Consider the following 57386-nt stretch of genomic DNA (forward strand, 5'->3'; position numbering starts at 1 on the left):
GTGGCATTGGTGACCGCTTCGCTCTTGCCGTGGCCCAGGTGTTCGGACATCTCCGTCTCTAGCGCCCGTTCAACCAGCATCTTCGTGAGCTGCTTGAGCAGGCCGTTCTCGCCAATCAGGTCCTCTGGTTTCTGGTAGTTCGCCAGCAGGCTGTCGGCCAGCTTGACGAGCTCAGGGTCGGGTTTCACGCGTTTGTTGCGTTTCGCTACGGTCATCGTCGCTCCTGATTACTGGCAGTCTCCTGCCAAATGACCGTTTACACAAAACTAATTACACCCTCTCCCGGTTCGATTCCTGTTACCCCTACGCCCTCTGGACAAACGCCAGTGTTCGCTCCGCTACCGTGTCGCGTTCGTTGTCTAGTGTGATCATGTGGTAGCTGTCGGTCAAGCGCACAAAGGTCACCGAACGGCTTCCCAGGTGCTCGCACACGAATTCCGCGGAGCGGATGCTCGTTACTTCGTCCTCTTCCGAATGCATGACCAAGGTCTCGCAAGTTACGCGTCCCAAGGCTCGCTTCACCGCGAAGCGCATCCAGTCGACCTGCTCGATCGCCGCCAACGGCACGTACGGATAGTGGATGCCGCTCCCCTTCTGCAAATGGCGGCGGATCAGGTTGCGAATGCGCGTGTTCTTGATGCCAAACGGCTCGCCCTCAGGCACGCGAATCAATCGGCGTAGCCCCGGCACGCAGTACATCAGGTAACGCAACGGTCGCAGACGTGAACCGCCCCAGCCGTCAAGGAATAATGGCGGCGACAGCAGAATCAGGCGCCCCGTCGTCATGCGCTCGCGCGCACTCAACATCAATGCAAGTAACGCACCCATCGAAATGCCCGCAACGTCGACTCGCTCATAACGTGTCATCAGGTCGCGATACGTGCGGCTCAGCAGTTGCATGTAGTCGCTCAGCGTCACGCGGCTCAACGCGTCCGGGTTCGAACCGTGGCCCGGCAGCGACGGCAAATGCACGTCGCAACCGATCTGCTCGAACTTGCGGTCGAGCGCGCCGAAATCATGGCGCGTGCCACCCAAGCCGTGAATCATCAACACAGCATGGCGGGAAATGGGGGAAACGCGAGCGGACATCACTAAGCCTGTCGTTGCACAAGCCTGCGATGCTAATCATCACCGCCTCAAATGACTGTCAATTTGAGGCGGTGTTTGTGGAGTTTTGTCGGCCGATATTTCGACGTATTACGCAATCGAAACTCAACGCCAACCCATCCGAACCGTAACCACGACGCAACGCAACTCCATCTGACCCGAACCGGAACCGCTGCCGCAATGCAACGCTACTCCATCTCACCCGAACCGCAGCGCCACCGCGGCCACCGCGAGAGCATTTAATCCCATGCCAGCTTGCTGAACTGATAGCCCTTGCCGCGCACCGTCTTGATGCGCTGCGGAGTGCCCGCGTCGTCATGCAGCTTGCGGCGCAGCTTGGATACGCCGCCGTCGATCGAGCGGTCGAGGCCGTCGAACTCGATACCGCGCAGTTGCCGCATCAACTCGTCGCGGCTCACCACCTCGCCCGCGCAACTCACCAAGGCCCACAGTAAATCGAATTCGGCCGATGTCAGATCGGGCAAGCTGCCGTCCGGCAGTTTGACGGTGCGGTTTGCCCGGCTGATCTCGAACTTGCCGAACGTGTAGCTCTCGGGTTGGCTGGCCTCCGGCGCGCGCGCGGTCACGCGGCGCAACTGCGCCTTGATGCGCGCCAGCAGCACGCGTGGCTCGACAGGCTTATGCACGTAGTCGTCCGCGCCGAATTCGAGGCCCAGCACTTCGTCGAACTGCTCGTCGCGAGCGGTCACCATGATGATCACGCCGTTGAATTGCTCGCGCGCTTCGCGGCAAATCTGGAAACCGTCCTTGCCAGGCAGGTTCACGTCGAGAATCACGAGATCCGGGCGGCGCTTGAGAATGGCCGGCACGGCGTCGTTGCCGTGCAGCACGGTCTCGACTTCGTATTCGTGTTTGCGCAGATAACCGGCGACCAAGGCGGACAGGCGGTCATCGTCTTCGACAAGCAGGATCCGGAATGGCATGGGACGAATCGTTCAAGGCTGAGACTGTTTCAATAGCGGCGGGCAACGGCGCAACCGTACGGCGCAGACCGGCGGGCAACGGCCGGACGAGTCGGCTCGACGCACAGCATAGCGGATGCGCCGCACATCATGCGACACACCCGACAAAACTCGACAAATGCACAAGCAATTCGACACGGACACGCGATCCGCGCCGCTAGCATCCCCTCGGTCGAAATAGCCCAAGGATCCGCCGTGACGACTGTTTCCAACGAAGGGGCTCGCGCCCGCTCAGCGTGGTTCGCAAGAGCCATTGCATCCTTTGCGGTCATTCAGCAAGCCGCTCACGCACTCTATCCCGGCACCGGCGTATTTCATCGCTGGCGCCGCATGCGCCTGTGGCTGCGCTCGCTGATGTCGTGGCGCTCAACGCAAGTATGGCTCGAACGCTGCGCCATTTCGCCTTTGCACGATCTGGTGCAACGTCATCCCACCGCGCTCGAGCGCATGCATCGGCCGTTCCTTCATACCCGCTTCAGCCCGCGAGAACGCCTCACGGCAAGCCTCGATCATCATGCGCTGACACAGCAGCGCGTGCCGCAACTCGCCGCGCGCATCGCCGCAACCGGCTCGGCGCCAATCGCATTTTTCGACGTCGGCGCCGAACGCTGGCATGTGTCGCTCGAGTCGATCGAACAGTTTCAGAAGGAAGGTGACTGGACCTTGTGCATCCGCGATGCGCGGGACCAGCGCATCGTCTCCTGCACTTTCAGTCTCGCCTATCTCGGCGGCAAAGTGCGGCGGCCACGTCTTTGCGTCGGCTCCGTGCAGGGTCCGGACCATACGGTCAACGGCCGCGAGCTGTTTCGCGCGCTTACCAAGCGGTGGTATGGACTCCGGCCGAAAGTGCTGGTGATTTACCTTGCGCAATGTGTCGCCGCGGCGCTCGACGTGGGGGGCACCTTCATCGTCTCGAAGCAGGCGCACATCTATGCGAACTGGCGCTATTGCCTGAGAAAGCGCCGCGTGGCCGCCGACTACGATCAACTGTCAATCGAGTGTGGAGCGCTCGCGCGCTGGAATGGCTGGTTCGTCCTCGCACCGCCGGCGCGCTATCTGGCCGAACGCCAGGATCACAATACCGGCAACGCAACCCGCCGCAAGCGCTACGCATTGCGAAGCGCACTCGCCGCCCAGATTCGCCGCAGCGTCGAAGCAAGCAGGACGCGTTGACACTGCACGCCTCGCGTTGTTGCTTGAATCCATTGCGAGTTTTTTATTGACAAGACATGCGTCAAAACGGCACACTCATTCGCATGTTGACGCACATCTCCATCGCCTTCGCGATTAAAAACCCAACAATGCATGCCACGATCGGCAGGCATTTGGGAGCACGTGCGCGTTAGCAGTCTGAATCTGCAAAACAAGACCCAAAGGCCCCGCCGGTAACGGAAGGGGCCTTTTGTTTTGTGGGCGCCTCCGTCCACCGGCTCGATGACGGAGAGCAAGATGGATCAGGCAAGCCCGCAGTGCATGGATGACGACCCAAGTCTGTCCGCCTATCAACAGGATGAGCATCTACCGAAGGTAGTCGTGCATTTTTCCGTAGTGCCAGGCGCAACGCTGACATGGCGTGTCGATGCCGACAGCACGCTCCGCGTGCAAGGCGCGCGCCTATGGCTCACGCGCATCAACTCGCCGTACGATCATTGGCTCGAACCGGGCAACGAGTTCCGGCTGCGACGCCGCGAACGCGTGTGGCTCAGCACGGATAGCGAACGCGCCGCGCGCGTGTCGTTGAGTTATGCGTTGTCCGTCAGGCCTGGCCTCATCAGGCGTTGGCCAGGACGGCTCGCATGGTTGGGCCTGGAGGCGCCGGCGGCCCGGTAGCGTGCCTCGTCGCGACTCGATGATCGAGCTTTCGTACCGCAGAAAAGCAAACACCCCTGCAGTGAGGGGTGTTTGCCGGTCAGCCATGCCGGCTCCGGGGAGCCAGGCATGCCGTGTCGCGCGGCTACGCCGTACTGTTTGAGCGTGTGCCGTTTACTGGCATGGCACTTACTGCGCCGCCTATTGTGGTGTCACCTGCACGGCCGCGGCTGAAACGAAAACCGCATGAATCGTATCGCCGACCTTGACACCCTTCAGATCGACGTCCGGTCCGACTTCAAGCGTTTGCGTCTGATACGCGCCGCGCAGTGTAACGAGGCGCTTCTTGTGATCGATCTTCTGCACGGTGGCGAGCACTTCGACCTGACGCGCGGATGCATAACCACCCGAGGCCGGGGCATATACCTGCGTATCGACGCGGGCACGAATACCTTTGTCCGCACCGGTGACCTTGTCGGCCTTCACCAGCAACGCATTCTTGTACAGCACGTCCACCCGATCGCCGATCTTCAGTTGATCGAAGCCGGCGACTTGCTGGCTCACCAGCACGACCACCGCATTGCCGCCCGGCCCTTTGAGCGTGAGCGTGCGGCTGCCTGGATCGATACCGACGATCTCCGCCTTCACATGCACCGGTTGCACTGCGCTGACGATGCCCTGCGCGGCACTGGCCATTGGGTCTTGCGCCCACACCGGTTGCGCCGCGGCGAAGCCCGCTACCACCAACGCTGCTCCAATCGTCGCTGCTTTCATCTACGCTCTCCTCGAGAAATTGTCCGATCTGGCGTTACGGCGATCTGAAACCACAGGATGCCGATTAACACCGCGAATACATACATCTTCAGGATGTTGCTTATTAAAGCGGAGGTACGGCGCAATGATTGTACATGCCTTACAGGAAGCTACGACTGTTTATAGGGTGATTTTTAAATCAACGCACAAAATGATGCGAAAGTGCCGTGGCACGGCGTCACAGCGGCATCTTTCCAGTTGACAGCGTCGCTTTAATCTTCTTGTCCATTGATATACAGAGGCAATACTTAATATGCGAAAAGCATTAAACGCATACTGCATGACAGCCCGGTTTTTATTATTCTGTTGATCGACGGTAATCGCCGCAATGAAGTCAAAAACCGCCACTAACACCGATTAAACACACATTCAATAGCCAGTGAACTCATGCACTGTGCAAAATAAAACAGCCCCGTCGTCTGAGCGAGGGGGCTGTTTATCATGCGGCCACGGGAGCACTACACACGCAGCCTCAGCACCAACGACGCTGCCGCGCTTTCCTGCACAAACCGCAAACCATTACACCCGTTCAATCGCGATCGCGATGCCTTGACCAACGCCGATACACATCGTGCACAGTGCAAAACGGCCCTGCGTGCGGTGCAGTTGGTACATCGCGGTCGTGACCAGACGCGCGCCGCTCATGCCGAGCGGGTGGCCGAGCGCAATTGCCCCGCCGTTCGGATTCACGCGCGCGTCGTCATCGGCGACGCCGAGCGTGCGCAGCACAGCAATACCTTGCGAGGCGAATGCTTCGTTCAGTTCGATCACGTCGAACTGGTCGATGGTCATGTTCAGGCGAGCCAGCAACTTCTGCGTGGCGGGCGCCGGGCCGATGCCCATCACGCGTGGCGCGACACCTGCCGTTGCGATTCCCAGCACGCGCGCACGCGGCGTGAGGCCGAAGCGCTTCGCGGTTTCTTCGTTGGCAAGCAGCAAAGCCGCTGCGCCGTCGTTCACGCCCGATGCGTTGCCTGCCGTGACGGTGCCGTCCGGACGCACCACGCCCTTCAGTTTGGCGAGCGCTTCAAGGCTGGTTTCGCGCGGGTGTTCGTCTTGCGACACGGTGACCGGATCGCCCTTCTTCTGCGCGATCGTCACGCCGACGATTTCCTGCGCGAGCGTGCCGTCGCGTTGCGCGCGTGCGGCTTTCTGCTGACTGCGCAGCGCAAACGCGTCCTGATCAGCGCGGCTGATCTTGTAGTCGGTCGCGACGTTTTCGCCAGTCTCCGGCATCGAATCGACGCCGTACATCTGTTTCATCAACGGATTCACGAAACGCCAGCCGATCGTCGTGTCGAAGATGTCAGCCTGGCGCGAAAACGCGCTGCTTGCCTTGCCCATCACGAACGGCGCGCGACTCATGCTTTCGACACCGCCGGCCACCATCAATGCGGCCTCGCCCGACTTGATCGCGCGCGCGGCGATGCCGACGGCGTCCATACCCGAGCCGCACAGGCGGTTCACGGTGGAGCCCGGCACGCCTTGCGGCAAACCGGCCAGCAACAACGACATGCGCGCAACGTTGCGGTTGTCTTCACCGGCCTGATTGGCGCAGCCGTAGATCACGTCGTCGATCGCGTTCAAGTCGACGTTCTTGTTGCGCTCCATCAGCGCTTTGAGCGGCACCGCGCCCAGATCGTCGGCGCGAACCGACGACAGCGAACCCGCATAGCGGCCGATGGGGGTGCGAATCGCGTCGCACAGGAATGCTTCGGTCATAGGATGTCTCCAGTTGGTGTGCAGCGTACGCTGCGCCGCTTCCGGTAACCGCGAGCGGCGCCGGACGCCTGCGCGTGGCGCGAGCCGGATGCTCCGCAGCATCGACCCGGTGAGCGCAATGGGAAAGGGCCACATGGCAGCCGTCACGTCAATTCAGCTTAGCGCAGGATGGTGAACGATAGGCCCGGGAATATGGCCATTTGTTCGATATACGAACTCACGGTCATATATCGAACAACTAGTCCCGATAATAGGCGCGTGCGCGAAACCATGTCAAGCGAAGCGAATGCCGGATCAGGGAAAACGCGCAGGCCGCCGGCCAGATTGCAATGGCTACGCAAAGGATCTGAAAATTGACGCGCTCGTGCCGGTAAACGGGTTTTTAGGCCTGTCGGCACGAGGCTTTGGACCGTTCTGCTGCCCAGAATGCTCCCTGAAAACCGATCCCGACACGCGCGCTCTCAGCGAATCTGAATCCGCTCGTCCGCGATATAGCCGCGAATTACATCGGCGAAGTTGCGGTCACCGGTCAAGCCAAGCCGTTCGGCACGCGAGGGATCCCACTGCCCCGGCCAACTGCCGACAATCTTCTCTATCCGCGCATCCGGCTTCCACACAACCCGCTTCTCTGTCTCTTCGCCCGCCACCTCGCGCAGCGCCGCCATCATCTCGTCGACGCTTACCGAAATCCCCGGCAGATTCAGCACGCGCTGGTTGCCGAGCGCAGCGGCATCGAGTTCGAGTCCGGAAATCAGATTTTCGATCGCCTTGCGTGGCGACAAAAGCCACAAACGCGTCGTGCCCGCTACCGGGCACACCGCCGTTTCACCGTTCAACGGTTCGCGAATGATGCCGCTCGCAAACGACGACGCCGCCGCATTCGGTTTGCCCGGCCGCACGCTAATAGTGGGCAGCCGCAATACCCTGCCGTCGACGAAACCCCGCCGCGTGTAATCGTTGAGCAACAACTCCGCGATCGCCTTTTGCGCCCCGTACGACGATTGCGGATTCAACGCGGTGTCGTTCTGCACAACCTCAGGCAGATCACCGCCGTAGACAGCCACTGAACTCGTGAACACCACACGCGGCTTGTGCCCGCGCTGCCGGCACGTTTCCAGTAGCAGGCGCGAGGCATCCAGATTGATGCGCATGCCGAGATCGAAATCCGCCTCGGCCTGCCCGCTTACGATGGCGGCAAGATGGAAGATTGCCGCGGTCCTGGCGTCGATCACCCTGTCGAGCACGCTGCGCTCGGCGATGTCGCCCACTTCCGACCGCACGCGGCTGTCGCCGAAATCGCTTCCGGGCACCACGTCGAGCAGCACCAGTTCGGTAATCGCTTGCAGCTTGCCGTGCTCATCCTTCACCGACCCGCGCGCCAACAATTCACGCGCGAGACGCTGGCCGAGAAAACCCGCACCGCCGGTAATCAATACTTTCATGATGTGCTTTGTCAGTATTAGCGAGCGGCGTTCAGATACGGCTTGAGCCAATCGAGCCCGGCCGATGTGCCGGCTCGCGGCCGGTATTCGCAACCGATGTAGCCGTCATAGCCCAGCGTGTCGATCAGATCGAACAGATACGGATAATTCAGTTCGCCGATATCGGGCTCATGGCGTTCCGGCACGCCGGCGATCTGAATGTGGCCGATGCCTGCCATATCGCGTTTGAGCTTCACCGCAAGGTCGCCTTCGACGATCTGGCAGTGATAGCAATCGAACTGCACCTTGAGATTTGGCGCGCCTACTTCCGCGCAAATTGCCTGCGCGTCGTCCTGACGGTTCAGAAAGAAGCCGGGTATATCGCGCGTATTGATCGGCTCGATCACAACGGTAATGCCTTCCGCTTGCGCGGCCGTGGCAGCATAGGCGAGATTCTTCAGATACACCTCGCGATGCCTGGCCCGCGACTGATCCGCGCCGATCAACCCGGCCATCACATGCAGTTTGCGATTACCGAGCACGCGCGTGTAGTCGAGCGCGGTTTCAATGCTGCGGCGAAATTCGTCTTCGCGGCCCGGCAGTGAAGCGATGCCGCGTTCGCCCGCGGCCCAGTCGCCGGGTGGCGCATTGAAGAGCGCCTGAGTCAGGCCGTTCGCTTCGAGCCGGGCCTTGATTTCACCTGCGCGGAAATCGTAGGGGAACAGAAACTCCACCGCTTTGAAGCCGTCTTTTGCCGCAGCGGCGAAACGGTCGAGGAACGCGTGCTCGTTGTACATCATGGTCAGGTTGGCGGCGAAGCGAGGCATGGCAACAACTCCTTGAAAAGGGTTTGGTTCAGCACGCGCAAGCTGCAATGAATGAATGCATGCTCCGCAGGCAAGATTTCGATCTCTCAATTGATGGGTCCCGGCACCTTGGGCCAAGCCGCCATCGCGTCGATCACCTGCATGTCAGTACCTGTCTGCCAGCGTGGCGCACCACCTGGCTTTGCTTTGCCGGCGTCTACCAGCGCGCGCCAAACATCGTCCGAAGTTCTTCGAGCGCCGCATCGTCGAGCGGCGCGGGCCGCGGGGTCGTCATCAGCCACAGGCGTGCGGTCTCTTCGAGTTCTTCAAGCGCATACGATGCATGCGCCACTGAACGCTCCCACACCACCGGGCCGAGGCGCTCGAGTAAAACCGCGCGAACGGTGTCCGCGAGTGCGGCGATCTGCTCGGCCACTTGTGGGTCGCCGGGGCGCTTGTAACGAATCAGGGGGACGTGCCCCACTTTCATCACGTAGTACGGGGTGATCGGCGGCAGAACATCGTTGTCGTGCCATACACCCTCAAGCGTCAAGGCAACCAGATGCGTCGAATGCGTATGGACGATGCCGCGCGCCTCGCCGTTGCGCGCATAGATGCCCCGATGCAGCGCGAGCGTTTTCGACGGTTTGCCACCGGACACCGCATTGCCGTCGAAATCGACCTTGGCGATATCGGCCGGATCGAGCCGGCCGAGGCAGGCATCGGTCGGTGTGATCAGCCAGCCGTCGTCGAGCCGCGCGCTGATGTTGCCCGCGCTGCCCACCGTGTAGCCGCGTTGATAGAGACTTGCACCGGTCACGCAAATTTCCTCGCGGACTCGTGCTTCGTTCGTCGTGTGAAGTGCAGGCGTGCCGGTCATTGCGCGGCTCCATTCAGGTGACGCAGTGCTTTTTCGAAAAAGTCGATCGCACCGAAGTTGCCGGACTTCAATGCAAGTGCAAGCGGCTCAGCGTCCGTCGTTGCGGTAGCGGGCACGCCGGGATCGATCTGCGCGCCGATCCGCAACGTGCGCACGTCCAGTGCCTGCACCACGGCGCCCGAGGTTTCACCGCCCGCCACCACGAACTTGCGCACGCCTCGCTCAAGCAAACCGCGTGCGATCGACGCCAGCGTGGATTCGACCAGGTGTCCCGCTTCATTGATGCCTAGCTCGTGTTGCACCGCTTTGACTTCGTCGGGCGTGGCAGTGGCATAGATCAGCACGGGCTCGCCTTTATCCAGGTACGGCTGTGCAAAGGCCAGCGCGTGCTCGACCACCGGATCGCCGCGCGCTGCGGCTAGTGGGTCGATGCGGAACGCGGGCCGTGCTTCGCGCCAGGCTGCCACTTGCGCATTGGTCGCTTTCGACGCGCTGCCGGCCAGCACCACCGACAATCCTGCGGCACGCGGCAACTGCGCGGCATCGCCGCCATCCGCGAGCAAACCGGCGCGATGGAAATTGCCGGGCAGACCCAGCGCAACACCGGAGCCGCCCGTGATCAGCGTGAGGTCGGCACATGCCTCGCCGAGTACATAAAGATCCGCGTCCGACACCGCGTCGGCAATCGCCATGCGCACGCCGTCGCCGCGCAATGCATCGAAGGATTCGCGTACGGCCGACACACCTTTTGCCACTGCGTCGTAACGCACGAGGCCGACTTTCGATCTGGTCTGCCGCTGGAGTACGCGCACGAGGTTCGCGTCGCGCATCGGCGTCAGCGGATGGTTTTCCATGCCCGATTCGTTCAGCAAGGTATCGCCCACGAAGAGATAGCCGCGATAGATCGTGCGGCCGTTCTCAGGAAACGCCGGGCAGGCAATCGTGAAAGCCCTTGCCCCAGCGTCGGCGGACAATGCATCGAGCAACGCATCCGTGACCGGGCCGATGTTACCGGCGTCGGTCGAATCGAACGTCGAACAGTATTTGAAAAAGAACTGGCGGCATCCTTGCGCGCGCAACCAGTCGAGCGCGGCAAGCGATTGCGCGACCGCGTCGGCGGCGGGAATCGTGCGCGATTTCAGCGCAACAACCAAAGCATCGGCTTCAACGACATCGTTCGACGCGGGCACGCCGATGGTCTGCACTGTACGCATGCCGCCGCGCACCAGCATGTTGGCGAGATCGGTGGCGCCGGTAAAATCGTCGGCGATGCAGCCGAGCAACGCAGGTCTTGACGAAGTGGTCATGGCAGGCTCCGTGCTTACTTCGCCGCCGGCAAGTCGATGCCGGGGAAAATCCTGATCACCGCGGAATCGTCTTCGCCACCATGCCCCGCGGTCGACGCCATCATGAACATCTGATGCGCAGCCGCGGACAAGGGCAACGGGAATTTCGAGCGGCGCGCGGTATCGAGCACCAGGCCGAGATCCTTCACGAAGATATCGACCGCCGAGAGCGGCGTGTAATCGCCGCTCAGAATATGCGGCACGCGATTCTCGAACATCCATGAATTGCCCGCGCTATGCGTGATGACCTCGTACAGCGCGTCAGGATCGACGCCTTCGCGCAAACCGAGCGCCATCGCCTCGGCGGCCACGGCGATATGCACGCCGGCCAGCAACTGATTGATGATCTTCACCTTCGAACCCGCACCGTGCGCCAGGCCCAGCCGATAAACCTTGCCCGCCATCGCGGCCAGCACGTCTTCGCATGCGGCGTAGGCGGCGTCCGGGCCGGACGTCATCATCGTCATTTCGCCGGACGCGGCGCGCGCCGCACCACCGGACACCGGCGCGTCGAGCATTTGCAAGCCGGCCGCTTCGATGCGCTTGCCGAGTTCGATCGCGAAGTCCGGCGCCACAGTGGCGCTCGCAATCACCACACCGCCCGGCATCATCGCTGCGACCGCACCTTGTGCGCCGAACAGCACGGCTTCGGTTTGGGCAGCATTGACAACCAGCGTGACGACCACGTCACATTGCGCACCAAGCTCGGCAGGTGATGCACAACCCACGCCGCCAGCATCGACGAATGCTTGCAAGACCTCACTGCGCAGGTCGCACGCATGAACCTGAAAGCCCGCGCGCAGCAGCGAGCGCGCGACGCCCATGCCCATCGCGCCGAGACCGATGACACCGACATTTCTGGACATGCCTGACCTCTCCGTTGGTGAGCCGTGAACGCCCGGTAGAACCCAACCCGGACCGGCTCGGTTCCGCTCAGCAAATGCCCGCTTCCGCGAGCCGCCGTGCCGCGTTGTACATATGCGTGCTCGCCGCATTGCGCGCCGCCATCGGGTCGCCCGCCCGGATCGCCGCGACGATGGCCGCATGCTCTTCACGCACCTGACGCGAGAAGTCATCGCGCAGCGCTTCGTTACCCCGCGTCACCAGGGTGCCGGCTTCGAGATACTGATTCAGGAAGGTGAGCGTCTTGAGGAAATAGGGATTGCCGGTGGCCGCGGCGATTGCGCGGTGAAAAGCAACGTCTTCGGCGACGCCGTTCTCGCCTTCGGCCACTGCTTCGTCAATCCTGGCGAGCGCCGCGTCGATCGACATCATGTCCGCGTCGCTGCGGCGCATGGCGGCTTCCGAGGCGACTTCCGCCTCGATCGCCCGCCGCAGCGCGAGAATTTGCAGCACCGAACCCGCTTCAACCGCTTCCGCGTAATCGATGCGCAGCGGCCGGATCGCCCCGTGCGCGGCGATGAACACGCCGCTGCCCTGACGCGGCTGGACCACGCCTTCGTTCTTCAGCCGCGAAATTGCCTCACGGATCACCGTGCGGCTCACGCCGAACTGCTGCGCCAGCACAGCCTCGGTCGGCAGCTTGCCGCCGCGCGCGAAGGTGCCTTTGTCGATCTGCTTAAGCAACTGCTGCGCGACGGTATCGCTCAGCGCGCGGGCAGGAATCTTGTCGAACATGCATGCCCCAACGAATCATGTTGTCGGGTCATCATACAAATTTGAGACTTTGACTGCATCCATGCAAACCCTGGTTTTTTCGAGTGATTCTTTGCGCGACATGACCAGCCAGCCACAAAGCTGATAGACGTCTCGGGCATCGGTCTATCGCAAACAACCCGGCGGCCGTGTTCGCTCAACGAAGAGCCGGACTTCAGTCGCAAGGCTTCCTGGGCCGGGTTCTGGCCGAATTCCATCTATTACAGGCCGCTACTTGTCGAAAGCTTATGCGCCGCGTTATATATAGCCAGATACAACGACACAAAAATAGATACATCAAGGTCCATGACTCGCACAATCAACGCCTTTCAGGCGCTCACACTCGTATCAGCAGGAATGGGCGCGACATTCTCAGTCCATGCCCAGGACGACGGAATCCAACTCACACCCGTAGTCGTCACTGGAATATCTCCCACCCAATACCCGTCGTATCAGATCGACCGAACGAAAGTTGGACCGCTTGGCGAGAAAGAACTTCTTGATACGCCGTACTCGATTAGCGTCGTCCCATCATCGCTTGCGGAGAATCAGCAACTCCAGAGCGTGCGGGAAGCGTTTCGCTTCATCCCGACGGTTCAGGGCGAAAATATCCGCCCTCAGACTCGGGGGCTGCAAGCGGGAGTTGTCCAGAACACGCGGATCGATGGCCTCAGTATCGCTGCGACAACAGACTATCCAATCGAGCAATTCGAGCAGATTGAGGTTCTAAATGGCCTGGCCGGTACCCTATATGGGCCCGCCAGTCCTGCCGGCACGTTCAACTACGTGCTCAAACGGCCCACCGCCGAGCCGTTACGCGAGTTCACGCTCGGCTACGCGTCACGCCAGTCCTTGACTGAACATCTGGACCTCGGAGGACACTTCGGCAACGACGACCGCTTCGGCTATCGGCTGAATCTGCTCAACCAGAACGGTGAGGGATATGTGGAGGGCAGTCGCCTGCGCAGGCAACTGGCAAGCCTCGCGTTCGACGTTCGTTTCACCCCGGACACGAAGCTTGAGACCAATTTCAGCACGTACCACTATCTGTCGACTGGATTCCCAGGAACGTTCGCATTGGCGCGTAACGTGCCCTTTCCCAGTGCGCCCGACCCTACACGTCCGGGCTACGGCCAATCGTGGGCGGGTGATGACAACGTCACCAACATGTTCAGTGCCACCGTGAAGCACGACTTCAACAAGGACTGGCACTTAAGCGCTGGCGTGTCGAGAGAGACGAATGATCGTGCGTCGACAGTGCCGACCAACACCATCACCAGCAAGACCGGCGCCTATACGACGACCACCGCGACGACCACGTACAGCCTCGACACGATCGTCAGCAACACCGTCGCGCTGAATGGCCATACCGAGCTTGCAGGCCTTTCACACGACGTCTTCGTGTCAAACACGGGTTTCTTCTGGAATCGATACACACCGTATCAGACAGGGGCGATTACGCTGGGCACTGCAAGCATCGACGACCCATTGTCTTTTGCGAAACCTCCGTTGCCCGATTTCTCAAATCGGTACCGGTCCGTCAATACGGTTCAGCAATCGATTAGCGTCGGGGACACGATTGGCTTCAACAAGTATTGGTCGACGCTACTGGCCGCGAGCCAGAGCTGGATACACACAGAGAACTACAACAAGCAGGGCGCGACAACCAGCAAGTACAACGCGAACGGCATCAGCCCGACGGCCAGTCTGATGTTTAAACCGCAAGACAATATGACGGCGTATCTGACGTACGCTGACAGTCTTCAACAGGGGGACAATGCCCCGGCTGGATCAGCAAATGCAGGAGATAGTCTCGCTCCGTACCGAAGCAAAGAATGGGAACTGGGCTACAAAGTCGATGTGAGCCAGGTTACGCTCGGCGCCGCCCTTTACCGCATCGAGCGGCCGTACGCATATGTAGGCGCGAACAACGTTTTTGCTGAACAAGGTCAACAAGTTAATCGCGGACTTGAACTGACTGCGACAGGCGCGGTGACACGAGATCTCAACATCTTCACGGGGATCTCGCTACTCGATCCCCGCCTGTTCGACACAGGCTCGGCGTCTACCAGTGATAAACAGATCCTCGGCCTGTCGCGCGTCGTATTCAATGCGCTACTTGATTACTCCGTGCCGGCCGTCGCCGGTCTCGGGTTCAACATCAACATGAACTACGCAAGCCGTCGGCCGGGCAACTATACGAACACAGACTATGTCGACGGCTATACCGTCGTTGATCTCGGTGCGCGCTACAGAACGAAAATTGCTGGCAAATCAGTAACGCTGCGCATTGCCGTCGACAATATCACCAACCGCCAGTACTGGGCCAACATCACGCCAAGTGGACAAAGTGGCTACAGCGGCTCCGACAATGGTACAGGCACGCTTGGCGCTCCTCGTACCGTCCGCGCTTCGCTACAAATCAATCTCTGAACAAGGACCGGCATATGGTACTTCGCACCCTTCTTTTCGTCGTTCTCGGTAGCACCGTGAGCATCGCGTCGGCGCAGCAAGCACCCGCCGCTCCAGTTGTCACGATCTATGCTGCCGGAAGCATGGGCGGCGCACTCGCCTCTATCGCGCGGCAATACACGACGGAGTCCGGCCAGAAAATTGATCTCGTTACAGGGCCAGCAGGTCTTCTGCTAGACAAGATCGAGAATTCCGCCAAGGCGGATATTTTTGTTTCCGCGAATATGGCGCATCCGCAGCGCCTGACGGCGGAAGGAAAGGCTGCCCCTACTGTTGTCTTTGCGAGAAATCGGGTTTGCGTTCAGGCCCGCCCGGACGTCGGCCTCACAACGGACAATCTGCTCGACAAACTGCTCGATCCGAATGTCAAGATCGGCACCTCAACACCAAAGGCAGACCCGGGCGGTGACTATGCATGGGCGTTGTTCGCGAAGGCTGACTCAGTCCGTCCCGGAGCGAAGCAGATTCTGGAGACGAAAGCGCAGCAACTGGTTGGTGGCCCAGCAGCGCCTCGGGTTCCAGCTGGTCAGAATCCCGTGAAATACTTTATGGCGACGCGGCGCGTCGATGTCTTCATCGGCTATTGCAGCTCTCACGAAACAAAGCCCGATTCGAGCCTTGTGCAGGTCGAACTCCCGGCCAACCTCAGTATCTCCGCAGACTATGGAATGACAGTCCTGGAGTTGCCGCAGACCGCTACCACGCGAAACGCCGCTTACCGGCTTGCCTTGTACCTGATGAGCCCGGAGGCACAGGACGTCCTCACACGTTACGGGTTCACGCCGGTCGCGCGCCAATAGCATCTCCGCCGTCCGACGCGCTATGGCGTTCGCTTTCGCCGGACGGTGTGATTCGACAGAGCGTCCAGATTGCGCTCTGAGGTCGGTGATCGGCGGCACGCGCGCTCGTTGGCCACGACTGCCAATAGCCCGGCGAGGTCATCTCGAGGAACGGCCGCTTTCGTTGGATGCTGTTGAACGTCGAATAGCGTGATGCCGGTGTCGTTGCTCGCGTGCGCGCCGCGCGCTGGCAGCGGCGCACCTAGCGGGTGCAGCGGTTACTTCGCGGTTATCCCTGCGTCCAGGTACTTGTGCGTCAACCGGTCTATCGTGCCGTTTTGTTTGAGTTGCGCGATCGCTGCGTCGAGCATCTGTAGCGTGTGCGAGTCGGCTTTGCGCACACCGATCACGCTGCTTGCAGAGAGCAGCGCCGGATCGACGATCTGCGCGCCGGCCAGTTCGAAGTTCCTGCCCTCGGGTTTCGCGAGAAATCCCAGTTGGGCAGCGGCGCCGACCACCAGCGTACCGTCGAGCCGTCCGTTCATGAGGTCTGCGTAGACGCTGTTCTGGTCCTGATACTCGACAATCATCACCCCGTGCGCGGCCCAGTTCAGCCTCGCGAAGGCCGCTTGCGTCGACCCTTGCAGCACCCCGATACGCTTGCCGGCGAGCGATGCCGCATTCGGCTGAAGATGAGCGCTCTTCGCGGCGACGAGGCGGATGTCCGCTGGATAGAGCGGTGTCGAGAAATCCATCACCGCACGTCGCGCGGCCGTGGCCGCGAGCGAAGCATTGATTGCATCGAACTTGCGCGATTGCAGCCCGGCGATCAACCCGTCAAAACTCCCCTCCACCCATTCGCATTTCACATGGGAGGCGGCACACAGGGCATTGCCGATTTCGATGTCGAGCCCCGCGAGCTGGCCGCTCGGCAATTTGTACTCGTACGGCGGATACGTCGGATCGGTACCGAAACGCAAGGTTTCGGCCTGCGCAGACGGTGCGGCGATGAGCGCGGCAGCGGCGAGCGCCGAGCCGAGCACCGCCAGCAGGTGCTGGTTCATAGGTATCTCCTGACTGGATTGAGTGGGTGTTTTCCTGACGCGAAAAGATGGGCTACGCGTCGAGGCGCGCGAGCGCCAGCGTCACGAAGAAGCGCACACCGAGCGGCAGCACCTCGTCGTTGAAGTCGAACTCGGGATGATGGCAATAGACCCCGCCCTGGCCGAGGAGCACGTAGGCTCCGGGGCGACGCAGCAGAAATTCGGAGAAGTCCTCGGAGCCATTGAGCGGCGGGAAATCGCGCAGAACGTTCGCTGCACCGAACACATCTGCCGCTGCGGCGGCTGCGGCCTCGGCCTGCTCGCGATGGTTGATCGTCGCGGGCGAACTGCCGTAGAACGTCACGGCGATCTCGCATTCGGTCGCGAGCGCGACGCCCGCGCAGATCGACTCGATACGCGCCTTCATCCGTGCGCGCACGCTTTCGTCGAACGTACGCACGGTGCCCGTCATCTGCGCGTGTGAAGGAATCACGTTCGACGTGCTGCCCGCATGAATGCTGCCAATGCTGAGCACGGCGGCCGAAGCCGGGTCGATCGCGCGACTCACGACAGTCTGCAGCGCGCAGATGAGCTGCGCCGAAGCCGCGATCGGATCCTTCGTCCTTTCCGGCGACGAGCCATGACCGCCGACGCCGTTCACGTCGATTCGCAACTCGTCGCACGACGCCAGCATGGCGCCGTCGCGCACGCCGAACGTGCCCGGCGCGAAATGCGGCGCATTGTGCATGGCGTAGATTTCGTCGAACGGAAAGCGGGTTTCGAGCCCGTCTGCCAGCATGGCCAGCGCACCGCCGCCGGTTTCCTCGGCGGGCTGAAAGATCAGCACGAGCGTCCCTGCGAAATCTCGATGACGGCTGAAATGGCGCGCCGTGCCGAGCAGCATCGCTGTATGGCCGTCATGGCCGCAACCGTGAAATACCCCTTGCCGCAAGGAGCGGTGCAACGGGCGCCCTTCTTCTTCCATCGGCAGCGCGTCCATGTCGGCGCGCAACGCGATTACGCGCCCAATGCCCGACGTCGTGCGCGTGCCGTGAATGACGCCAATCACGCCCGTTTTGCCCACACCCGTGTGTGTTTCAATATCCCAGGCGCGCAGTTTCGCGGCGACGAGTTCGCTCGTGCGTGTCTCGTCGAACGCCGTCTCCGGATTGGCATGAATGTCTCGCCGCAATGCAACGAGTTCGTCGATATCGGCGTCGATGACGTTCAGTCCCACTGTCCCTCCTTGTCTTGAGTGCCTCCGGCTGCGCCTCACAGACGGCGGCGGAGTGGCTATACTAGCCAGCGCCGCGACTGGTCAATTTCCAGTTTTTTATGTACATAGCCAAAGCTTATGGGCCGCGGAAACCATGAAAACCACCCAATTGCGCACCTTCGTGGCTGTTGCCGAGTACGGCACGCTGATGGCTGCCGCCGAAGCACTGTGCCTGTCGCAGCCCGCTGTGACCAAGAGCATCAAGGAGCTGGAGGCGCGCCTCGGCGTGCAGCTGCTCGTGCGCAGCGGCTCGGGCATCCGCCTGACGTCGTATGGCGAAGCGCTGCTCAGGCGTGCGCGCACCGTCGTTACTGAAATCGCGCGGGCCGAGCAGGAACTGGAGGAGATGAAGTCGTCGGCTGGCCGGACACTCGAGATTGGCGTATCGCTGCTCGCCGCCTCAATCGTCGTGCCGGACGCGATCCACGCGTTCCGTACGCGCTTTCCCGACGTGCAGCTCGACGTGCACGAGTACCAGACAACACGGCTCATCGACGGCCTGCGCGACGGCTCGTTCGACATGTGTATCGGTTTTACCAGCGAAGGGGACCCGAGCAACGAGTTCCGCGTGACACCGCTCGGCACCGTGTCGCAATCGCTGGCGGTCAAACCAGGCGATCCGCTTGCGGGTGAGAAACAGCTTGCACGTTTGCGGGACGCGCACTGGCTCTACAATTACACGCGCAAGAGCGTGCCCCCATTCTGGGCCGCACTGATCGCGCACGCGGGCGCCACAGCAGGGACGATTGCACCGCCGTCGCGCGTGACGGTGTGCACCGCGCGCAGGCTCTATACGGAGCTCGCCAGCGAGGCCGGGGTGGTGAGCGTCTGGCCAGACTTTCAGCTAAACGAGGAAATCGAGCGCGGCACGCTGGAGCGTGTTGCACTCGATTTCGCGCTACCTCGCCTCGCGCTCAGCCTGATACATCGCAAGGATCGCGTGCTGGACAACGCGGCGGAGTATTTTATCGACTGTCTGAAGGACAACGCGCTCCCGGATTGAATGCGCGGCGGACGTGACAGCCGCCGGCTTCCCTACGCTACCCTACATGCAAATCTCGCGTCGGCGCATGCGTGCGTTGCCGCGTCTCCCACCCCTCGGCGAGGCCCACGTCCGCGTTGGACGCCGGCAGCATGGACACCGCCCGGACCAGGTCAGACGCACGTTCGGCGAGCATGATCGTCGGCGCATTCAGATTGCCATTGGGCTCAGTCGGGAATACCGACGAATCGATCACCCGTAAGCCCTCGATACCGTGAACCCGCAACTCGGAGTCGACCACAGCCATATCGTCTTCTCCCATGCGACACGAGCCGCACGGATGCATGGTGCTTTCCAGGTTCGCCCTGACGAAGGCGTCGATCTGCTCATCTGTTTGCACGTCCGGACCAGGCGCGAGTTCGGCATCGCGGAAGCGATCCATCGCCGGCTGACCGATGATTTCCCGGGTCAACCGGACGCAGCGTCGAAATCCTTCGCGGTCCTCTTCGCGATCCAGGTAGTTGAAGCGGATCTCCGGGTGCGTATAGGGATCGGCTGACGTCGCTCGAATATAGCCTCGGCTCTTCGGCTTGTTCGGTCCGGTCAGCACCATGAACCCGTGGCCCTTGAGCGGCTTGTCGCCGTCATAGCGCATGGCTGCCGGCGAGAAATGGAATTGAATGTCCGGCCAGCGCAATCCCGCTTCTGAGCGGATGAATCCACCCGCCTCGAAATGGTTGCTGGCACCGAGGCCATCCTTGAACAAAAGCCAGCGTAGCCCGATCATGAATTTGCTGAACGGGTCCATTTTCGAATTCAGCGTGACGGGTTCCTTGCAGGCGTACTGGATATAAATCTCCGCGTGATCCTGCAGGTTCTCGCCCACGCCCGGCAGGTCATGTTTGACCGCGATCCCCGCCTGGCGCAACACCTCGGCAGCCCCGATGCCGGAGCGTTGCAGCAAGTGGGGCGACCCGATTGGACCCGAGGCGATCAATACTTCCGCACGGCATCGCGCCGTACGCGTGACCCCGCCTTGATCGTACGCGACCCCGACAGCGCGCTTGCCTTCGAGAATCACGTGACGTGTCATCGCATTAGTAACCACGGTCAGATTGGGCCGCTTCATCGCGGGGCGTAGATAAGCGTTTGCTGTAGACCAGCGCACGCCATTCTTGACGGTCATATGCATCGCGCCGAAACCTTCCTGCATATGGCCATTACAGTCGTCCGTCTTGATGTAGCCGGCTTCTGCCCCGGCCTCGATCCACGCACCGTACAGCGGATTCGCCATGTTATTGCCGTTATTGGTGGACAGCGGCCCCTCCGAACCCCGGTACTCGTCGCCACCAAACTTGTAGCTCTCCGCGCGACGGAAATAGGGCAAGCAGTTGCGATAACCCCAGCCTCGCGCGCCAAGCTCCTCCCATTCGTCGAAGTCGCACGCGTGTCCGCGAATATAGACGAGGCCGTTGATCGACGATGACCCTCCCAGCACCTTGCCGCGCGGGCAGTGCAACTGGCGGCCATTCAGATGCGCTTCGGGGGCGGTCTGATAACGCCAGTTGTATTTGGTCGTATTCATCGGCATCGAAAACGCGCTCGGCATCTGAATGATGACGCTGCGATCGCTGCCGCCGTATTCCAGCACCAGAACGCGGACCGCAGGGTCCTCGGTGAGCCGGTTGGCCAATACACATCCGGCCGATCCGGCGCCCACAATGATGTAATCGAATTGCTCGGTAACCATGATATTTGCCTGCTTTCTGGATCTTGACGAATTCGTCTGTGGATCAGTAGCGACTCGTGTCGCCGGTGGTGTATTGCGGTGATGTCTTCTCGATCTGGGCAATGACCGATGCTTCGTACTTCAGATCGAGCGAACGCGACAACACGTAGTAGGCAATGCCCGAGACGAACAGACCAACCAGCCAGGCCAGATCGACGCTGCCCATCGCACGTGAAAACGGGCCGACATACACTTCGTTTGAGCCGTCGAGGACGCAGAAGAACGGAATCATCGAGACAAAGCCGGTCGCATAGGCCAGCAAACCGCGCGCGCCCCATTTGCCGTACAGATTGTTGTCAGGCATGAAGAAGTGCGGAATCGCATAGCGCCCCTTGCGGACAAAAAAGTAGTCCGTCAGATTGACCGCGGTCCAGGGCACCAGAAAATACAGCATGACGACGAGGTAAATATTCAGGACGGAGAGTCCCTTACCCGAGGTATAGATGCTCAGCGCCACGCCGAGCTGAAGGATCACCACGAAGACAATTGCCAGAATGCGAGTCCTGAGAGTCGGCTGGACTTTCCGGAACGAATCAACTGCCGTGATAGCCGTCAATTTGGCGCTATAGATGTTCATTGCGATCACCGGCAGAAACGCCAGGATCGTGACGGCAACCACAATGCTTCCCATACCTGGTGCCAGGTCGTTACCCACCTGATCCAACGCGACCAGTACATCGGTTGCGTGCAGATGGTCCGCGAGCCAACCCCCAATCGCGATCATCCACGCGCCCGACAGCGATGCGCCCAGGAACACCGCCGCGATCAGCTTACCGCTCGGCGTGTTTTTCGGCAGGTAGCGCGAATAGTCCGATACATAGGGTGCGTAAGCGATGTTGTAGCTGGCGGCGGCTGCGAATTGTGCAATGAATGCAATCCAGTTGAAGCCGAGTGGTGGTGTCGGCGCCGCGCCCGGTGCGACGGAGGCGAGCGGCACGTCATGCACCCAGTGCATCAGGACGGCCACTGTTACGAGGCCGTAAAGGGGAAGCGACAGATACAACGCCCATTTGAAACTGCGGTGCATCCAGTCATGCCCGAGAATGGCCAGAATCGAAGCCGGCAGCGTGACTGCCAACGCCACCTTGACGGGGTCCCAGTTGAACAGCGCTTTGAGACCCTGCATCATCAACACCAGGTTGACGATGTTGAATCCAGCAAACACGAATAGCGTCGCCAGCAAGACCACGATGACCCCGCGATAGCCGAACTGCGCTCTCGACTGAATCATCTGCGGCAAACCAAGATGAGGACCTTGCGATCCGTGAAAGGCCATGAACAACGTGCCGAACATAATGCCCAGCGTGCCGGCTATCGTCGTCCACAGCGCGCTCAGGCCAATGCTGGGACCAACAAAACCAATAGTCATGGTGAAGAACGTGAAATTACCCAGAAACCAGAACGGTCCCTGCCTGGATAGCCTGTCGGTTCTTTCGTTACCTGGAATGAAGTCGATTGAATGGCCCTCGATGGCACCCGACTCGACCCCAACTACCGCGCGTTCAACTGTTTCGTCTGTTGCTTGCATCATGTACCCCTGGCTGCAATGAGAGGTTGATGGAATAGAGATGGATCCGGCATGCGTGCTGGCCGCGACTTCCGCTCGTCACGTGGCGCTCGGCTCACGTTTATTCGAGGCGGCGTCGTTAGCGTATTTGCGCTTCAGTGCAGCGTGATCCAGACCGCCTTGGTCTCCATCAGATGATCCAGTTGCTCGGGGCCAAGGTCCTTGCCGAAGCCGGACTCCTTGAATCCGCCGAACGGCATTGACGGATCAATGGTGCTATGTGCATTGACATAGACCGTGCCGGCGCGCAACTGCGGGATCAGCTTGTGCACGCGGTTCAGGTCATTGGAGTAAATCGCGGCGGCAAGACCGTACGGCGAATCGTTTGCCAGCGACAACGCATCATCCAGGTCGTCAAAGGGCGCGGTCACCAGCACTGGGCCGAAGATCTCTTCGCGAACTATCTTCATGTCGCTGCGGCAATGCGCAAAGATGGTCGGCTCGACGAAATAGCCTGGCCGGTCCAGTACATGGCCACCCTGCACAACTTCCGCGCCTTCGCGCCGCCCCGCTTCGATATAGGAAGAGACGCGATCCTTCTGAAGCGCAGAAACGAGCGGGCTGATGAAACAATCCCGATCCAGACCGGGGGCGATCTTCAGCTTGCGGGTGTGTTCAATCAGCGCGCCAATGAACTTGTCGTGAATGCCGCGCTGGATGTAGACCCGTGTCCCCGCATCGCAGACCTGTCCGGAATTGAAGAAGATGCCGTTTGCGACCGCCTGGGCCGCCGCCTCGACGTCGGCGTCCTCCAGCACCAGCACCGGTGACTTGCCACCCAGTTCGAGCGTGAGGCGTTTGATGCCTCCCACGGCCGTGTGTCCGACAGTACGGCCCACCTCGGTGGAACCCGTGAACGTGATTTTGTCGATGCCAGGATGGGCGGCCATGGCCGCACCAATTTCGCGTCCACGTCCCGTTATGACGTTCACGACGCCGTCAGGAATCCCGGCCTCCTGCACCAGCTCCGCGAAGCGCAGGGTCGATAGAGAAGTCAGTTCGGCGGGCTTGATCACTGTGGTGCAACCGGCGGCAAGCGCTGCGGCCACCTTCCATGCCATTGTTTGCAACGGGAAGTTCCACGGCACGATCACGCCGATCACACCGATGGGTTCCTTGCGCGTATAGGCAACGTATTCACCCGGCAGAGAGGGTTCAACCGTGCGGCCGTGGAGCTTTGACGCCCACCCGGCAAAATAGCGGAAGGTGTCGATCGTGCCTTGAACGTCGACGTCACGCGCATTCGCGACGGACTTGCCTACGTCGATCGATTCGATCTCGGCCAGTTCAGTTGCATTCGCCTCAATCAGATCAGCGAGTCGATGAAGCAGCCGTTCCCGCTCAAGCGGCTTGAGCCTGCGCCATGATCCGCCATCGAATTGTTTGCGGGCAGCTTCGACCGCACGATCCAGATCCGCGGTGGTGCCCAAGGGAATGTGCGTGATCAGCCCGGTGGTGGACGGCTCGATCACGGCACAGGATTCCCGGTCACCTTGCGGCACCCACGCGCCACCAATAAACATTTTCTGCGGCTTGATGAGAAAGCGTTGCGTCTCTTCAAGGACGCCAAACTTCTCCAGGTAATTTCGTGCGACGGTATCCATCTTTGTCTCCTGTGTTACGGATTGACTGCAATTCGGCCTCTAATGGGCCAGTTTCATGCGCGTAGGTCCGCGCGTTCCTGCAACGCCTGGCGAGGACCTCGCGGGATCGCGAGAGGGGTCGGCCGCTCACAAACAACCGGAGGTCCATCGATATAAACGTGGCTTGTAGCTACGCGGCGTTTTGAGAGACTATGGACGACATGCCCGAGGGTAAAAATCACGTGAATCAGATGTTCATATCGGGAATATCGAAGCAAGCGGTGCAATAGGAGCGACGACGGTGATCCAGTTGCAGGACGTGGACCTCAAACTACTGAGGGTTTTCATGACGGTGGTACGGTGCGGAGGGTTTTCCGCCGCGCAGGCGACCCTGAACGTCAGCCAGTCGACGATCAGCGAGCAGATGACGACGCTCGAAACACGATTGGGGCTCAAGCTTTGCGAGCGCGGGCGGAGCGGATTTCGCCTCACCGAACACGGCATGGCGACGTACGAGGCGGCGCAGCGGTTGCAGGTGGCGGTAGAAAGCTTCTGTGTGGATACCGATGCGTTAAAAAAGCACATCTCGGGAAAGCTGTACCTCGGCATCATCGACAACACCGTAACCGACTCGGCCTCGCCGCTGCCGCAGTCACTGCAAACGTTCGTATCGCGGGGACACGACGTGCATCTGGATGTCTACGTGGGCACGCCTGCCGAACTGGAGGAGCGTGTGCTGGACGGCCGGCTGCACATTGCCGTGGGGCATTTCCCGCTTCATGTGCCGGGGCTAACCTACACGGATCTCTACTGCGAACCGGACGGCCTGTATTGCGGACAGAGTCACCCGCTTGCCGGCCGCTCGCAGGCCGATAACGCGCTCGAACAGGCCATCGCGTCGAGCCGTGTCGTTGCACGGGGCTATCTGCAGCAGCACGACCTTCAAATGCTCAAGGTAAGTAAAGCCGCAGCAACCGTCGACAATATCGAGGCACAGGCGATCCTTATTCTATCGGGGGCATACATTGGATTTCTACCGATCCACTACGCTGCCCGATGGATCGCGCGCGGCGAGATGCATCAGATATGCCCGGACCAGTTCGGTACCCAGTGGCCATTTTGCGCGATCATACGGCGGGCCGCCGTGCCCCCGACCATCCTGCAGGTATTCATGATCGACCTGATGGAAAGCTACCGTACGGCCGAGCAGAAGGCGCACATGGGGCAGGCTTAGGGTTGTGCAGACGCAAGAGGCGTCGGCTCGCCATTTCGATAGTGATAGATGGTGATGGGTGAATCCGTGAGGTCGCGGTTCCTGTCGAACCGGTAGTGGCCCGACACACCGCGAGAATCGATGTTCGCCAGCGCAGCGCGGTACTGGGCTGGTTCGATCGAGTTCGCCTTCGTCATCGCTTGCGCCACGATGTTCACGCCATCGTACAAGGCAGCGCTGTAGGTTAGCGGATCGGTTTGAAAGCGTCGCTTGTAGTCCGCCTTGAACCGGCGGCCTTCCGGTGTTTGATCCAGGACGGGGCCGCCTTGCGGGCAATACACGCGCGCGTCGACCGAATCGCCACCAAGTTTCGCCAGTTCGGCATTACACATTGCATCGCCGCCCAGCAGGTAGCCATTCATTGCGAGGCGCCTCATCTGCTTGCGCAACGCACCGGCCTGCGCGTAGTAGCCACCGTAGAAGATTCCTTCCGCGTTGGCACCCTTGACGTGCGTGAGAATCGATACGAAGTCAGTCGCCTTGTCGGTTGTATATTCCCGATCCACAATCTCGATGCCGTTGGCTTTAGCCGCCTTGACGAATTCATCGGCGACGCCCTGGCCATACGCGGTGCGATCGTCTATCACGGCGATACGTTTGATCTTCAGTTCCTTTGCCGCAAATTCTCCCATCCGGCTGCCTAGTTGGGTGTCGCTGGCGGAGATGCGAAACACGAACGGATAGTCGTGCTGCGTGATCGACGGATTCGACGCGACGGTCGCCATCACGATGCCTGATCCGTTCACGAGGTTCGAGATCGGAATCGCGACACCGGAATTAAACGGCCCGAAAATAACCTTCACGTTGGCGTCCACCAGGCCTTGCGCGACCGTCATACCGGTACGCGGATCGGCGGCGTCGTCTTGCGAGACCAACTCGAAGCGAGTTTTCTGACCACCGATCACGAGACCCTCGGAATTCAGACGCTCGATCGCCATTCTCACGCCGTTTTCGTCGTCCTTGCCGATGGCGGCTTGCGGGCCGGTCAACGGCCCCGTCAGACCGATCTTGACGACCTGCTCACCCGCTGTCGCGCTCAGGGAGATCATGCTCAAAGCGACTGCTGTCAACCAGCTTGCACCTGCGTATGGCTTCTTCATCATGCTCTCCTCACCTCGAGTGGTGTGCCAGACCGTGTCGCCGACGAGCGGCGAACCTTACCGGCATGGCACAGATAACATCGCTTGACCCCATCCGTCGCGACCGATCTTCCGATGGTCGGACAGTTGGATTGATGGCAATTCTGTGTAGCCAAATTCCCCAATAAAATGCACCATTGATGAAATGCACTTCGGAAACCCCCGAAGTAATCGAGGGGCGCCACCATGCAAGTTCAGGACACGGATCTCAAGCTATTGCGAATTTTCGAAACCATCGTGCGATGCGGTGGCTTTGCGGCTGCGCAGCCCATTCTCAACATCGGCGCATCGAGTATCAGCGAATACATGTCGCAACTGGAGACGCGACTCGGACTGCGGCTATGTGAACGCGGACGCGCCGGTTTCCGGCTCACCGAGGAAGGCGCGGAACTGCACGCCGCCGCGCAACGTCTGCTCGGCGCGGTCGACACGTTTCAAATGGAAGCTGGCGCACTGCGCAATCAGCTCTCCGGCGTGTTGCGCTTCGGCATGATCGAGGCGACGTTGACCGACAAGTACTCGCCTCTACCCATGGCAATTCGCGAGTTCGGTCAGATGGCGCCAGAAGTTCGCCTGCATGTGCAGATCGAAACGCCGGGAAGCATGGAGCAGCACGTGCTGGATGGTCGTCTGCATCTCGCCGTGGGGCCATTTCCTGTGCACATTCCCGGCCTCGATTACCTGCCGCTCTATCGTGAGGAACAGGGACTCTATTGTGCGTCGACTCATCCGTTGCACGAACGGGCGAGCGGCAGGGTTCCTGTTTCGGTGCTCAGTAAGCAGCGACTGGCGGCCCGCGCGTATCTCGGCAACCAGGAATTGAAGTTGCTGCACATGCCGGAAGCCGCGGCCTCCGTCGATAACGTCGAGGGCCGGGCCATGCTGATTCTGTCCGGCAACTATATCGGCTTTCTGCCGCCTCACTACGCGCTGCCTTGGGTGGACAACGGCTTGTTGACCCGCATCGATCCCGAGCACTACGTGACGCATCTGGATTTTCAGATAATCACGCGCAAAAGCGGCGAATCGGCACGGGTCGTACAGGCTTTTTGCAACCAGTTGCGGGCTGCGGCCAAAGAACTGGGCCGCGCCTCGCGAAGCGGCAAGTAGCGCCCGCGGCTAATATATCGGCCATAGGTGACCGGGTATCACGTTCAACGCGCCGAAAAGCAATTACGCGCAAATCAGCGAGAAAGGTTTCGTTTGACTTTGCGTTGATGCATGACACGACCGATGGTGTTCAGCAGCAATTGCGCAGCAAGAATTGAAGTCGAACCCGAATGGTCGTAATCAGGTGCAACTTCCACGAGGTCGATGCCGATCACCTCGCCTTGCTCTGCGAGACCCGCGAACAGTTCGAGTCCTTCGTAATACAGCAAACCGCCGTGGCTCGGCGTGCCCGTGCCAGGCGCGATTGAAGGATCGAAACCGTCGATGTCGATCGTCAGGTAATAACGCACGCCCTTCGGGATGCGGTCCAGCACACCCTGGATACCGAGGCGGCGGAGATCGCGCACCGAGATAATGTCCGAGCCCATCTCACGCGCTTGCGCATAGCCCTCGCGCGCAGTCGACGACACGTTGCGAATGCCGATTTGCGTCATGCCCGACACAACGCTTTTCTCTGCCGCGCGCCGCAGCGGATTGCCGTGGCCGTACCGCACACCATGACGCTCGTCGACGAAATCGAGGTGCGCGTCGATATGAACGATATGAAACGGCTCCTGACCTTCGAACGCGTTGATGCACGGAATGTTGATCGAGTGATCGCCGCCCATCACCACCGGCAACGCGCCTGCCGCCAATATCTTGCGCACGCCGTATTCGATGTTCGAGTGGCTCTTTTCAGTGTTGGTGTGAACCATGTCCGCATCGCCGATATCGACGATACGAACTTCGTTGCTAGGCAGATAAACGACATCGTCTTCGAAGTCGTATGCACCGCCGTGGCCGAACGAGAACAGTGTCGACGCATCGCGAATCGAACGTGGGCCGAAGCGCGCCCCGGCACGCCACTGGGTGCCGCAATCGAAGGGCGCGCCCATTACCGCGACATCCGCATCGATCTTGTCCCAGTCGAGACACAACGGGGATTTCGCGAACGTGCAGATCCCCACAAACGGCAAATTGAGCCGACCCGTTTCGTAGCTGTTTTCAGACATGATTGCCTCCGTCCTGTTTTATTCGTCCAGATATGGGCGACGCAGAGGCGCCGCCCTCTCCATTGCTGCAGCAACGCTCTTTGTCAGAAGCGAGTGGTGCATCTGAAACGGAGTCTAGGCAAACAAAATCAACGGAAAAATGCCAAAAACAAGAACTACACTTCGGGAGAGTCCGAAGCAATGTTTAAACGTTGCGGGACCGTCGTGTTCATCAAAGGTTCGGTCGCAGGTATCCAGCCGCAACTTTATTTGCAGCATGGACAAATGTGTATGACGCACAAGTTCCGTTGAATCAATAACTTAGCCTGCCACCTCAGACCAGATTCCATTTATACGGACCTGGAGCAAAAACGGTCAACGTTGGCGAAACAGAAGGCTTAAGCTATCGTCACGCCTTGGCGCAGCATCGCGACGGCTGAATCGCGCAATCGCTCCGCGCACTTCTTCAAACGCACCGTCCTAGGTCTATGAGCCAAGCCCTGCCGCCGTCTTCCGCCGTTCCTGTCAGCGCCGAACCGGCCCCGGACAAACCGGGCGATTCCTACGTGCAGTCGTTCGCGCGAGGTCTCTCGGTGATCCGCGCGTTCAATGCCGCCCGCCCCGAACAGACGCTCACGGACGTCGCGGCCGCTACCGGCCTGACACGCGCCGGCGCACGCCGCATCCTGCTGACCCTGCAGACGCTCGGCTACGTGGAGGCCGAAGGCCGCCTGTTCCGCCTCACACCGAAGATTCTCGACCTCGGTTTCGCGTATCTGACCTCGATGCCGTTCTGGAATCTCGCCGAACCGGTGATGGAAACGCTATCGGCGCAGGTTCACGAAAGTTGCTCGGCGGCCGTGCTCGACCGCACCGAGATCGTCTACGTGCTGCGCGTGCCGACTCACAAGATCATGACCATCAACCTGTCGATCGGCAGCCGCTTGCCGGCGTATTGCACGTCGATGGGCCGGGTCCTGCTGTCCGCGCTCGACGACGAAGCGCTCGAAGCGACCCTGAGCTCGGCGCCGCTCTACGCTCACACGCCGCGCACGGTGACCGATAAGGAAGAGCTGAAAAAGCTGATCGCGCAGGTGCGCCGCCAGGGATGGGCGATCGTCGATCAGGAGCTGGAAGGCGGCCTGATTTCACTGTCCGCGCCGATTCGCAACCGCCAGGGGCGTGTAATCGCGGCGATGAATATCAGCGGCAACGCTCAGCGTAATTCGGCCAAACAGATGGTGAAGGCATTTCTGGAGCCCTTGCAGCAGGCCGCGCAGACGGTCTCCGAGATGGTTGCGCGGCGCGGTTGATCAATCAATCAATCGGCTTATCCGCCGTTTCCTTCAGCATCGCCACCGCGATCAACGACACCACCACGCACGCCGCCACGTAACCGGCCGGCGCCAGCTTGCTGCCGGTCAGTTTGATCAGCCACGTAGCGACCAGTTGCGCGGTGCCGCCGAATACGCACACGCTCAAGGCATACGCGATCGAAATGCCGGTGGCACGCACACGCCGCGGAAACGACTCGCACATCAACGCAAATTCCGACGCCGATCCCATCGAGTAGAACAGCAGCATCAACGCGGTCGCCGACATGATGACGGGCAACTGCGGAAAGCGGTTGATCAGCATGAAGGCCGGAAACAGCAGCAGCACCAGCACGCCACGCCCGAACAGAATCGGCCGCTTACGGCTGCCGATACGGTCTGACAGCATGCCGAACACCGGACACATGATGAGCATGACGAAACCCGACGCGACGCCGACCAGCATCGACAGCGACATCGGCAGGCCGAGCGTGTGGATCGCATAGGTCGGCATATAGAAGGTCAGGATGTAGGTCGAGACCGTGCCGCCCATGACGGTGAGCGTAATCAGCACCAGCGGACGCAGATGCTCCGTGAAAAGTTCGTGCAGCACACCGCGCTCGATGGCGTGGCTGTGCGCCCCTGCCGGCTCGTCCGCGAGGCGGCGGCGCAGGTAGATGCCGACCGGCGCGATCAGCACGCCGATCAGAAACGGAATGCGCCAGCCCCAGCTTTCCAGCGACTCTTTCGGCAAAGCGCCCGAAAGCGCCGCCGCAATGCCCGAACCCATCAGCGCCGCGCCGCCTTGCGTCGCCAGTTGCCAACTGGCGCGAAAACCACGCCGCGTGCCGCCGCCCTGTTCCAGCAAGGTGGTGGTCGCCGCGCCGAACTCACCACCCTGTGAGAAGCCTTGCACGAGACGCGCCAGCACGATCAGCAGCGGCGCGGCGAGGCCGATCTGCGCATAGGTCGGCGCAATCGCGATCAGGCCGGTGCTCGCCGCCATCAGCATGATGGTCAGGTTGAGCGCCGACTTGCGGCCCTTGCGGTCCGCATACACCCCGAGCATCACGCTGCCGAGCGGCCGCGTGATGAAACCCGCGGCGAAGGTCGCCACGGACAGGAGCAGCGAAGTCGTGGGATCCGCCGACGGGAAAAACAGCTTACCGATGATCACGGCAAAAAAACCGTACACGGTGAAGTCGAAAAACTCGAGCCAGTTACCGATCACCGCTGCCGCGACTGCGCCGCGGTTGGTGGTTCGGGTAGCGTCGACAGCGTGGCTCGCATCCGTTGTGGCGTTCATCGCGGGTCTTCCTCGTCATTATGATTGTGTGGCTGACGGTGCGAACTCAATGCCCGCTCAACCGCAGCTCATTAGCGCCTGAGTCGCCTTATTGGCCCGGCTTTGGCTCCTCACTGGCCCAGATACCGCTCCACCAGCCGCGTCCAGAATGCCGCGCCGACCGGCAGATTGCGGTCGTTGAAGTCGTAATGCGGGTTGTGCACCATGCAGCCGTCTTCGCCCGCACCGTTACCGATCCGCAGAAACGTGCCGGGCCGTTTCTGCAGCATGAAGGCGAAATCTTCGCTACCCATCAGAATGTCGGTCTGCTCGACCACCTTGTCGTCGCCGACCAGCTCGCGCGCCACCTGCACCGCGAAATCCGTTTCGGCATCCGAATTGATCACCACCGGATAGCCTTCGATGTACTCCACCACCGCTTTGCCGCCATAGCTCGCGGCCTGGCTTTCGGCGAGTTCCGTAATGCGTTTTTTCAGCAGTGTGCGCACTTCGGGGCTGAACGAACGCACGCTCAACTCCAGTTTCGCGCTGCTCGAAATCACGTTGTTCGCGGTGCCCGCATGCATCGAGCCGACCGTCACCACCGCCGGCTGCGACGGATCGACGTTACGCGCCACGATCGTCTGCAACGCCATCACAATGCTCGCCGCCACCACCACCGGATCGACCGTCAGATGCGGACGCGCCGCATGACCGCCGATACCTTCGATCGTGATGATCGCCTTGTCGCCCGCCGACATGAACGGCCCCTTGCGAAACAGCATCACGCCCGGTTCTTCGCCCGGATGGTTGTGCAGACCGAAGACGGCGTCGCACGGGAAACGCTCGAACAGGCCGTCATTGATCATCTTCATCGCGCCGCTGTCGATGCCGCTTTCTTCGGCCGGCTGGAAGTACAGATGCGCGGTGCCCGAGAAATTGCGGGTGGCGGCGAGATGTTGCGCGGCGCCAAGCAGCATCGTCGTGTGGCCGTCGTGGCCGCACGCGTGCATCTTGCCGTGCGTGCCACTCGCATACGGCAGTCCGGTTTGTTCGATGATGGGTAGCGCGTCCATGTCAGCGCGAATGCCGATGCTGCGCGTGCCATCGCCCACTTTCAGCGTGCCTACCAAGCCAGTTTGACCGACCCCTCGCGTGACCTGCCAGCCCCATTGTTCGAGCTTCTCAGCCACCAAAGCGCTGGTTTGCACTTCCTCGTAGGCGAGTTCCGGATGGTGATGGATGTGATGGCGGATCTCGCGCAGGCTTTCGGCGGCAGGCACCAGGTCGGACACTTCGGTAAAACGCGCGGCTTCGCTCATCTATCGCTCCATGGGAATTCACGCCGCATAACGCGGCAAACAGGCAAGCACTATAGCTACGCCGTTTTGTTCGAATAAGATGCTGTTTTTTTCACCCTGATTAACAAGCTTTATATACGGGATTACCCTCATGAAGCTGCAACAACTGCAAGCATTCGTCGCCGCCGCCCATCATCGCAGTCTGCGCGCCGCCGCGCGCGAGCTCGGCGTAACGCAACCGGCCGTCACGCACTCAATTCGCGAGCTGGAAAACGCATTGAATGCCGAGTTGATGGTGCGCAGCGTGCGCGGCGTCGAGTTAACGGCGTGCGGGCTTGCGCTGTTGCCGCGCGCGGAACAGTTGCTGGGCGATATGCGCCGCACTGTCGAGGCAGTCGAACAGGTGAAGGGGGAACTGGCCGGCAAGGTGAGCGTGGGCACGATGCCGTCGATCGCGCTGACTGCTCTACCGCATGCGGTTTCGAAGTTTCGCCGTGCGATGCCGCTGGTGAATCTGCATCTGGAAGAAGTCACGATTCCGGATGCCGTCGCGCGTTTGCGCAACGGCGCGCTCGATATCGCGGCGATCCATCATGTGCAGGCGCTCGACAGCGATCTGGTGCAAGCGCCGCTCTACTCGACGCAGTTCGTCGTCGCGATGCGCGCGGGGCATCCATTAGCGAACGTCACGAGCCTGCATGAATTGCTCGACGCGGAATGGATCGTGACCGTGGGCGCCGATCACTTTCCGCATAGCGTGATGATGGCAATGTTCAATGCGCACGGCTTGCCGGTGCCAAAACGGCAACTGCGGGCGCCGTCGTCATTCGCGGTGACGCTCGGGCTAGTGTCGCAAACCGATGTGATCGGTTGCTTTACCAGGCCCCTGGCGCAGATGGTCGCGCCGCTTGGCATACGCATTGCACAGATTGAAGAGGCGCTGCCAAGTTACGACCTCAGCATCATCTCACGGCGCGATTTGTTACCTACGCCGGCGGTGTTGCAGTTTGTGTCGTGCCTGCAGGAAGCGACCAGAGAGCGGATGGCCATGGCCGGGTAGCCAGGCTTATCGAACGTCGGCTTCCGCCTGCAAAAAAGCAATCAGTTCGAGCCCCGCGTCTTCCAGCGCTCCAGAGTTATCGATCGTCATGCACCGGAGCCCCTCCGGCAGCGAAAACGGTGCCCGCCGTGCGAGCCGGGCCGCGACCTGTTCCGCCGACTCACGCGCCCGTGCGCCGAGCCGGGCTTCGAGAATATGCGGCGCTGCATATACGTGCACGACCTCCGCGTGCGGATAACGCGCCAACGTTTGCTGCAAATACTGACGCGACCCGTTGACGACGACCGTGCAACCGCGTGCAAGCCATGCATCGAGTTCGATACCGATGCCATAACGCAGCGAATGGCTCGACCATTCGAGCGCGAACAGACCGAGCACCGAACGCGCCGCGAATTCTTCGACGCTCAACGCAACATGCTCTTCACCCTTGCCGCTCGGCCGTGTGATGTAGCGATGCGCAAACAGAATCGGCTCGCCCATCAGGCGGTGGCGCGCAAAACCCAGCAATGAATCCTTGCCCGCACCGGACGGCCCCATGACATAAATCAGACGACCAGCCATTGTTATTTCACCTCGCGGGTCTGAAACGGCACGCGTTGCCACAGAACGAACGGCTCGCCGGGCGCGGGTTCGACAAAGAGCGCCGCGTGATCGATAGCGAGCGGCCCAAGCATCGGCGTTTTCGCTTGCCACCATGCAACCAGCGTCGCGCGCTCATCGGCATCGGCAAGAGAACTGGATAGCGTCATGTGAAAGCGGAATTCGTCGAAGACGTACGGATAACCCCATTCGAGCAGCAATGCACGTTGCCGTTCACTCAATGGCGCGGCGAGACGGCGTGCCAGATCGGTAGCGGCCGGCTTGGCGCGCAGCGCATCGAGCGCTTGCAGCGCACTGGACGCAACGCGACGAATGCTCGCTTCGCCACCCGGATCGGCAGGACGCAGTGCGACGAAATCGCCGAGCGTCGCTGCATCGACAGATAGCGCGAACGGGCTTTGCGTGCCGGCCCATTTGCGCGTCGCTTCCAGCAGATCTTGCTGGGTAATGCCTTCAGCAAGACGAAACGGCGCAACCAGCGTGCCGTGCCAACCATAGCGCCGCGGCGCTTCGGTTAGATCGGCCAGAGGGCGCGTCAGGTCTTCCGGTTGCGGCGACATGCATCGCTCGCCGCTTTCCGCATCACGCCCCAGCCACGCCGAACCCGCCTGCCACCATGCCGACTCGCGCGAGGGTGCGTAATACACCGCGAAACGTGCCCCAGCGCCCCACACCGCGCCGCTCATACGTCGTGCTCCACCAGCAACTGCACACGGTCCGCCGCAAAATGCGTAAAGCCGTATTTAACCGGTGTGCCGTCCAGATCGACGTCGACGTTTTCGACCCACAACACCGGCTGCTGCCGGTTGATGTTCAGACGCCGCGCTATTTCGGGCTCAGGTAACACGCTGCCGATACGGCTCCACTTGCGCAAATAATCGCTCACGCCCAGTTCAGCCATCGACTTGGTGATGCTGCCCGTGCGCTCCAGCACCGCCGGCAAGTCCGTAAAACGCGCGGCCGGATACCAGTTGCGCGCGAACGTGAGCGGCACGCCGTCCGATTCATGCAGCGACTCGATCCGGTAGACCGACGCGCCCGCCCGCAGGCTGAGTGCCTTCGCGACATTCGGCTCGGCCTTCACGCGCGCGGCCGACAGCATCGTGCCCGCCGCCGCATGATGCTGCTGGCGCAAGTTTTCTGTAAACCGCGTGCGCCGGCCAATCGTATAGTCGATCGCGCCGGGCTGCACGAACGTGCCACGCCCCTGCTCGACACTCACAAGTCCCAAAGCGGCCAGGCCGAGCATAGCCCGGCGCACGGTATGGCGGTTCACGTCGAAGCGTTTGGCCAGTTCGCCCTCGCTCGGCAAACGGCCTTCTTCGCCGAAGCCGCTCGCGGCGATCTCCGCCGCCAGAATCTGCTCGATCTGCCGCCAGACGGCAACGCCCGCGCCGCGTTCGAGCAGCGTGCCCGGCGTCGCGTTGTCGTTCAATGTCATGGTGCTGTCATTCCTCTGGGTTCAAATATTCGCTATGCCATGCATTGTAGTGCGCGAGCCGTGATGGAAATGTGAAACAGCGGCCAGGCACATCAACGCCCGGCAAGCATACCCCTAAACGTCTAGACGTTTAGATGAATAGATGGTCAAATGACCGCTCGCTGGATCAACAGGAATTTCGATGAGTGCCACTTCTGCCTCGCCTTCCTCCGCCACGCGGCGCGCATGGATGGCCGTGCTGGCCCGCACACCGCGCGCCGATCTCGAAGCCGCGCTGGAACGCGCGCTGCAAGGCGTCCCGCCCCCTGCTTACGACTGGCTGCGACCACCCGAAATCGGCCTCGCGATGGTGCGCGGCCGCGTCGGCGGCAGCGGCGACCCGTTCAATCTCGGCGAGGCCACCGTCACACGCGCCACGTTGCGTTTGCGCGTCACGGGTGACGCAACGGCAACCGTCGGCGTTGCGTGCCATCTGGGCCGCGACCGCCGCCGCGCCGAACTGGCTGCGCTGGCAGACGCACTGCTGCAAATGCCTGAGCATCACGCTGCCTTGCATCAGCAATTGATCGAGCCGTTTGACACACAGCAGGTCGCTGAACGCGCGGAGCGCCGGCAGGATGCTGCGGCGACACGCGTCGAATTCTTCACGATGGTCAGAGGCGACTGATGGAAAACTCACAGATTGCATTGTCGACACTAACGCCCGGTTTCGCGGACCCGGTGCACGACACCCAGGCGGTATTCCGCACGCTGCTCGATGCGCTGTCGCGCCCGGGTACCGTGGGCGTCGTCGAAAGCGGATTGCCGGAAGTGCGGGCCACTCGCGCCGAGTTCGCCGCCTTCGCCGCACTACTGACATTGTGTGACTACGCCACGCCAGTGTGGCTCGCACAGGTGGACACGGCGCTGGGCTCGGCGCTGCGCTTTCATACCGGCGCGCCCCTCGTCGACGAACCGGGACAAGCCGCGTTCGCCTATATCCACGACGCAAGCACGATGCCGCCGCTGGAAAGCTTTGCCCTCGGCGAAGCCGAATCGCCTGAGCACTCGGTGACGTTGCTGATCCGCGTCGAAGCACTGACAGGCGGCACGCCGGTCGTACTCAGCGGCCCGGGCATACAGCACACCACGACGATCTCGCCGATTGGCCTGCCCGAACACTTCTGGCACGAACGCGCCGCCCTCGCACCGCTCTTTCCGTGCGGAATCGATTGTTATCTCGTCTGCGGCAGCACGCTGATCGGCCTGCCGCGCACAACTCAAGCGAAGGTGAACTGATGTACGTTGCCGTCAAGGGTGGAGAACGTGCGATCGAGGCGTCGTGGCGTCTGCTCGACAAGAAGCGCCGCGGCGATACGCGGCTGGCTGAACTCAGCGTCGCGCAGATTCGTGAACAATTGCGCCTCGCCGTCGCGCGCGTGATGACCGAAGGCTCGGTGTACGACGAAGAGCTCGCCGCGCTCGCGATCAAACAGGCCGCGGGTGATCTGGTCGAAGCAATCTTTCTGCTGCGTGCGTATCGCACTACGTTGCCTCGTTTTGGCTATACGCAGGCGATCGATACCGAAACCATGCAAGTGGAGCGCCGCATTTCGGCGACCTTCAAGGACGTGCCCGGCGGCCAGTTGCTCGGCGCGACTTACGATTACACGCAGCGTCTGCTGGATTTCGCGTTGCTCGCCGATGGCGATGCCGGGACCGATACGGCCACAACACCCGCTTCCACTCAAGCCGCCCAGTTCGCAGTAGAGGCCATGCCGCGCGTGGTCACGCTGCTCGACAAGGAAGGCCTGATCGAACAGGAACGCCCCACGCCGGAAGCGCCGGAACCCGGCGACCTCTCGCGTGAGCCGCTCGCCTTTCCCGCGAGCCGCGCGACGCGTTTGCAAAACCTCGCTCGCGGCGACGAAGGCTTTTTGCTCGCCATGGGCTACGCCACCCAACGTGGCTATGCGCACACGCATCCCTTTGCCGGCGAGATCCGCTTCGGCACGATCGCTGTTGAAATGGAACTCGACGAACTGGGCGAAGCCGTTGAAATCGGCGATATCGATATCACCGAATGCCAGATGATCAACCAGTTCGCCGGCAGCGGCGACGTCCCGCCTACTTTCACGCAAGGCTATGGCCTCGCGTTCGGACACTCGGAACGCAAAGCGATGGCAATGGCGCTGGTGGATCGTGCGTTGCGCGCTGAGGAACTCGGTGAAACGCTCGCCTCGCCGACGCAGGACATCGAATTCATGCTCTCGCATAGCGATAACGTCGAAGCCTCTGGCTTCGTTCAGCATCTGAAATTGCCTCACTACGTCGACTTCCAGTCCGAACTCGAACTCGTGAGACGACTGCGCGCGCAACACGACGCAGCGGGCAAAAATCAGGGCAACGATCAAGGCAAGGATCAGGATCGCGATCAGCAGGAGCAAGCCGCATGAACGCGCCGCACACCTCTCTCACCACTGCTTCGTACGACAGCGCCGCGGACGGCTACAACTTCGCCTACCTCGACGAACAGACCAAGCGCATGCTGCGCCGCGCGTTGCTCAAGGCGGTCGCCGTGCCGGGTTATCAGGTACCGTTCGGCTCGCGGGAAATGCCCCTGCCGTACGGCTGGGGCACCGGCGGCATTCAGGTGACCGCGGCGATCATCGGCAAGAACGATACGCTGAAGGTCATCGATCAGGGTTCCGACGAAACCACCAATGCGGTCAACATCCGCCGCTTCTTTGCGCGCACTACGGGCGTGGCGACCACGCGCCGCACGACCGAAGCGACGATCATCCAGACACGTCACCGGATTCCCGAAGCACCGCTCACCGACAAGCAGATTCTGGTTTATCAGGTGCCGATGCCCGAACCGTTATTTCGCCTGGAGCCGCGCGTCGCCGAATGCAAAAAGCTGCACGCGCTGGCCGATTACGGGTTGATCAGTGTGAAGCTGTACGAGGACATCGTCCATCACGGCAGCATCGCGACCACGTACGACTACCCGGTGATCGTCAACAACCGCTATCTGAGCTCGCCGTCGCCGATTCCGAAGTTCGACAACCCGAAGATGCATATGAACCCCGCGCTGCAATTGTTCGGCGCCGGCCGCGAACGGCGCATTCACGCGATTCCGCCGTACACCCCCGTGCGCAGTCTCGACTTCGACGACCATCCGTTCGAGGTGCAAAAGTGGCAGCACGCGTGTGCGCTGTGCGGATCGACGGAAAGCTTCCTCGACGAAATGATCGTCGACGACGCCGGCAAGCGCATGTTCGTCTGCTCTGATAGTGACTACTGCCATGAACGCCGCGGCGATCAGGACCTCGAACTGCCGTCCTACGAAGCACGCAAAGGAGAAATCGCATGACGCCGCTGTTGAGCGCCCGTTCGCTCACCAAACAATTTGGTGGCCGCAACGGCTGCAGGAACGTCAGTTTCGATCTGTATCCGGGCGAAGTGCTGTGCATCGTCGGCGAATCCGGCTCGGGCAAGACCACACTGCTGAATGCGCTCGCCCTGAAAACCGAAACCGATAGCGGCTCGCTCCACTACACGTCCACGCATGGCGAAAAGCTCGATCTGCTCGCCTTGTCCGAACCGCGCCGGCGTCTTTTGATGCGTACCGAGTGGGGTTTCGTGCAGCAGAATCCGCGCGACGGCCTGCGCAGCGGCGTCTCTGCCGGCGCGAATATCGGCGAGCCGTTGATGGCCGTCGGCGCCCGACACTATGGCGATATCCGCCACACCGCAACGCAGTGGATGGAGCGCGTCGAACTCGACGCCACCCGCATCGACGAATTTCCGGCGGCGTTTTCCGGCGGCATGCAGCAGCGTTTGCAGATCGCGCGTAATCTCGTCACCGGTCCGCGCCTCGTCTTCATGGACGAGCCGACCGCCGGCCTCGACGTCTCGGTGCAGGCACGCCTGCTCGATCTGCTGCGCACATTGACGTCCACACTGCATCTGTCGGTGCTGATCGTGACGCACGATATCGGCGTGGCGCGACTGCTTGCGCATCGCCTGATGGTCATGCAAGGCGGTGAAGTCGTTGAGGCCGGTCTGACGGACCAGGTGCTCGACGATCCGCAGCATCCGTACACGCAAACGCTGGTTTCCTCGGTTCTGCCGGTTTGAGGCTCACAATGCGATCCATTGAAACAAGCAAGGAATCACACGTCGATGAACGCGCGTTCATCAAAAACAACGCACTGATGCTGCGCGCGGCCGACATCGGCAAGACCTTCACGCTGCACGGCCAGGGCGGCGTGCAGATTGAAGCGCTCGCGGGTGTGTCGCTCGATGTCGAACGCGGCGAATGTGTCGTGCTGGTCGGCCCTTCAGGCGCCGGCAAGAGTACGCTGCTGCGCTGTTTATACGGCAACTACCTGGCCAGCACGGGCTCGATTGCGATTCGCGACGCGGCGGCGGATGGCGGGCAGCCGGTGTCGATCACCGGCGCCGAGCCGCACGACGTGCTGCGCCTGCGGCGCAACGTAGTCGGCTACGTCAGCCAGTTTCTGCGCGTGATTCCGCGTGTACCGACGCTTACGCTTGTCGCCGAACCGTTGTTGTCTCGTGGCGTGGCGGAAGACGAAGCCCGTGCGCGTGCTGCTGCCCTGCTAGCGCGCTTGAATGTGCCCGAGCGGCTGTGGTCGCTCGCGCCCGCCACCTTCTCCGGCGGCGAACAGCAACGCGTGAACATCGCCCGCGGTTTGATCGCCGGGCATCCGGTGTTGCTGCTCGACGAGCCCACGGCCTCGCTCGACGCGGAGAACCGCGACTTAGTGGCCGATCTGGTCGTCGAAGCTCGCGAGCGTGGCGCGGCGATTGTCGGCATCTTTCACGACGAAGATACCCGCAACAAGGTCGCCACGCGCCGCCTTGAACTCCGGCCGCCGCTACGCCACTAATTGACACGAAACGGCACTAAACTGAACCACTAAGCTGAAATACTGTGTCGAAGCACTGCGCTGCGACACTCACGACAGACTACGGAGCAAGTCGATGTTGATCAGGAACGCTCGCATCGTGACGCGAGACGATGTATTTACCGGCGTGCTACGCATTGAAGACGGCGTGATTCGCGACGTCGAGCGTGGCACGACCTCGGCGCGTGAAGCGGAAGATTGGGACGGCGACTATCTGTTGCCGGGTTTGATCGAACTGCACACGGACAACCTCGAGAAACATCTGGCGCCGCGTCCGGGCGTGCAATGGAATACCGATGCCGCCTTTGTGATCCACGACGCGCAGGTGGCGGCGGCCGGCATCACCACGGTGTTCGATGCCCTCGCGATCGGTTCGCGCTCGAATGTGGGCCTGCGCGGCCGCGATCTGCAAACGCAATGCGCTGAATCCCTCACGCGCTTTTCCGAGCGCAAGTTGCTGCGCGCCGAACACTTTCTGCATCTGCGCTGCGAAATCGCTACCGCCGACGTGGTCGAGGTGTTCGATTCATTGTGCGGGCATCCGTTGCTGCGGCTTGCCTCCGTGATGGATCACACGCCCGGCCAGCGTCAATGGCACGACCGCGAGCAATGGCGCCGTTTTCAGGAGCGCAACGGCAAGCTGACTGACGAACACGTGGCGACCGCGCTGGCCGAGCTGTCTGTCGAACAGGAACGTTACGCCGACGCGCACCGCCGCGAGATCGTCACGCGCTGCAACCGGCTTGGCATTCCGGTAGCGAGCCATGACGACACACTGATCGAGCACGTCGAACAGGCCAAGGCCGAAGGCATCGTGCTGGCCGAATTCCCAACCACCCGCATCGCCGCCGAGACGGCACGCGAGCATGGTATTTCGACCATCATGGGGGCGCCGAATATCGTGCGCGGCGGCTCACATTCCGGCAACGTGTCGGCGCTCGAACTGGCTAAAGCTGATTTGCTCGATATCCTGTCGTCGGATTACGTGCCGTCCAGTTTGTTGACTGCCGTGTTCGAACTGGTCGGTAAGGCCGGCTGGACGCTGCCGCGCGCCATGGCGACAGTCTCCGCCGAGCCGGCCCGCACGGCGGGCCTGCATGATCGCGGCGCGATCGAAGCAGGTTTGCGCGCGGACTTCGTACGCGTCACGATGCTCGACACGCTACCGGTGCCGCGCGCGACGTATCGCGCCGGGGCGCGGATCGTCTGACGATGCTGCTCAGGCCTCGCTGGGTGCGGGCAGCAGTGGTTCCACCGCGGCCCAGCGCGTCCAGCGGGGTGTCCGGTCAGGCGCTTCGACGCGCAGGGTGCGCGAGCCGTCACCGAATACGAGGGATTCGACAGTGAATGCGCTCCCCTCTTCAATGCCCGCTTCACGCACATGTCCGGATTGAAAGGTGAAACTAAGATTGCCTTCGCGCAACAAATCGAAGTAGGCGTCGAAATCAGTAGTTGATGAACGTGTAGCCCAACGATTCAGGAGGGTGGCGGCGATTTCGGCGTCGTACATTCTGTACCTCTCTGGACATAAGCCGTATCCCGACTATAGCTGAAAAGTAAGCTTTGTGCTGCACCGCACCATGACCTGCTCACTACGCCCCTTTCCATGACAGCTCGCGCCCCGCTCAGACGTCCTCCACGAATCTCCTGTGTCATTTGCGCCTATAACGAGGCGCCTCGCATTGCAGCGGTGCTGGCTGTGGCCTGCACCCACCCGTTGCTTGACGAAATCATCGTGGTGGACGACGGTTCGACCGACGGCACCGCTGAAATAGTCAAAGGCTTCTCATCCCTACAACTGATTCGATGCACGGAAAACCGGGGCAAAAGCGTCGCAATGGCGGTTGGAATCGCCGCGGCGCAAGGCGAGTTGCTGATGCTGCTCGATGCCGACCTGAAGGGTCTGACCGCCGCGGACATCAGCGCCCTCGCCCTGCCCGTTTTGCAAGGCAGCGCACAGGTGAGCCTGAGTCTGCGCCAGAACAGCCTGTTGGCGTTTCGCGCCATCGGCCTCGATTTCGTCTCCGGTGAGCGCGTGGTCAGGAAAACGCTGTTGAGCGAAGTCCTGCAGGACGTTCACGGCTTGCCGCGCTTCGGGATCGAGGTGTTCATGAACCGTCGCATCGTCGCGCGCCGTCTGCCGATTGCGGTCACTCACTGGCCCCACGTCACGCAGGCTCGCAAAACCGAGAAGCTTGGTTACTGGAAAGGCATACGCGCGGAATGGCGCATGATCGCGGACCTGCTGAAAGCTGTTTATCCGCTCGCGCTGATTTCACAGACCTTTCAGATGCTTCGCTTACGCATTGACCATGGCTCACGGGCGAGTTTTGCGGCACGCATCCGGAAAGTGCCCGATAGTCCGCGCTAAAACGCTGACCGAACCTGGCGTGAGTGAACCCAGCGAGCCTGGTGAGCCGCGCCGCGCCGCGCCGCGCCATCCGTTCGCTCCCAGCGTCGACGGTTCATTCGACAGCCGACAGCGGATCGCGTCCCCTCGTTGCAAGCGCAACAAAACCTGCCGCGCCCAGCACCAGGGGGCTGTAAAGCGTCGCAAAGCGCCACAACACCAGCGCCGTCGCGATACTCGCGCGGGGCACCCAGGTCGCGAATGCGGCGGCCAGCGCGATATCGCCGGTGCCGCCGCCCGCAGGCACACCGGTCCACAACGCGGCATGCAGGGCCACCGCCTGCACCGCGAGCACGAAACCTAACGGCAGGCGGTAACCGAGTTCGCGCAAGATGAACCAGAGGGCGCCATAGCGAAGCAGCCACTGCAGCGTCGTCAGCAAACACAACGCGGCAAGCCGCCACCTGGGTACGGCGACCAGTTCCAGCCATTGTCGGCGAACGCTGTGGCAAAACCTGCTCAACCGCGCGCGGCGCTCGTTAAGCCAATGAACGCGCCGGCCGGCGGCGTCCAATGCCGCCGCCACGCGCCGACGATTCATCCAGCAGACACCTGCCAGGCACACGGCGCCGGCCAGCACGCCGAACACGAACGGTGCGCTCGCGCGCGGAATCACTTGCGTCAGCGGCCCGAATGCAAACAGCAGCGAAACCGGCACGGCGGTCGTGAAGAACGCGAGGTCGAGCGCCTGATCCGCACCGACGACGGTCGTCGCAAGCGACCAGGAGGCCCCGGCGCGTTGCAGCAGGCCGATGTTGACGCCGTAGCCCGCCGCCCCCAGCGGCGAAGCCAGGAACGCGAAATCGGTCGCCAGCGTAATGGCGAAAGTACGCGGGAAACTCACCCTGAGTCCGAGCGCGGTCTGCATCAGATGCAGCTTGCCGGCCTTTGCCATCGCGCTGATTGCCGCACTCGCGGCAAGCGCGGCGAACACATAGAGGGAGACATGACGCAGCCCGGCGAACGCCGCGTGCGAATTGAGAGCGAAAGGCGCGCCGACGGCGAGGCCGATACCGGCAAGCGCCACTAACACTGCCGCTTTACGCGTATGAGATCTGATCAACGAGGGCCTCAGCAAATGCAGCAAGGCCCTACCTTCATCGCACGACGCAGCCGGCATGGGGCTGCGTTGTGCGTGGAATCGGGGCCGTCCGGGGCCTCATGGTAACCACTCGACACTGCGTTTTCGTGACGCCGTTTGTCAATGTGCGTCAATTGCAACGCGCGAGACCCTCCGCTATCGCGTCAGGTCGACAAAGGCACGCGCTCCGGTTCGTCCGCTTCGAACCAGGCTGGATTGCGTTTGGCAATCGGACCGAGCGACATCAGAATCTCACGCAGATGGTTGCGCATCGCCTCTTCAGCGGCGCCTGGGTCATGCGCGCGAAGGCCCGCCAGAATTTTTGCGTGCTGCTTGATCAGCAGATCGAGCGGCGACACATCAGGCAGGCTCAGATAGCGCACGCGATCCATCTGCGCCTTGATGTCCTGAATCGTTTCCCATGCGGCCGTGCAATCGATCGCCTGGGCAATCGCGTAATGAAACGCCTCATCGAGCGCGAGGAAAGCCGCGGTGTCGTTCGATTTCGCCGCAAGCTTCTGGTCACGAAGATTGTCGGCGAGTGCCTGCAACTGCTCGTCGGTAATCGATACGGCTGCCTTACGCACCACCGCCGTCTCGATCGCTTCGCGAATGAAGCGCCCTTCGCGCACCTGGCGCGGCGAAATGCGCTTCACGAAGGTGCCACGCTGCGGCAATACCTGAAGCACACCCGCTTCGACCAGCTTGATGAACGCCTCCCGTACCGGCTGCCGCGACACCTGAAACATGTCGGACACTTCCTTCTCCGAGAGCGGCGTGCCTGGCACCATCTGACCGATAAAAATCGCTTCGCGCAGCGCACGGAAAATCTGCTTGCCGATCGGCTCGTGCGAATCGAACGAGACACTGGCGGTCAGATCCGGCAACTCGACGCGCGCACCGCCCTGCACGCTCGCGCGACGTCGTGTGCGTGGCGCAACGAGCGTGGCATCGGAGGAGAAAGAAGACGCGCTGGCGTGGAGGTTCTTGGTCGGCATCAGCAAAGCAACAAATGAATAGCGAGGGAGGCGGCACACACTGTGAATACCCGCCTGGATATCCACTCAAATGCGCCGCACCATACTACCATGCACGTTTCATGTTCAGCACGCTGGGTCGCGGCTCGCGAATCCACACCAGAGAACACACCGCGCCAAGCACGGCAATCACCCCCGCCAACACAAACGCACTAGCGTAATTGCCGTGCGTCGCTTCGACGATAAAGCCGGTCACCGCCGGTCCGATCACGCCGGCCAGGTTCGCCAGCAGGTGGACAAAGCCGCCCACGCCACCGACGTGTTCACGCGGCACGGTGTCCTGAATCACGGCCCAATACACCGCGCCCGTCACATACAGGAAGAAGATCGACACCGACATCAGCGCAACCGCACTCTGAGTACTGGCGACTCGCCCGGCCAACGCGACGCACACCGCCGCCGCGCCCAGACAGCTACCCAGCACGATCTTGCGCGACAGCAGCGGCTTGCCGGTCAGGCGCAAGATAAAGTCCGAGATGAAGCCGCCCGCTGCGAGCCCGATGCTGCCGAGCAGCCATGGAATCACCGTGGCGAAACTCATGTCGCGCAGGCTCAGGTGATGCGCTTCGGTCAAATAAGTCGGGAACCACGACAGGAAGAAAAACAGCACGTAGTTGTATGAGAAGAACGCGAAGGCCGTCGCGAGAATGATCGGCTTCTTCAGGAAGTGCCGCAGGCCGAGCTTCTCGCCGTCGGCCGAATGCGCGATCGCATGCTCGTCCGCCTGACCGGCGCGGATGAGTTCGATCTCGTCAGGCGTGACCCGGGAATTCTCATGCGGGTGTTCGGTAGTCGTTGCCGCCCAGAAAACGAGCCACAAGAGTCCCAGCAGCATGATCGCGACAAAGGCCCAGCGCCAGCCGAACTGCACCGCCATAAAGCCGACCACCGGACCCGCCAGCGCGCCGCCGAGCGGTGTGCCCGAACTGATCACGCCGATCGCGCTCGCGACCTCTTTGCGCGGGAACCAGTTATTGACCATCTTGCTGTTCGACGAACTGAACGGACCTTCGCCCATACCGAACAGTACGCGCAGCACGATCAGCGAACCGATGCCGCTCGCCAACGCGGTCGCGCCGCAAAACACCGACCACACGCCCATCGCGGTGCCGAACACGCGTTTCGCGCCGACCTTGTCCGACAGCACCCCGCCGACGAAATTGAACAGCGCATAGCCGATGAAAAAGCTGCTGAACACGATGCCCATTTGCGCATGCGAGAAGTTCAGGTCTTTCTGGATCAGCGGTGCGGCGATCGACAGCGCGGCTCGATCGAGGTAGTTGATAACGCCGGCCAGAAACAGTAGCGCGACGACAAACCAGCGTTGACTCTTGATCATCAGGTGTCTCCTTCGGGTCGCCTCTTGGTGGGCGTTTGAGTGGCTCTAGTAGCTTGATTGGCTTTGGAAAGGCGCTGCGGATCGGTGCAACGCCCATGCAACAGGGGATGCTCAGTCGAAGTTCAGATGCACCTTCATCGACTGCGAGCGGTCGAGCGCCACTTCGAACGCGCGGTTTGCTTCGCTCATCGCAAACGCGTGCGTCATCAGTGGCCGCAGATCGACCTTGCCCGAGGCGATTTCATCCGCTGCGATGGCATATTCGCTGGTGAAGCGGAACGAGCCTTGATAGCGGAGTTCTTTCGACATCACCAGGTTCGCCGCCACTGGCGACTGGCCGGCCGGCAGATTGCCCACCTGAATCACCGTGCCGCCCGCGCGCGCCGCACGCAGTGCCGTATCGAGGCCGGCGGGACTGCCCGATGCCTCGATAACCACGTCGAACGTGCCGCGTTGCGCGGACCATTGATCGATCACGGCGCTGTCCGCGGCGTTCACGGTCTGATCCGCGCCGAGTTGCTGCGCGATCTGCAACGCGCGATCCGAAAGATCCAATGCGACCACACGATGAGCGCCGGCACGGCGTGCCACGCTCAGCAGAATGCAACCGATCGGCCCGCAACCCACCAGCAAGACACTCGCGCCGACGAGCGAACCGGCCTGCTTCACCGCATGCAATGCGACGGCTAGTGGTTCGGCCATCGACGCCTGCGCGAAATCGACGCCATCCGGCACAGGCACACATTGCCGCGCCGCGACGACGATGTACTGACGGAACATGCCCTGCGTATGCGGAAAGGTCGATGCGCTGCCCATGAAGCGCATGTTCAGACAATGATTCGGCATCCCGCCGACGCAAAAGCGGCACGTCCCGCAGGCCAGCCCAGGATTGACGGCAACGCGCTGCCCGGGCGTCAGCCGATGCTCCGCGCTCACGCCCTCGCCGAGCGCATCGATCTCGCCGGCCACTTCATGTCCGAGCACGAACGGCTCACGCACCGCGAAATCGCCGCTCCTGCCTTTGAAGTAGTACGACAGATCGGAGCCGCAAATGCCGCCGGCGCGCACACGCACGCGTACCTGGCCTGGACCGGGTTCGGGCGGATCGACTTCGTCGATGCGGATCAGTTTGGGTTCGTGAAGCACGGCTGCGAGCATGATGGACTCCGGTATGGCAAAGGTCGCGCGCTCAGGGCTGCGCGAGGGAAGACGAAGATGAGGACGAAGACGCTTGCGCTGCCGTATGCGCCTCGACCGGCTCACCGCCGCCCCAATCATGGAGATCGCCACCGCGGCGCAGAGGCGCGGTTTCCGGCAATGCAAAGAGCGATACAGCCGATACGATGCCGAGCACCGCCACGTAGATAATCAACGCGAGCGAATTGCCATGCGTGAGCTGAATCAGTTTGACGGCCAGCAGTCCGAGTACGCCGCTGCCGAGCAAAGAGCCGATCTGCCAGATCAATGCAATACCGCTGCAGCGCACGCGCGCCGGGAACAGTTCGGGGAACAGCGCCGCTTGCGGTGCATAGCAGAGACTATGGCCGACACTGATGGCGAGAATCATCACAAGCTGGATCGCCGCGCGATTGCCGCTATCGATCGCCATGAAGAACGGCACCACTAGCGCAACATGCAATAACGCACCCGCGATGAAGGTCGGCCGCCGCCCGATGCGATCGGACAGCGCACCGGCGAGCGGAATCGTCACGAGCTCGAGCGCGACCGCGACAATTACCGTTTCGAGCAGCATGCTTTGCGCGATGCCGTGTGCTTTGCCGTAGGCAAGCACGATCATGGTGTACATCGCAAAAGCGCAGGCCTCGATCAATTTGGCACCGACACCTTTGACAATCGTCGGACCGAACTGGCGCACCACTTCTACCACCGGGCGCGAAGCCACCGATTTGGTGCGCTGGATCGTGGCGAAGATCGGTGATTCTTCGGTGCGCAAGCGGATATACAGACCTACGGCGACCAGCAACGCGCTGGCGAGAAACGGAATGCGCCAGCCCCAGTCGAGCAACTGCGCCTGCGTCAACGTCGCGGTAAGCAGCGCGAACAGACCCGACGGAATCAGAAAACCGGCAGGCGCGCCCAATTGCACGAGACTCGCGAAGAAGCCGCGCCGCGCAGGCGGTGCGTATTCCGCCGTGAGCAACACGGCGCCCGCCTGCTCGCCGCCCACGCCAAAGCCTTGCAGTACACGAATCACGATCAGTGCAATCGGCGCCCAGATGCCGATCGACTGATAGTCAGGCAGCAGACCGATCGCGAACGTTCCCAGGCCGACAATCAGGATCGTCACGATCAAGGCCTTCTTGCGGCCGACGCGATCGCCGAAATGACCGAACACGATGCCGCCTAGTGGCCGTGCCAGAAACCCGACCGCATAGGTGGCGAAAGCTGCGAGCGTGCCGATCAGCGGGTCGGCGGAGGGGAAAAACTTCTGGCCGAACACCAGCACGGCGGCCGTGCCGTAAACGAAGAAGTCGTAGTACTCGGCTGCCGTGCCGATGGTCGAGGCGAAGGCCACGCGGCGCAACATGGCGGTGCTGGCCGGCGCGGCGGCTTGCGGGCGTGCTGGATTCACGCGTGTCTCCATAATTATGTAATCAGGTTAGCCGGGCGAATCGACTCACCAGTTCCACAGCGTCCCGTCTTCGAGACGCGCGACCGGCAGATACGCCGGGTCGTAGGGATACCGCGCGGCTGCCGCTTCGTCGATGTCGACGCCGTGGCCCGGCGCTTCGCCTGGATGCATCATGCCGTGCTCGAAGCGCCACGCATGCGGGAATACGTCAAGCGCTTCCTGCGGGAAACCCATGTACTCCTGCACGCCGAAATTCGGCACCCACAGATCGAAATGCAGCGCCGCGCCCATGCACACCGGCGACAAATCTGACGGTCCGTGGCAACCGGTTCGCACCTGGTACAGCGAAGCAAAATCCGCAATGCGCCGCAGATGCGTAATACCGCCCGCGTGCGTCAAGGTCGCGCGGATGTAGTCGATCAATTGCTCCTCGATCAACTGTTTGCAATCCCAAATGCTGTTGAAGACTTCACCCACCGCGATCGGCGTAACGGTATGCTCGCGAATCAGCCGGAAGCCGGCCTGGTTTTCCGCGGGCGTTGGGTCTTCCATCCAGAACAGGCGATATGGCTCGACCGATTTGCCGAGACGCGCCGCTTCGATCGGTGTCAAACGGTGGTGTACGTCATGCAGCAAATGCGTATCGAAGCCGAACTTGTCGCGCACCGCTTCAAAAAGCTTCGGCACGAAGTCCAGATACTTCTCCGACGACCAGCTCTGTTCCTCGACCGCGCCTTTGGTGGCCGGCTCGTACATGCCGCTGCCTTTCGACACGCCATACACCGAGCGCATATTCGGCACGCCGCATTGAATGCGAATGGCCTGATACCCCGCTTCGATATGTTCCGCGTAACGGTCGAGCGCTTCAGGAATGTCGCGGCCGGTGGCATGGCCGTACACCATCACGCCTTCTCGCGAGGCACCGCCGAGCAGCTTGTACAGCGGCATGCCTGTCACTTTGCCGAGAATGTCCCACAGCGCCATGTCCACCGCGGCAATCGCCGTCATGGTGACAGGACCGCGGCGCCAATACGCGCCTTTGTAGAGGTATTGCCAGGTGTCTTCGATACGGCCGGGATCGCGCCCGATCAGCACCGGGCACACGTGGTCTTTCAGGTACGAAGCGACCGCCAGTTCGCGGCCGTTCAACGTTGCATCGCCGATACCGTACACGCCTTCGTCAGTGACGATTTTCAGCGTGACGAAATTACGGCCCGGGCACGTGACGATCACGTCGGCGCGAACGATCTTCATGACATCTTCCTTGCAATAGCAGGTCGCGAACCGCGTCGAACGGCGGCATGCGACTTGCTGTTTTCATATCGGTTTCGAACGGCGGCTGAGGTGGAAAATGAAATGGGGAATGAAGCAGAAAATCACCTTCCTCAACCTGTCTCAAGCCGTTTGAACGATGCTACCATACAAGTATAGCGTGACGTCAAATCAGGGTTTTCCCGCCGAACGGCGTCGTTTCAAAGCCTTTCCGTAATCTGGATTTCATTACATGAGCTCTGCAGCCACCTTGCCCCGCCTCGTCCGCCACGCACTGCCCGCGCTGCAAACGCACCTGCTGTCGCCGCAATGGCGGGAGCCGCGCATCGGCATCGTTCATCTGGGGATCGGCAACTTCCATCGCGCGCATCAGGCGCTTTATACGGAAGAGGCCATGCTCGCCGCGGGCGGCGACTGGGGCATTTGCGGCGTGACACTACAAGGCGATGTCGGCAAGCGCGACGCGCTGACGGAACAGCAAGGCTTGTATAGCGTGGTCGAGCGCGGGCCGCACGGCGCGAAAGTAACGGTCGTGCGCGCATTGCGCGAGGTGCTGGCCATGCCGCACGATCGCGCCGCCCTGTTCGCGCGCCTCGCGGATCCGCTGGTACGGATCGTCTCGCTGACCGTCACCGAAAAAGGCTACTGCCGCGACCCGAAAACCGGCGAGGTCGCGCTCGACGATTCCGCCGTCGTGCACGATCTGGCTCACCCGCTCACGCCGCGCACGGTGCCGGGCATTCTCGTCGCAGCATTACGCGAGCGGCGCGACGGCGCGAACGGCGAACCGTTCACGGTGCTCTCGTGCGACAACCTCGCCCATAACGGCGCCGCGCTGCGCCAGGTGGTCTGTTCGTTCGCACGGCAAGCCGATCCCGAGTTGGCCGACTGGATCGCCGCCCGGGTTGCGTTTCCATCGACAATGGTCGACCGTATCGTGCCGGCAACCACCGACGCCGAACGGGCCACCGTGGCCGACGCGATCGGTTATCAGGACGCCGCACCGGTACCCTGCGAGCCATTCCGGCAGTGGGTCATTGAAGATCGTTTTCCCGGAGGGCGTCCCGCGTGGGACGCGGTCGGTGCGCAACTCGTCGGCGACGTCACGCCGTTCGAACTGGCGAAGCTGCGCATGTTGAACGGCACGCACTCGACGCTAGCTTATCTGTCGATGCTCGGCGGCTTCGATACGATCGACGCAGCGATCTCCCACCCCGCCATGCGCAATCTTATCCACGCGATGATGACGCAGGAAATCGCGCCGACGCTAACCATGCCCGCATCATTTGACGTGCTCGCCTATCGGGACGCATTGCTCGAGCGTTACGCGAATCCGGCGCTGAAACATCGCTGCGCGCAGATTGCGATGGACGGCAGCCAGAAGATTCCGCCGCGTCTGCTTGCCACGATTGCCGCGCGGATCGACGCAGGCCGATCGTTCACGCGTCTCGCGCTGGCGGTAGCGGCCTGGATGATGTTTTTGCGAGGCCATGCAGACGCCGGCACGCGTTACGAAATCAGCGATCCGTTGGCGAGTAGATTACAGGCGCTCGCGGCATCCGCGCATGGCGAACCGCCGGCGTTGATGGATGCATTGCTGTCTGTGCGCGAGGTGTTTCCTGCGAATCTGGCCAACATTCCTGAATTCAGAAAAACGCTTCGGCACGCCTTGCAGTTGCTTCATGAAAACGGCGCAAGGGGTGCCATTGCCGCGTTGCAATGAATCCGCGCGTTTGGGAAGCGAGTGCGACCAGCACGGCGCCGCCTGAAGCGTCGAGGTGACCCGACACGTCGGCGTTTTTTGCAGGTGCTTTTTATAGGCAATTTTCTAAAAGCACTTCAGGCAGTCGGCTCCGCCTCGCGCCCCTCCGTCGCACCTTCGCTCGCCTGCAACTGCTCCCGCTCCTGTTGTAGCTTCCGTGCCTCGAGGACATCCTGATAGCGCAGATACCCACACCGCCCGCCGGATTTGGCCGCATACATCGCCGCGTCGGCGTTGAGCAGAAGCTCCTCCACCGTGATGCTATCGTCCGGAAACTCGCTGATGCCGATGCTCGCCCCCACTGTCATGCTTTGTCCGTCGATCAGCAGTTCCTCGTTCAACGCGCCCATGATCCGCGAGGCAATCGCCGGCGCCGCCTCCAGGGAACGCGGCCCCTCGATCAACACGATGAACTCATCACCGCCGAGGCGCGCGGCAACATCCGCCGTGCAGAGCACCTGCTTCAGCCGTTGTGCCACCGCGGTAAGCACCTTGTCACCAATCGAATGCCCAAACTGGTCGTTGATCTGCTTGAAGCGGTCGAGGTCGACGAACAGCACAGCGAGCCCTTCCTCGCGCCGCGTCGCGTCCTCAATCGCCGTCGCGAGCTTCTGCATGAACAACATACGGTTCGGCAGACCAGTCAGCCCGTCGTGTGTGGCGAGATGCACTAGCTCGCGTTGCTTGTTATGCAGCACATCCATTTGCGACCTGATTTCCCGGCGCAGACGATCGAAGCAGCGCGCCAGCACGCCGATTTCGTCGGTACGTTTGAGCGGCAGCGTTTCCATCGCGTGCTCGGCGAACAGATGCGTCGCCGCGTGTGCAAGCATGTGCAAAGGCTTGGTCAGTGCGCGGGCAAACAGAATCGCAAGGAACAGCGCCAGCACGCTGAAGATCAATACCATGCGAATGATTCTGTTACCCAACTGGGTAGCGCCGGACAACACATCCTCGAGCGGCTTGGCAAGGCCAAGCACGATAAACCGATTGCCCTCGGACGCGCCGAATGGCCTGCGCACGAAAGCGAGCACCTGACCGGCCGCCTGCCTCGGCCGCACAAGACCATTCAGCAGAACTTCGCTTTCTGACTGGTCGAAGAGCGGCTTGGTGACGGAAAAGCTGTCCTGCATCAGAACGCGACGCCCCCTGTCGAAGCCGAATGTTTTCGAGGCATCCGGATGGACCAGGAAATCGCCCCATTCGTTGGCGAGATAGACCTGATAGTCGCTCGGCAAATCGCTCTGCAAACGTTTAAGCAGACCGGCAAGATCGATGTCGATAATGACGACCCCCACCACGACCCCGCTCGCGTCCGCCACGGGTGTGCCGAGCCGCAACGTAGGCTTGCCCTCGGCGGCATGCGTACCGTACTCGTGATTCACCGAGATCGGTGAGGTGTAAATGCGCCCGGCCGAAAACGCGAGTGTGTCGAACACATACGCGAACTGGCCTTTCTCCTGCAAACTGTCCCCCTCGACCCGCACGAGACCGTCCGCATCACGGTCGAAGCGGATCAGTTCGAGTCCGTAGTGCTTGCGGGTAATCAGGCGGATTTGCAGATACTCGGGGTGATGAACCATGAAGCTGGCATACACCTGTGCCAGCCTTTCGCGCGGCGCATTCGCGCCAACGCCGTTGTCGGTCTGCACGACGTCTGCCGAAGACGGCAGGCTCGCGAGCACCAGCGCGTCGGCGGCGACATCGTCGATCGCAACGGAAAAGCGCTGGCCCAGCAGTTCCGTCGAAGTCAGCAGACTGCGTTCGGCTTCGTTCACCAGCATCGTACGGTTGGCCCGATACGCGTAATAACCGGTCGCGCCGGACGCGAGCACGCCAATGCACGCAAGCAGAATCGATAATTTGAATGTCAGGCCGGGACGTATCATCAGAAGCGCTCCGACCGGTCGCCGGACGCGATTCTCTTCCACAGGTCTTCGCGCCGCTGAATATCTTCCACCGGGCCGATCCAGACGATGTGCGCGTTGTCGCTGTGTTCCGCCGGCGCCGTCAATGTATTCGCAAGCCCCTGGCGTTGCGTCAGCAACGCACTAACGTCCGGCTCAAGCATGTAATTGATCCACGCAAGCGCGAGTGGGCGATCATTTGCGGCACGCGTCATCGACCAGCAGTCCAGCCACGCGAGCACCCCTTCGTCGGGAATCACGTAGCCCACGTCCGCGCCGGCACGACGCAACGATTCAACCTGCTGGGTGCCATAGTTACCGAACATCAAGGCAACTTTGTGCTGGATGAAGAACGCAGTCGCTTCTTCCGGCAAGTTGTAATAGGTCAGCAGGTTGCGGCGCAGGTCGACGAGCTTGTGAGCGATCACGCGCATCTGCACGGCATCGAGCTGGAACGGATTGGGATATCCCAGCGCCAGCGCGGTGAACGAGAAATTATGTTGGGCGCTATTGAAGTCGAGAACCTTGCCGCGATAGCGCGGGTTCCACAATTCGCGCATCGAGCGCGGCGCAACGGCGATCTGCTTGCGGTCATAGATCAGCCCCATCGACGAATACGTGAATGGAATGGCGTACACATTGCCTGCCGAGGTCAGCCCTTCGATCGACGACAGCGCCTGAAACCGCGGCAACTGTTTTTTCGTATTCGGCAAACTGGCCAGATCGAGCGGCGCCAGCAGATTCGCGCGGGTGTAGCGTTCGATTTCGGCCGTATTGGCGGCGAGCACATCGAACGGGGGCATACCCTGCGCATGCATCTGCGCCCATAGCGCCTCGTCCGAATCGACCAGCGTAACTTCGACCTTCGCGTGATAGCGTGTTTCGAAAGTCTTGACGACATCGGCGTCCGCATAACCGGGCCACGCCAGTACACGCAGAACTTTGTCGGCGGCCGCGACGGGTGCCGACGACAAAAGGCTACAGCAGAAAGCGGCGTTTATCAGCAATGTCAAAAAACCGGAAAGGCCGCCGCAGCGCAGTGAATTCGCGCGTGCCGCTACAACTGCAATCCGGCGCCGTAGCGATGGATTGAAACAGCGCATTTCATCTGCCATGGAAATCGTGTGCATATACAACACCGCTTAGCAGAAGGCCTTTACGACGAGCGCAGACAGGCGCGCGGCGTTTAACCGCGGGCGTAGTGCTCGATGACTTTGTTCAGACAGATACCGATACGCGCGCATGCTGCAATGGCGAGCGAGCGAAGCGTTGATAATAGCGCCAAGCAGACCATTTTTGGTTTCAGCCTCGCCTCAGTAGAGAAAAACGAACTATCCGGCGTGATTTAACAAATGTGCTCATCTGCGTTTAACGGTAATTCTTGCGAAACCTTTAACTTACCGTCAGGCAATTGAAACAGGAACGCCTTAATAGGCGGCAATATGCGGTAGTAAATAGTGTTATTTTAAATACCGGTTTTGCAGAACAACGCATTATGCGAAGTATCCGGGCAAGGTCCCACCGTCCCGCCGTCCCGCCGTCCCGCCATTAGCCAACTTCATTATGAGGTCTTTACAGGCCAACCCGCAGCGCACGCAATCAATGCAATACGCATGACGGCGCCGTCGAATCTCGATCAGACTCAGGCTTTAGAAGCTATTCCCTTTCGCCATCCGGTGTTTCACTAGCTACTCAATCTTTTTGAACTGATAAGCTTGGCGCGCGCTACTGGCCGCCCCGGCCGGCAGCTTCAACCCAGGCCCGGTCGTGAGTCGCGCCGGGCATCCCGCAGCGGCACAACCGCGTACGGGAGTATTTGAACTACACCGAGGAGTAAAACAGTGAAAAAACTGCTAGCGGCTTTGACGGTTGCTCTGCTTGCAACCGTCTCGATTGGCGCACACGCTAAAGACTGGTCGACTATCCGTTTTGGCGTTGACGCCAGCTATCCCCCGTTTGAGTCAAAGGGCTCGGACGGCAAGCTCGCGGGCTTCGACATCGACCTCGGCAATGAAATCTGCACGCGCCTGAAGGCCAAATGCGTGTGGGTCGAAAACGACTTCGACGGCATGATTCCGGCCCTGAAGGCGAAGAAGTTCGACGGCGTGCTGTCGTCGATGTCCATGACGCCGCAACGCGCTGAACAGATCGCCTTCTCGTCGAAGCTGTTCAACACGCCGACACGCCTCGTCACGAAGAAGGGTTCGGGCATCATGCCGACCGCCGATTCGCTGAAGGGCAAAGCGGTTGGTGTCGAGCAAGGCACGATCCAGGAAACCTACGCGAAGACTTACTGGGAACCGAAGGGCGCGAAGGTTGTGCCGTATCAGAACCAGGACCAGGTCTACGCAGACTTGCTGTCGGGTCGTCTTGACGCATCGCTGCAGGACGCGGTTGAAGCGGAAATCGGCTTCCTGAAGACGCCGCGCGGCGCGGGCTATGAGTTCGCCGGCAAGGATATCGTCGACGAGAAGATCCTCGGCAACGGCGCGGGCATCGGCATGCGCAAGGAAGACACCGATCTGAAGGCGAAGGTCGACAAGGCGATCGCCGACATCATCAAGGACGGTACGTACAAGAAGCTCGAGAAGAAGTACTTCGACTTCGACGTGTACGGCAGCTAAGCCAGCCACGCGCGTCTGACGGCGCGCTTGCAGCGCTTGCAGAGAACGGGCTCCGCATCATGCGGAGCCCGTTTCGTTTGCGGAACCGCTTTGCCGCGCCGCCCGGACTATGATCGAACCGGACAGGCCTGCCCGCGTGCCGCGCGCCATCCGGATGACGCCGCATAAAACCACGCGTCGCGTCATATCGGCTAAGATCGTGCGATAGAGGCGCCGCGAGCCAGGCCGCCAATGACCGGCAATGAAGTCCCCATTTCCCCTGTAATCAACGACATAGCGTGGCATGCTTCAATTGCCCGCGGATTTGAAAACCATGCAAACCCAAACCCATCCGCTGATTGCCCCAACGCTCAGCACCGCCCGTAATCTGACGAGTTTTCACTATGGTCCTGGCGGCGGGCAGAAGATTTACATCCAGTCGTCGCTGCATGCGGACGAGTTGCCTGGCATGCTGGTCTCGTGGGCATTACGCCGCAAACTCGCCGCGCTGGAATCCGCCGGCAAGATGCGCGGCGAGGTCGTGATCGTGCCGGTGGCCAATCCGATCGGTCTGAATCAACACTTTCTCGGTCATCTGACGGGTCGCTTCGAGACCAACAGCGCGCAGAACTTCAACCGTAATTTCTACGAGCTGTCGGCGCTGATTCAGCCTGGCATCGAAGGGCGTCTGACCGACAACATCGACGCCAATCGCACAGCAATCCGCGCGGCGATGCATGAAGCGCTCGACGCGCAAAAACCGGCAACCGAACTCGAATCACAGCGTCTGGCGCTGCAAAAGCTCTCATATGACGCCGATGTCGTACTCGATCTGCACTGCGACTGGGAAGCCGCAATGCACCTGTACACGAACCCGGA

52 protein-coding genes (2 of these 52 running past the window's edge) are annotated in these 57386 nt (G+C 61.2%); 20 read left to right on the top strand and 32 right to left on the bottom strand.

Going from position 1 to position 57386, the window contains the following annotated elements; all coding sequences use genetic code 11:
• From ACUN0E_RS18240 to ACUN0E_RS18250, 3 genes are all read right to left on the bottom strand, one after another.
• Positions 1 to 215: the 5' portion of an IS256 family transposase gene (locus ACUN0E_RS18240; protein ID WP_408265345.1), read on the bottom strand. Its footprint begins 1036 nt before the window's first position; only the first 215 of its 1251 coding nucleotides appear in the window; it begins with the start codon at positions 213 to 215; the stop codon falls past the left edge of the window.
• 88 nt (positions 216 to 303) lie between these two features.
• On the bottom strand, positions 304 to 1089 hold the full coding sequence (locus tag ACUN0E_RS18245) for an alpha/beta hydrolase (protein ID WP_408237902.1): 786 nt from the start codon (positions 1087 to 1089) through the stop codon (positions 304 to 306).
• A 257-nt stretch (positions 1090 to 1346) separates the two neighbouring features.
• On the bottom strand, positions 1347 to 2051 hold the full coding sequence (locus ACUN0E_RS18250) for a response regulator (protein WP_445567514.1): 705 nt from the start codon (positions 2049 to 2051) through the stop codon (positions 1347 to 1349).
• Positions 2052 to 2285: 234 nt separating this feature from the next.
• Between ACUN0E_RS18250 and ACUN0E_RS18255 the strand changes: the two genes are divergently transcribed.
• Positions 2286 to 3263, top strand: coding sequence for a DUF535 family protein (locus tag ACUN0E_RS18255; protein WP_445567515.1), 978 nt, complete (start codon positions 2286 to 2288; stop codon positions 3261 to 3263).
• A 276-nt stretch (positions 3264 to 3539) separates the two neighbouring features.
• Positions 3540 to 3920 (top strand): DUF2917 domain-containing protein, encoded by a 381-nt coding sequence (locus ACUN0E_RS18260; protein WP_445567516.1) that lies wholly within the window; start codon positions 3540 to 3542, stop codon positions 3918 to 3920.
• Positions 3921 to 4100: 180 nt separating this feature from the next.
• Here ACUN0E_RS18260 and ACUN0E_RS18265 read toward each other — a convergent pair whose 3' ends face one another.
• From ACUN0E_RS18265 to ACUN0E_RS18300, 8 genes are all read right to left on the bottom strand, one after another.
• Entirely contained in the window at positions 4101 to 4673 is a 573-nt protein-coding gene (locus ACUN0E_RS18265; protein ID WP_408335062.1) for a hypothetical protein, read from the bottom strand.
• Between the two features lie 558 nt (positions 4674 to 5231).
• Positions 5232 to 6434 (bottom strand): 3-oxoadipyl-CoA thiolase, encoded by a 1203-nt coding sequence (gene pcaF, locus ACUN0E_RS18270; protein ID WP_445567517.1) that lies wholly within the window; start codon positions 6432 to 6434, stop codon positions 5232 to 5234.
• 461 nt (positions 6435 to 6895) lie between these two features.
• On the bottom strand, positions 6896 to 7876 hold the full coding sequence (gene denD, locus ACUN0E_RS18275) for a D-erythronate dehydrogenase (protein ID WP_445567518.1): 981 nt from the start codon (positions 7874 to 7876) through the stop codon (positions 6896 to 6898).
• Positions 7877 to 7893: 17 nt separating this feature from the next.
• Positions 7894 to 8682 (bottom strand): 2-oxo-tetronate isomerase, encoded by a 789-nt coding sequence (otnI, locus tag ACUN0E_RS18280; protein WP_445567519.1) that lies wholly within the window; start codon positions 8680 to 8682, stop codon positions 7894 to 7896.
• Between the two features lie 196 nt (positions 8683 to 8878).
• A complete protein-coding gene (otnC, locus tag ACUN0E_RS18285) occupies positions 8879 to 9541 on the bottom strand; it encodes a 3-oxo-tetronate 4-phosphate decarboxylase (protein ID WP_445567520.1) in 663 nt (220 codons plus the stop codon).
• Entirely contained in the window at positions 9538 to 10848 is a 1311-nt protein-coding gene (gene otnK / locus ACUN0E_RS18290; protein WP_445567521.1) for a 3-oxo-tetronate kinase, read from the bottom strand. Before otnK ends, otnC begins: the two co-directional genes overlap by 4 nt.
• 14 nt (positions 10849 to 10862) lie before the next feature.
• Positions 10863 to 11753 (bottom strand): L-threonate dehydrogenase, encoded by an 891-nt coding sequence (ltnD, locus tag ACUN0E_RS18295; protein WP_445567522.1) that lies wholly within the window; start codon positions 11751 to 11753, stop codon positions 10863 to 10865.
• Positions 11754 to 11820: 67 nt separating this feature from the next.
• Positions 11821 to 12525, bottom strand: a complete 705-nt coding sequence (locus ACUN0E_RS18300; RefSeq protein WP_445567523.1) for a FadR/GntR family transcriptional regulator — start codon at positions 12523 to 12525, stop codon at positions 11821 to 11823.
• 324 nt (positions 12526 to 12849) lie between these two features.
• On the opposite strand from ACUN0E_RS18300, the gene ACUN0E_RS18305 reads away from it, so the two are divergent.
• Positions 12850 to 14976 (top strand): TonB-dependent receptor, encoded by a 2127-nt coding sequence (locus tag ACUN0E_RS18305; protein ID WP_445567524.1) that lies wholly within the window; start codon positions 12850 to 12852, stop codon positions 14974 to 14976.
• Between the two features lie 14 nt (positions 14977 to 14990).
• A complete protein-coding gene (locus ACUN0E_RS18310; protein ID WP_445567525.1) occupies positions 14991 to 15815 on the top strand; it encodes a substrate-binding domain-containing protein in 825 nt (274 codons plus the stop codon).
• 257 nt (positions 15816 to 16072) lie between these two features.
• On the opposite strand, the gene ACUN0E_RS18315 is transcribed toward ACUN0E_RS18310, so the two are convergent.
• The gene (locus tag ACUN0E_RS18315) at positions 16073 to 16858 is read right to left on the bottom strand and encodes a transporter substrate-binding domain-containing protein (protein WP_445567526.1); all 786 of its coding nucleotides are present in this window, start codon (positions 16856 to 16858) and stop codon (positions 16073 to 16075) included.
• Positions 16859 to 16910: 52 nt separating this feature from the next.
• Entirely contained in the window at positions 16911 to 18074 is a 1164-nt protein-coding gene (locus tag ACUN0E_RS18320) for an amidohydrolase (RefSeq protein ID WP_408237949.1), read from the bottom strand.
• Positions 18075 to 18207: 133 nt separating this feature from the next.
• On the opposite strand from ACUN0E_RS18320, the gene ACUN0E_RS18325 reads away from it, so the two are divergent.
• Positions 18208 to 19116 (top strand): LysR family transcriptional regulator, encoded by a 909-nt coding sequence (locus ACUN0E_RS18325; RefSeq protein ID WP_408237952.1) that lies wholly within the window; start codon positions 18208 to 18210, stop codon positions 19114 to 19116.
• A 37-nt stretch (positions 19117 to 19153) separates the two neighbouring features.
• Here ACUN0E_RS18325 and betA read toward each other — a convergent pair whose 3' ends face one another.
• From betA to ACUN0E_RS18340, 3 genes are all read right to left on the bottom strand, one after another.
• On the bottom strand, positions 19154 to 20845 hold the full coding sequence (betA, locus tag ACUN0E_RS18330) for a choline dehydrogenase (RefSeq protein WP_445567527.1): 1692 nt from the start codon (positions 20843 to 20845) through the stop codon (positions 19154 to 19156).
• Between the two features lie 43 nt (positions 20846 to 20888).
• Positions 20889 to 22415 (bottom strand): purine-cytosine permease family protein, encoded by a 1527-nt coding sequence (locus ACUN0E_RS18335; RefSeq protein WP_445567528.1) that lies wholly within the window; start codon positions 22413 to 22415, stop codon positions 20889 to 20891.
• Positions 22416 to 22546: 131 nt separating this feature from the next.
• A complete protein-coding gene (locus ACUN0E_RS18340; protein WP_445567529.1) occupies positions 22547 to 24055 on the bottom strand; it encodes an aldehyde dehydrogenase family protein in 1509 nt (502 codons plus the stop codon).
• A 280-nt stretch (positions 24056 to 24335) separates the two neighbouring features.
• Between ACUN0E_RS18340 and ACUN0E_RS18345 the strand changes: the two genes are divergently transcribed.
• Positions 24336 to 25268, top strand: coding sequence for a LysR family transcriptional regulator (locus ACUN0E_RS18345; protein ID WP_445567530.1), 933 nt, complete (start codon positions 24336 to 24338; stop codon positions 25266 to 25268).
• Here ACUN0E_RS18345 and ACUN0E_RS18350 read toward each other — a convergent pair.
• A complete protein-coding gene (locus ACUN0E_RS18350) occupies positions 25265 to 26407 on the bottom strand; it encodes a branched-chain amino acid ABC transporter substrate-binding protein (protein WP_445570472.1) in 1143 nt (380 codons plus the stop codon). The genes ACUN0E_RS18345 and ACUN0E_RS18350 overlap by 4 nt on opposite strands.
• Positions 26408 to 26632: 225 nt before the next feature.
• On the opposite strand from ACUN0E_RS18350, the gene ACUN0E_RS18355 reads away from it, so the two are divergent.
• Complete coding sequence (locus tag ACUN0E_RS18355) at positions 26633 to 27556, top strand: LysR family transcriptional regulator (protein ID WP_408237967.1); 924 nt, start codon at positions 26633 to 26635, stop codon at positions 27554 to 27556.
• 74 nt (positions 27557 to 27630) lie between these two features.
• Here ACUN0E_RS18355 and speB read toward each other — a convergent pair whose 3' ends face one another.
• Positions 27631 to 28608 carry an agmatinase gene (gene speB, locus ACUN0E_RS18360; RefSeq protein ID WP_445567531.1) on the bottom strand — a complete coding sequence of 326 codons (978 nt, stop codon included), beginning with the start codon at positions 28606 to 28608 and terminating at the stop codon, positions 27631 to 27633.
• Positions 28609 to 29075: 467 nt separating this feature from the next.
• Between speB and ACUN0E_RS18365 the strand changes: the two genes are divergently transcribed.
• Positions 29076 to 29900 carry an IclR family transcriptional regulator gene (locus ACUN0E_RS18365; RefSeq protein WP_408237973.1) on the top strand — a complete coding sequence of 275 codons (825 nt, stop codon included), beginning with the start codon at positions 29076 to 29078 and terminating at the stop codon, positions 29898 to 29900.
• A gap of 4 nt (positions 29901 to 29904) precedes the next feature.
• On the opposite strand, the gene ACUN0E_RS18370 is transcribed toward ACUN0E_RS18365, so the two are convergent.
• Together ACUN0E_RS18370 and ACUN0E_RS18375 are read right to left on the bottom strand one after the other, a co-directional pair.
• A complete protein-coding gene (locus ACUN0E_RS18370; protein WP_445567532.1) occupies positions 29905 to 31206 on the bottom strand; it encodes an MFS transporter in 1302 nt (433 codons plus the stop codon).
• A gap of 110 nt (positions 31207 to 31316) precedes the next feature.
• Positions 31317 to 32507, bottom strand: a complete 1191-nt coding sequence (locus ACUN0E_RS18375) for a M20 aminoacylase family protein (protein ID WP_445567533.1) — start codon at positions 32505 to 32507, stop codon at positions 31317 to 31319.
• A 130-nt stretch (positions 32508 to 32637) separates the two neighbouring features.
• Between ACUN0E_RS18375 and ACUN0E_RS18380 the strand changes: the two genes are divergently transcribed.
• Positions 32638 to 33546 (top strand): LysR family transcriptional regulator, encoded by a 909-nt coding sequence (locus ACUN0E_RS18380; protein WP_408237982.1) that lies wholly within the window; start codon positions 32638 to 32640, stop codon positions 33544 to 33546.
• Positions 33547 to 33552: 6 nt separating this feature from the next.
• Here the strand turns inward: ACUN0E_RS18380 and phnN are convergent, their stop codons facing one another.
• The 3 genes from phnN to phnF are packed head-to-tail and all read right to left on the bottom strand — an operon-like array spanning position 33553 to position 35587.
• A complete protein-coding gene (gene phnN / locus ACUN0E_RS18385) occupies positions 33553 to 34107 on the bottom strand; it encodes a phosphonate metabolism protein/1,5-bisphosphokinase (PRPP-forming) PhnN (RefSeq protein WP_445567534.1) in 555 nt (184 codons plus the stop codon).
• Between the two features lie 2 nt (positions 34108 to 34109).
• Positions 34110 to 34832, bottom strand: a complete 723-nt coding sequence (locus tag ACUN0E_RS18390) for a DUF1045 domain-containing protein (RefSeq protein WP_445567535.1) — start codon at positions 34830 to 34832, stop codon at positions 34110 to 34112.
• Positions 34829 to 35587 (bottom strand): phosphonate metabolism transcriptional regulator PhnF, encoded by a 759-nt coding sequence (gene phnF / locus ACUN0E_RS18395; protein WP_408335020.1) that lies wholly within the window; start codon positions 35585 to 35587, stop codon positions 34829 to 34831. The genes ACUN0E_RS18390 and phnF overlap by 4 nt, the downstream gene beginning before the upstream one ends.
• A gap of 181 nt (positions 35588 to 35768) precedes the next feature.
• Here phnF and phnG point away from each other — a divergent pair, with 181 nt between their 5' ends.
• The 7 genes from phnG (at position 35769) to ACUN0E_RS18430 (ending at position 41713) form a co-directional block, all read left to right on the top strand.
• Entirely contained in the window at positions 35769 to 36254 is a 486-nt protein-coding gene (phnG, locus tag ACUN0E_RS18400; RefSeq protein WP_408335017.1) for a phosphonate C-P lyase system protein PhnG, read from the top strand.
• On the top strand, positions 36254 to 36865 hold the full coding sequence (phnH, locus tag ACUN0E_RS18405) for a phosphonate C-P lyase system protein PhnH (RefSeq protein WP_445567536.1): 612 nt from the start codon (positions 36254 to 36256) through the stop codon (positions 36863 to 36865). The genes phnG and phnH overlap by 1 nt, the downstream gene beginning before the upstream one ends.
• Positions 36865 to 38022 carry a carbon-phosphorus lyase complex subunit PhnI gene (locus tag ACUN0E_RS18410; protein WP_445567537.1) on the top strand — a complete coding sequence of 386 codons (1158 nt, stop codon included), beginning with the start codon at positions 36865 to 36867 and terminating at the stop codon, positions 38020 to 38022. Before phnH ends, ACUN0E_RS18410 begins: the two co-directional genes overlap by 1 nt.
• Positions 38019 to 38942 carry an alpha-D-ribose 1-methylphosphonate 5-phosphate C-P-lyase PhnJ gene (locus tag ACUN0E_RS18415; RefSeq protein ID WP_408335011.1) on the top strand — a complete coding sequence of 308 codons (924 nt, stop codon included), beginning with the start codon at positions 38019 to 38021 and terminating at the stop codon, positions 38940 to 38942. Before ACUN0E_RS18410 ends, ACUN0E_RS18415 begins: the two co-directional genes overlap by 4 nt.
• Complete coding sequence (gene phnK, locus ACUN0E_RS18420) at positions 38939 to 39709, top strand: phosphonate C-P lyase system protein PhnK (protein ID WP_445567538.1); 771 nt, start codon at positions 38939 to 38941, stop codon at positions 39707 to 39709. The genes ACUN0E_RS18415 and phnK overlap by 4 nt, the downstream gene beginning before the upstream one ends.
• A gap of 8 nt (positions 39710 to 39717) precedes the next feature.
• The gene (gene phnL, locus ACUN0E_RS18425; RefSeq protein ID WP_445567539.1) at positions 39718 to 40485 is read left to right on the top strand and encodes a phosphonate C-P lyase system protein PhnL; all 768 of its coding nucleotides are present in this window, start codon (positions 39718 to 39720) and stop codon (positions 40483 to 40485) included.
• A gap of 94 nt (positions 40486 to 40579) precedes the next feature.
• Entirely contained in the window at positions 40580 to 41713 is a 1134-nt protein-coding gene (locus tag ACUN0E_RS18430) for an alpha-D-ribose 1-methylphosphonate 5-triphosphate diphosphatase (protein ID WP_445567540.1), read from the top strand.
• Between the two features lie 9 nt (positions 41714 to 41722).
• Here the strand turns inward: ACUN0E_RS18430 and ACUN0E_RS18435 are convergent, their stop codons facing one another.
• Positions 41723 to 42013, bottom strand: coding sequence for a hypothetical protein (locus tag ACUN0E_RS18435; RefSeq protein WP_408238014.1), 291 nt, complete (start codon positions 42011 to 42013; stop codon positions 41723 to 41725).
• Positions 42014 to 42109: 96 nt separating this feature from the next.
• Between ACUN0E_RS18435 and ACUN0E_RS18440 the strand changes: the two genes are divergently transcribed.
• The gene (locus ACUN0E_RS18440; RefSeq protein WP_445567541.1) at positions 42110 to 42874 is read left to right on the top strand and encodes a glycosyltransferase family 2 protein; all 765 of its coding nucleotides are present in this window, start codon (positions 42110 to 42112) and stop codon (positions 42872 to 42874) included.
• A 94-nt stretch (positions 42875 to 42968) separates the two neighbouring features.
• Here ACUN0E_RS18440 and ACUN0E_RS18445 read toward each other — a convergent pair whose 3' ends face one another.
• From ACUN0E_RS18445 to manD, 6 genes are all read right to left on the bottom strand, one after another.
• Complete coding sequence (locus ACUN0E_RS18445) at positions 42969 to 43976, bottom strand: lysylphosphatidylglycerol synthase transmembrane domain-containing protein (RefSeq protein WP_445567542.1); 1008 nt, start codon at positions 43974 to 43976, stop codon at positions 42969 to 42971.
• A gap of 182 nt (positions 43977 to 44158) precedes the next feature.
• Positions 44159 to 44992 (bottom strand): GntR family transcriptional regulator, encoded by an 834-nt coding sequence (locus ACUN0E_RS18450; RefSeq protein WP_445567543.1) that lies wholly within the window; start codon positions 44990 to 44992, stop codon positions 44159 to 44161.
• An 85-nt stretch (positions 44993 to 45077) separates the two neighbouring features.
• Complete coding sequence (locus tag ACUN0E_RS18455) at positions 45078 to 46370, bottom strand: MFS transporter (RefSeq protein WP_445567544.1); 1293 nt, start codon at positions 46368 to 46370, stop codon at positions 45078 to 45080.
• A 111-nt stretch (positions 46371 to 46481) separates the two neighbouring features.
• A complete protein-coding gene (locus ACUN0E_RS18460) occupies positions 46482 to 47528 on the bottom strand; it encodes an L-idonate 5-dehydrogenase (protein WP_445567545.1) in 1047 nt (348 codons plus the stop codon).
• 31 nt (positions 47529 to 47559) lie between these two features.
• On the bottom strand, positions 47560 to 48963 hold the full coding sequence (locus ACUN0E_RS18465) for an MFS transporter (RefSeq protein WP_445567546.1): 1404 nt from the start codon (positions 48961 to 48963) through the stop codon (positions 47560 to 47562).
• Positions 48964 to 49008: 45 nt separating this feature from the next.
• Entirely contained in the window at positions 49009 to 50217 is a 1209-nt protein-coding gene (manD, locus tag ACUN0E_RS18470) for a D-mannonate dehydratase ManD (RefSeq protein ID WP_445567547.1), read from the bottom strand.
• Positions 50218 to 50467: 250 nt separating this feature from the next.
• Here manD and ACUN0E_RS18475 point away from each other — a divergent pair, with 250 nt between their 5' ends.
• Entirely contained in the window at positions 50468 to 51958 is a 1491-nt protein-coding gene (locus ACUN0E_RS18475; protein ID WP_445567548.1) for a mannitol dehydrogenase family protein, read from the top strand.
• 116 nt (positions 51959 to 52074) lie between these two features.
• Here the strand turns inward: ACUN0E_RS18475 and ACUN0E_RS18480 are convergent, their stop codons facing one another.
• Together ACUN0E_RS18480 and ACUN0E_RS18485 are read right to left on the bottom strand one after the other, a co-directional pair.
• Complete coding sequence (locus ACUN0E_RS18480; RefSeq protein WP_445567549.1) at positions 52075 to 53886, bottom strand: diguanylate cyclase domain-containing protein; 1812 nt, start codon at positions 53884 to 53886, stop codon at positions 52075 to 52077.
• Complete coding sequence (locus ACUN0E_RS18485; RefSeq protein WP_445567550.1) at positions 53886 to 55034, bottom strand: ABC transporter substrate-binding protein; 1149 nt, start codon at positions 55032 to 55034, stop codon at positions 53886 to 53888. Before ACUN0E_RS18485 ends, ACUN0E_RS18480 begins: the two co-directional genes overlap by 1 nt.
• Positions 55035 to 55745: 711 nt before the next feature.
• Between ACUN0E_RS18485 and ACUN0E_RS18490 the strand changes: the two genes are divergently transcribed.
• Together ACUN0E_RS18490 and ACUN0E_RS18495 are read left to right on the top strand one after the other, a co-directional pair.
• Positions 55746 to 56528 carry an ABC transporter substrate-binding protein gene (locus ACUN0E_RS18490; RefSeq protein ID WP_408334993.1) on the top strand — a complete coding sequence of 261 codons (783 nt, stop codon included), beginning with the start codon at positions 55746 to 55748 and terminating at the stop codon, positions 56526 to 56528.
• Between the two features lie 313 nt (positions 56529 to 56841).
• Positions 56842 to 57386, top strand: the start of a protein-coding gene (locus tag ACUN0E_RS18495) for a succinylglutamate desuccinylase/aspartoacylase family protein (protein ID WP_408238047.1). It continues 571 nt past the right edge of the window; only the first 545 of its 1116 coding nucleotides appear in the window; it begins with the start codon at positions 56842 to 56844; the stop codon falls past the right edge of the window.

This window comes from Paraburkholderia sp. D1E (genome assembly GCF_052682275.1).

What these genes read in the sequence shown, in the direction of transcription:
- ACUN0E_RS18245 (WP_408237902.1), bottom strand. Translation starts at nt 1,089, where the DNA reads ATGTCCGCTCGCGTTTCCCCCATTTCCCGCCATGCTGTGTTGATGATT.
- ACUN0E_RS18250 (WP_445567514.1), bottom strand. Translation starts at nt 2,051, where the DNA reads ATGCCATTCCGGATCCTGCTTGTCGAAGACGATGACCGCCTGTCCGCC.
- ACUN0E_RS18260 (WP_445567516.1), top strand. Translation starts at nt 3,540, where the DNA reads ATGGATCAGGCAAGCCCGCAGTGCATGGATGACGACCCAAGTCTGTCC.
- ACUN0E_RS18265 (WP_408335062.1), bottom strand. Translation starts at nt 4,673, where the DNA reads ATGAAAGCAGCGACGATTGGAGCAGCGTTGGTGGTAGCGGGCTTCGCC.
- pcaF (WP_445567517.1), bottom strand. Translation starts at nt 6,434, where the DNA reads ATGACCGAAGCATTCCTGTGCGACGCGATTCGCACCCCCATCGGCCGC.
- denD (WP_445567518.1), bottom strand. Translation starts at nt 7,876, where the DNA reads ATGAAAGTATTGATTACCGGCGGTGCGGGTTTTCTCGGCCAGCGTCTC.
- otnI (WP_445567519.1), bottom strand. Translation starts at nt 8,682, where the DNA reads ATGCCTCGCTTCGCCGCCAACCTGACCATGATGTACAACGAGCACGCG.
- otnC (WP_445567520.1), bottom strand. Translation starts at nt 9,541, where the DNA reads ATGACCGGCACGCCTGCACTTCACACGACGAACGAAGCACGAGTCCGC.
- otnK (WP_445567521.1), bottom strand. Translation starts at nt 10,848, where the DNA reads ATGACCACTTCGTCAAGACCTGCGTTGCTCGGCTGCATCGCCGACGAT.
- ltnD (WP_445567522.1), bottom strand. Translation starts at nt 11,753, where the DNA reads ATGTCCAGAAATGTCGGTGTCATCGGTCTCGGCGCGATGGGCATGGGC.
- ACUN0E_RS18300 (WP_445567523.1), bottom strand. Translation starts at nt 12,525, where the DNA reads ATGTTCGACAAGATTCCTGCCCGCGCGCTGAGCGATACCGTCGCGCAG.
- ACUN0E_RS18305 (WP_445567524.1), top strand. Translation starts at nt 12,850, where the DNA reads ATGACTCGCACAATCAACGCCTTTCAGGCGCTCACACTCGTATCAGCA.
- ACUN0E_RS18310 (WP_445567525.1), top strand. Translation starts at nt 14,991, where the DNA reads ATGGTACTTCGCACCCTTCTTTTCGTCGTTCTCGGTAGCACCGTGAGC.
- ACUN0E_RS18315 (WP_445567526.1), bottom strand. Translation starts at nt 16,858, where the DNA reads ATGAACCAGCACCTGCTGGCGGTGCTCGGCTCGGCGCTCGCCGCTGCC.
- ACUN0E_RS18325 (WP_408237952.1), top strand. Translation starts at nt 18,208, where the DNA reads ATGAAAACCACCCAATTGCGCACCTTCGTGGCTGTTGCCGAGTACGGC.
- betA (WP_445567527.1), bottom strand. Translation starts at nt 20,845, where the DNA reads ATGGTTACCGAGCAATTCGATTACATCATTGTGGGCGCCGGATCGGCC.
- ACUN0E_RS18335 (WP_445567528.1), bottom strand. Translation starts at nt 22,415, where the DNA reads ATGATGCAAGCAACAGACGAAACAGTTGAACGCGCGGTAGTTGGGGTC.
- ACUN0E_RS18340 (WP_445567529.1), bottom strand. Translation starts at nt 24,055, where the DNA reads ATGGATACCGTCGCACGAAATTACCTGGAGAAGTTTGGCGTCCTTGAA.
- ACUN0E_RS18350 (WP_445570472.1), bottom strand. Translation starts at nt 26,407, where the DNA reads ATGAAGAAGCCATACGCAGGTGCAAGCTGGTTGACAGCAGTCGCTTTG.
- ACUN0E_RS18355 (WP_408237967.1), top strand. Translation starts at nt 26,633, where the DNA reads ATGCAAGTTCAGGACACGGATCTCAAGCTATTGCGAATTTTCGAAACC.
- speB (WP_445567531.1), bottom strand. Translation starts at nt 28,608, where the DNA reads ATGTCTGAAAACAGCTACGAAACGGGTCGGCTCAATTTGCCGTTTGTG.
- ACUN0E_RS18365 (WP_408237973.1), top strand. Translation starts at nt 29,076, where the DNA reads ATGAGCCAAGCCCTGCCGCCGTCTTCCGCCGTTCCTGTCAGCGCCGAA.
- ACUN0E_RS18370 (WP_445567532.1), bottom strand. Translation starts at nt 31,206, where the DNA reads ATGAACGCCACAACGGATGCGAGCCACGCTGTCGACGCTACCCGAACC.
- ACUN0E_RS18375 (WP_445567533.1), bottom strand. Translation starts at nt 32,507, where the DNA reads ATGAGCGAAGCCGCGCGTTTTACCGAAGTGTCCGACCTGGTGCCTGCC.
- ACUN0E_RS18380 (WP_408237982.1), top strand. Translation starts at nt 32,638, where the DNA reads ATGAAGCTGCAACAACTGCAAGCATTCGTCGCCGCCGCCCATCATCGC.
- phnN (WP_445567534.1), bottom strand. Translation starts at nt 34,107, where the DNA reads ATGGCTGGTCGTCTGATTTATGTCATGGGGCCGTCCGGTGCGGGCAAG.
- ACUN0E_RS18390 (WP_445567535.1), bottom strand. Translation starts at nt 34,832, where the DNA reads ATGAGCGGCGCGGTGTGGGGCGCTGGGGCACGTTTCGCGGTGTATTAC.
- phnF (WP_408335020.1), bottom strand. Translation starts at nt 35,587, where the DNA reads ATGACATTGAACGACAACGCGACGCCGGGCACGCTGCTCGAACGCGGC.
- phnG (WP_408335017.1), top strand. Translation starts at nt 35,769, where the DNA reads ATGAGTGCCACTTCTGCCTCGCCTTCCTCCGCCACGCGGCGCGCATGG.
- phnH (WP_445567536.1), top strand. Translation starts at nt 36,254, where the DNA reads ATGGAAAACTCACAGATTGCATTGTCGACACTAACGCCCGGTTTCGCG.
- ACUN0E_RS18410 (WP_445567537.1), top strand. Translation starts at nt 36,865, where the DNA reads ATGTACGTTGCCGTCAAGGGTGGAGAACGTGCGATCGAGGCGTCGTGG.
- ACUN0E_RS18415 (WP_408335011.1), top strand. Translation starts at nt 38,019, where the DNA reads ATGAACGCGCCGCACACCTCTCTCACCACTGCTTCGTACGACAGCGCC.
- phnK (WP_445567538.1), top strand. Translation starts at nt 38,939, where the DNA reads ATGACGCCGCTGTTGAGCGCCCGTTCGCTCACCAAACAATTTGGTGGC.
- phnL (WP_445567539.1), top strand. Translation starts at nt 39,718, where the DNA reads ATGCGATCCATTGAAACAAGCAAGGAATCACACGTCGATGAACGCGCG.
- ACUN0E_RS18430 (WP_445567540.1), top strand. Translation starts at nt 40,580, where the DNA reads ATGTTGATCAGGAACGCTCGCATCGTGACGCGAGACGATGTATTTACC.
- ACUN0E_RS18435 (WP_408238014.1), bottom strand. Translation starts at nt 42,013, where the DNA reads ATGTACGACGCCGAAATCGCCGCCACCCTCCTGAATCGTTGGGCTACA.
- ACUN0E_RS18440 (WP_445567541.1), top strand. Translation starts at nt 42,110, where the DNA reads ATGACAGCTCGCGCCCCGCTCAGACGTCCTCCACGAATCTCCTGTGTC.
- ACUN0E_RS18450 (WP_445567543.1), bottom strand. Translation starts at nt 44,992, where the DNA reads ATGCCGACCAAGAACCTCCACGCCAGCGCGTCTTCTTTCTCCTCCGAT.
- ACUN0E_RS18455 (WP_445567544.1), bottom strand. Translation starts at nt 46,370, where the DNA reads ATGATCAAGAGTCAACGCTGGTTTGTCGTCGCGCTACTGTTTCTGGCC.
- ACUN0E_RS18460 (WP_445567545.1), bottom strand. Translation starts at nt 47,528, where the DNA reads ATGCTCGCAGCCGTGCTTCACGAACCCAAACTGATCCGCATCGACGAA.
- manD (WP_445567547.1), bottom strand. Translation starts at nt 50,217, where the DNA reads ATGAAGATCGTTCGCGCCGACGTGATCGTCACGTGCCCGGGCCGTAAT.
- ACUN0E_RS18475 (WP_445567548.1), top strand. Translation starts at nt 50,468, where the DNA reads ATGAGCTCTGCAGCCACCTTGCCCCGCCTCGTCCGCCACGCACTGCCC.
- ACUN0E_RS18480 (WP_445567549.1), bottom strand. Translation starts at nt 53,886, where the DNA reads ATGATACGTCCCGGCCTGACATTCAAATTATCGATTCTGCTTGCGTGC.
- ACUN0E_RS18485 (WP_445567550.1), bottom strand. Translation starts at nt 55,034, where the DNA reads ATGCACACGATTTCCATGGCAGATGAAATGCGCTGTTTCAATCCATCG.